The sequence below is a fragment of the Nonomuraea sp. MG754425 genome, assembly GCF_021699195.1.
Lineage (GTDB): Bacteria > Actinomycetota > Actinomycetes > Streptosporangiales > Streptosporangiaceae > Nonomuraea.
In genome coordinates, this window is the sequence record NZ_SSXE01000019.1 from 1 (window position 1) to 55,748 (window position 55,748).

General features: G+C 72.9%; 53 protein-coding genes (1 of these 53 running past the window's edge). 36 read left to right on the forward strand and 17 right to left on the reverse strand.

Features of this window, described 5'->3' with window-relative positions; translation table 11 throughout:
* Positions 1-184: 184 nt before the first annotated feature.
* On the forward strand, positions 185-1,171 hold the full coding sequence (locus tag FAF44_RS09420) for a LacI family DNA-binding transcriptional regulator (RefSeq protein WP_237102668.1): 987 nt from the start codon (positions 185-187) through the stop codon (positions 1,169-1,171).
* 10 nt (positions 1,172-1,181) lie between these two features.
* Here the strand turns inward: FAF44_RS09420 and FAF44_RS09425 are convergent, their stop codons facing one another.
* A complete protein-coding gene (locus tag FAF44_RS09425) occupies positions 1,182-2,288 on the reverse strand; it encodes a ThiF family adenylyltransferase (RefSeq protein WP_237102669.1) in 1,107 nt (368 codons plus the stop codon).
* Between the two features lie 372 nt (positions 2,289-2,660).
* Here FAF44_RS09425 and FAF44_RS09430 point away from each other — a divergent pair, with 372 nt between their 5' ends.
* Positions 2,661-5,315, forward strand: coding sequence for a DUF6493 family protein (locus tag FAF44_RS09430; RefSeq protein WP_237102670.1), 2,655 nt, complete (start codon positions 2,661-2,663; stop codon positions 5,313-5,315).
* Between the two features lie 136 nt (positions 5,316-5,451).
* Here the strand turns inward: FAF44_RS09430 and FAF44_RS09435 are convergent, their stop codons facing one another.
* Positions 5,452-5,781 (reverse strand): putative quinol monooxygenase, encoded by a 330-nt coding sequence (locus FAF44_RS09435; protein ID WP_237102671.1) that lies wholly within the window; start codon positions 5,779-5,781, stop codon positions 5,452-5,454.
* 64 nt (positions 5,782-5,845) lie between these two features.
* Between FAF44_RS09435 and FAF44_RS09440 the strand changes: the two genes are divergently transcribed.
* The 3 genes from FAF44_RS09440 (at position 5,846) to FAF44_RS09450 (ending at position 7,535) form a co-directional block, all read left to right on the forward strand.
* The gene (locus tag FAF44_RS09440) at positions 5,846-6,205 is read left to right on the forward strand and encodes a MerR family transcriptional regulator (RefSeq protein ID WP_237102672.1); all 360 of its coding nucleotides are present in this window, start codon (positions 5,846-5,848) and stop codon (positions 6,203-6,205) included.
* A gap of 74 nt (positions 6,206-6,279) precedes the next feature.
* A complete protein-coding gene (locus FAF44_RS09445; RefSeq protein WP_237102673.1) occupies positions 6,280-6,885 on the forward strand; it encodes a hypothetical protein in 606 nt (201 codons plus the stop codon).
* A 32-nt stretch (positions 6,886-6,917) separates the two neighbouring features.
* The gene (locus FAF44_RS09450; protein ID WP_237102674.1) at positions 6,918-7,535 is read left to right on the forward strand and encodes a hypothetical protein; all 618 of its coding nucleotides are present in this window, start codon (positions 6,918-6,920) and stop codon (positions 7,533-7,535) included.
* Between the two features lie 10 nt (positions 7,536-7,545).
* Here the strand turns inward: FAF44_RS09450 and FAF44_RS09455 are convergent, their stop codons facing one another.
* A complete protein-coding gene (locus FAF44_RS09455; RefSeq protein WP_237102675.1) occupies positions 7,546-8,157 on the reverse strand; it encodes a hypothetical protein in 612 nt (203 codons plus the stop codon).
* A 272-nt stretch (positions 8,158-8,429) separates the two neighbouring features.
* On the opposite strand from FAF44_RS09455, the gene FAF44_RS09460 reads away from it, so the two are divergent.
* The gene (locus FAF44_RS09460) at positions 8,430-8,759 is read left to right on the forward strand and encodes a hypothetical protein (protein WP_237102676.1); all 330 of its coding nucleotides are present in this window, start codon (positions 8,430-8,432) and stop codon (positions 8,757-8,759) included.
* A gap of 93 nt (positions 8,760-8,852) precedes the next feature.
* On the opposite strand, the gene FAF44_RS09465 is transcribed toward FAF44_RS09460, so the two are convergent.
* The 4 genes from FAF44_RS09465 to FAF44_RS09480 all read right to left on the reverse strand — a co-directional run bounded on the left by FAF44_RS09465 (position 8,853) and on the right by FAF44_RS09480 (position 13,837).
* Entirely contained in the window at positions 8,853-9,272 is a 420-nt protein-coding gene (locus FAF44_RS09465) for a VOC family protein (RefSeq protein ID WP_237102677.1), read from the reverse strand.
* Positions 9,273-9,378: 106 nt separating this feature from the next.
* Entirely contained in the window at positions 9,379-11,919 is a 2,541-nt protein-coding gene (locus tag FAF44_RS09470) for a polysaccharide lyase family 8 super-sandwich domain-containing protein (RefSeq protein WP_237102678.1), read from the reverse strand.
* A gap of 94 nt (positions 11,920-12,013) precedes the next feature.
* Positions 12,014-12,454 (reverse strand): phospholipase, encoded by a 441-nt coding sequence (locus FAF44_RS09475; RefSeq protein ID WP_237102679.1) that lies wholly within the window; start codon positions 12,452-12,454, stop codon positions 12,014-12,016.
* Between the two features lie 93 nt (positions 12,455-12,547).
* The gene (locus FAF44_RS09480; RefSeq protein WP_237102680.1) at positions 12,548-13,837 is read right to left on the reverse strand and encodes a cytochrome P450; all 1,290 of its coding nucleotides are present in this window, start codon (positions 13,835-13,837) and stop codon (positions 12,548-12,550) included.
* Positions 13,838-14,073: 236 nt separating this feature from the next.
* On the opposite strand from FAF44_RS09480, the gene FAF44_RS09485 reads away from it, so the two are divergent.
* From FAF44_RS09485 to FAF44_RS09495, 3 genes are all read left to right on the forward strand, one after another.
* On the forward strand, positions 14,074-14,604 hold the full coding sequence (locus FAF44_RS09485) for a carboxymuconolactone decarboxylase family protein (protein ID WP_237102681.1): 531 nt from the start codon (positions 14,074-14,076) through the stop codon (positions 14,602-14,604).
* Positions 14,605-14,673: 69 nt separating this feature from the next.
* Positions 14,674-15,111, forward strand: coding sequence for a DUF1772 domain-containing protein (locus tag FAF44_RS09490; protein WP_237102682.1), 438 nt, complete (start codon positions 14,674-14,676; stop codon positions 15,109-15,111).
* 50 nt (positions 15,112-15,161) lie between these two features.
* Positions 15,162-15,632 carry a PPOX class F420-dependent oxidoreductase gene (locus FAF44_RS09495; RefSeq protein WP_237102683.1) on the forward strand — a complete coding sequence of 157 codons (471 nt, stop codon included), beginning with the start codon at positions 15,162-15,164 and terminating at the stop codon, positions 15,630-15,632.
* 10 nt (positions 15,633-15,642) lie between these two features.
* Here the strand turns inward: FAF44_RS09495 and FAF44_RS09500 are convergent, their stop codons facing one another.
* Positions 15,643-17,025, reverse strand: coding sequence for an FAD-dependent oxidoreductase (locus tag FAF44_RS09500; protein ID WP_237102684.1), 1,383 nt, complete (start codon positions 17,023-17,025; stop codon positions 15,643-15,645).
* 103 nt (positions 17,026-17,128) lie between these two features.
* On the opposite strand from FAF44_RS09500, the gene ligA reads away from it, so the two are divergent.
* Entirely contained in the window at positions 17,129-19,195 is a 2,067-nt protein-coding gene (ligA, locus tag FAF44_RS09505; protein WP_237102685.1) for an NAD-dependent DNA ligase LigA, read from the forward strand.
* Between the two features lie 316 nt (positions 19,196-19,511).
* On the opposite strand, the gene FAF44_RS09510 is transcribed toward ligA, so the two are convergent.
* On the reverse strand, positions 19,512-19,757 hold the full coding sequence (locus FAF44_RS09510; RefSeq protein ID WP_237102686.1) for a hypothetical protein: 246 nt from the start codon (positions 19,755-19,757) through the stop codon (positions 19,512-19,514).
* Here FAF44_RS09510 and FAF44_RS09515 point away from each other — a divergent pair.
* Positions 19,734-20,138, forward strand: coding sequence for a restriction endonuclease (locus FAF44_RS09515; RefSeq protein WP_237102687.1), 405 nt, complete (start codon positions 19,734-19,736; stop codon positions 20,136-20,138). The two genes, FAF44_RS09510 and FAF44_RS09515, sit on opposite strands and share 24 nt — an antisense overlap.
* Positions 20,139-20,203: 65 nt before the next feature.
* On the opposite strand, the gene FAF44_RS09520 is transcribed toward FAF44_RS09515, so the two are convergent.
* A complete protein-coding gene (locus FAF44_RS09520) occupies positions 20,204-21,337 on the reverse strand; it encodes a serine hydrolase (protein WP_237102688.1) in 1,134 nt (377 codons plus the stop codon).
* A 134-nt stretch (positions 21,338-21,471) separates the two neighbouring features.
* Positions 21,472-22,206, reverse strand: coding sequence for a Clp protease N-terminal domain-containing protein (locus FAF44_RS55730; protein ID WP_237102689.1), 735 nt, complete (start codon positions 22,204-22,206; stop codon positions 21,472-21,474).
* 64 nt (positions 22,207-22,270) lie between these two features.
* On the opposite strand from FAF44_RS55730, the gene FAF44_RS09530 reads away from it, so the two are divergent.
* The 5 genes from FAF44_RS09530 to FAF44_RS09550 all read left to right on the forward strand — a co-directional run bounded on the left by FAF44_RS09530 (position 22,271) and on the right by FAF44_RS09550 (position 27,706).
* Positions 22,271-23,740, forward strand: a complete 1,470-nt coding sequence (locus FAF44_RS09530; RefSeq protein WP_237102690.1) for a serine hydrolase — start codon at positions 22,271-22,273, stop codon at positions 23,738-23,740.
* A gap of 2 nt (positions 23,741-23,742) precedes the next feature.
* Entirely contained in the window at positions 23,743-24,828 is a 1,086-nt protein-coding gene (locus tag FAF44_RS09535; RefSeq protein WP_237102691.1) for an AAA family ATPase, read from the forward strand.
* On the forward strand, positions 24,825-26,018 hold the full coding sequence (locus tag FAF44_RS09540) for a VWA-like domain-containing protein (protein ID WP_237102692.1): 1,194 nt from the start codon (positions 24,825-24,827) through the stop codon (positions 26,016-26,018). The genes FAF44_RS09535 and FAF44_RS09540 overlap by 4 nt, the downstream gene beginning before the upstream one ends.
* Entirely contained in the window at positions 26,015-26,785 is a 771-nt protein-coding gene (locus tag FAF44_RS09545; protein WP_237102693.1) for a hypothetical protein, read from the forward strand. The genes FAF44_RS09540 and FAF44_RS09545 overlap by 4 nt, the downstream gene beginning before the upstream one ends.
* Positions 26,786-26,851: 66 nt before the next feature.
* The gene (locus tag FAF44_RS09550) at positions 26,852-27,706 is read left to right on the forward strand and encodes a dioxygenase (protein ID WP_237102694.1); all 855 of its coding nucleotides are present in this window, start codon (positions 26,852-26,854) and stop codon (positions 27,704-27,706) included.
* A 31-nt stretch (positions 27,707-27,737) separates the two neighbouring features.
* Here FAF44_RS09550 and FAF44_RS09555 read toward each other — a convergent pair whose 3' ends face one another.
* Positions 27,738-28,163 carry a PPOX class F420-dependent oxidoreductase gene (locus tag FAF44_RS09555; RefSeq protein WP_237102695.1) on the reverse strand — a complete coding sequence of 142 codons (426 nt, stop codon included), beginning with the start codon at positions 28,161-28,163 and terminating at the stop codon, positions 27,738-27,740.
* A 103-nt stretch (positions 28,164-28,266) separates the two neighbouring features.
* On the opposite strand from FAF44_RS09555, the gene FAF44_RS09560 reads away from it, so the two are divergent.
* From FAF44_RS09560 to FAF44_RS09575, 4 genes are all read left to right on the forward strand, one after another.
* Positions 28,267-30,120: an ABC transporter ATP-binding protein gene (locus FAF44_RS09560; RefSeq protein WP_237102696.1), complete on the forward strand. Its 1,854-nt coding sequence runs from the start codon at positions 28,267-28,269 to the stop codon at positions 30,118-30,120.
* Positions 30,120-31,943: an ABC transporter ATP-binding protein gene (locus FAF44_RS09565; protein WP_237102697.1), complete on the forward strand. Its 1,824-nt coding sequence runs from the start codon at positions 30,120-30,122 to the stop codon at positions 31,941-31,943. The genes FAF44_RS09560 and FAF44_RS09565 overlap by 1 nt, the downstream gene beginning before the upstream one ends.
* Positions 31,944-32,059: 116 nt before the next feature.
* Positions 32,060-32,590 carry a hypothetical protein gene (locus tag FAF44_RS09570; protein WP_237102698.1) on the forward strand — a complete coding sequence of 177 codons (531 nt, stop codon included), beginning with the start codon at positions 32,060-32,062 and terminating at the stop codon, positions 32,588-32,590.
* Between the two features lie 83 nt (positions 32,591-32,673).
* On the forward strand, positions 32,674-32,925 hold the full coding sequence (locus tag FAF44_RS09575) for a hypothetical protein (protein ID WP_237102699.1): 252 nt from the start codon (positions 32,674-32,676) through the stop codon (positions 32,923-32,925).
* Here FAF44_RS09575 and FAF44_RS09580 read toward each other — a convergent pair.
* From FAF44_RS09580 to FAF44_RS09595, 4 genes are read right to left on the reverse strand one after another with little or no spacing between them, the layout of a single operon-like run.
* Positions 32,918-33,376 carry a nuclear transport factor 2 family protein gene (locus FAF44_RS09580; protein ID WP_237102700.1) on the reverse strand — a complete coding sequence of 153 codons (459 nt, stop codon included), beginning with the start codon at positions 33,374-33,376 and terminating at the stop codon, positions 32,918-32,920. The two genes, FAF44_RS09575 and FAF44_RS09580, sit on opposite strands and share 8 nt — an antisense overlap.
* 47 nt (positions 33,377-33,423) lie before the next feature.
* Positions 33,424-35,694: a xanthine dehydrogenase family protein molybdopterin-binding subunit gene (locus FAF44_RS09585; protein WP_237102701.1), complete on the reverse strand. Its 2,271-nt coding sequence runs from the start codon at positions 35,692-35,694 to the stop codon at positions 33,424-33,426.
* A complete protein-coding gene (locus FAF44_RS09590; protein WP_237102702.1) occupies positions 35,691-36,683 on the reverse strand; it encodes a xanthine dehydrogenase family protein subunit M in 993 nt (330 codons plus the stop codon). The genes FAF44_RS09585 and FAF44_RS09590 overlap by 4 nt, the downstream gene beginning before the upstream one ends.
* On the reverse strand, positions 36,680-37,165 hold the full coding sequence (locus tag FAF44_RS09595) for a 2Fe-2S iron-sulfur cluster-binding protein (protein WP_237102734.1): 486 nt from the start codon (positions 37,163-37,165) through the stop codon (positions 36,680-36,682). The genes FAF44_RS09590 and FAF44_RS09595 overlap by 4 nt, the downstream gene beginning before the upstream one ends.
* Before the next feature lie 112 nt (positions 37,166-37,277).
* On the opposite strand from FAF44_RS09595, the gene FAF44_RS09600 reads away from it, so the two are divergent.
* Both FAF44_RS09600 and FAF44_RS09605 read left to right on the forward strand, forming a co-directional pair.
* Complete coding sequence (locus tag FAF44_RS09600; RefSeq protein ID WP_237102703.1) at positions 37,278-37,934, forward strand: TetR family transcriptional regulator; 657 nt, start codon at positions 37,278-37,280, stop codon at positions 37,932-37,934.
* Positions 37,935-38,087: 153 nt separating this feature from the next.
* A complete protein-coding gene (locus FAF44_RS09605) occupies positions 38,088-39,698 on the forward strand; it encodes a cellulase family glycosylhydrolase (RefSeq protein WP_237102704.1) in 1,611 nt (536 codons plus the stop codon).
* A 53-nt stretch (positions 39,699-39,751) separates the two neighbouring features.
* Here FAF44_RS09605 and FAF44_RS09610 read toward each other — a convergent pair whose 3' ends face one another.
* Positions 39,752-40,765, reverse strand: a complete 1,014-nt coding sequence (locus tag FAF44_RS09610; RefSeq protein ID WP_237102705.1) for a LacI family DNA-binding transcriptional regulator — start codon at positions 40,763-40,765, stop codon at positions 39,752-39,754.
* Positions 40,766-40,876: 111 nt separating this feature from the next.
* Between FAF44_RS09610 and FAF44_RS09615 the strand changes: the two genes are divergently transcribed.
* The 14 genes from FAF44_RS09615 to FAF44_RS09680 form a co-directional block, all read left to right on the forward strand.
* On the forward strand, positions 40,877-42,148 hold the full coding sequence (locus tag FAF44_RS09615) for an ABC transporter substrate-binding protein (protein WP_237102706.1): 1,272 nt from the start codon (positions 40,877-40,879) through the stop codon (positions 42,146-42,148).
* Positions 42,145-43,056 (forward strand): carbohydrate ABC transporter permease, encoded by a 912-nt coding sequence (locus FAF44_RS09620; RefSeq protein WP_237102707.1) that lies wholly within the window; start codon positions 42,145-42,147, stop codon positions 43,054-43,056. Before FAF44_RS09615 ends, FAF44_RS09620 begins: the two co-directional genes overlap by 4 nt.
* Positions 43,053-43,817 (forward strand): carbohydrate ABC transporter permease, encoded by a 765-nt coding sequence (locus tag FAF44_RS09625; protein ID WP_237102708.1) that lies wholly within the window; start codon positions 43,053-43,055, stop codon positions 43,815-43,817. The genes FAF44_RS09620 and FAF44_RS09625 overlap by 4 nt, the downstream gene beginning before the upstream one ends.
* On the forward strand, positions 43,810-45,642 hold the full coding sequence (locus FAF44_RS09630; protein ID WP_237102709.1) for a beta-L-arabinofuranosidase domain-containing protein: 1,833 nt from the start codon (positions 43,810-43,812) through the stop codon (positions 45,640-45,642). The genes FAF44_RS09625 and FAF44_RS09630 overlap by 8 nt, the downstream gene beginning before the upstream one ends.
* Before the next feature lie 84 nt (positions 45,643-45,726).
* Entirely contained in the window at positions 45,727-47,760 is a 2,034-nt protein-coding gene (locus FAF44_RS09635; protein WP_237102710.1) for a sensor histidine kinase, read from the forward strand.
* A gap of 55 nt (positions 47,761-47,815) precedes the next feature.
* Entirely contained in the window at positions 47,816-48,511 is a 696-nt protein-coding gene (locus tag FAF44_RS09640) for a hypothetical protein (protein WP_237102711.1), read from the forward strand.
* Positions 48,508-49,380: a LysR family transcriptional regulator gene (locus FAF44_RS09645; protein ID WP_237102712.1), complete on the forward strand. Its 873-nt coding sequence runs from the start codon at positions 48,508-48,510 to the stop codon at positions 49,378-49,380. Before FAF44_RS09640 ends, FAF44_RS09645 begins: the two co-directional genes overlap by 4 nt.
* A 19-nt stretch (positions 49,381-49,399) precedes the next feature.
* Positions 49,400-49,669 carry a sulfurtransferase TusA family protein gene (locus FAF44_RS09650; protein WP_237102713.1) on the forward strand — a complete coding sequence of 90 codons (270 nt, stop codon included), beginning with the start codon at positions 49,400-49,402 and terminating at the stop codon, positions 49,667-49,669.
* Positions 49,670-49,757: 88 nt separating this feature from the next.
* Positions 49,758-50,774, forward strand: coding sequence for a LacI family DNA-binding transcriptional regulator (locus FAF44_RS09655; protein WP_237102714.1), 1,017 nt, complete (start codon positions 49,758-49,760; stop codon positions 50,772-50,774).
* Positions 50,775-51,104: 330 nt separating this feature from the next.
* Complete coding sequence (locus FAF44_RS09660) at positions 51,105-51,422, forward strand: DUF3140 domain-containing protein (protein WP_237102715.1); 318 nt, start codon at positions 51,105-51,107, stop codon at positions 51,420-51,422.
* 4 nt (positions 51,423-51,426) lie between these two features.
* Positions 51,427-51,777 (forward strand): nuclear transport factor 2 family protein, encoded by a 351-nt coding sequence (locus FAF44_RS09665; RefSeq protein ID WP_237102716.1) that lies wholly within the window; start codon positions 51,427-51,429, stop codon positions 51,775-51,777.
* Positions 51,778-51,814: 37 nt separating this feature from the next.
* Entirely contained in the window at positions 51,815-52,027 is a 213-nt protein-coding gene (locus tag FAF44_RS09670) for a hypothetical protein (protein ID WP_237102717.1), read from the forward strand.
* Between the two features lie 66 nt (positions 52,028-52,093).
* On the forward strand, positions 52,094-54,964 hold the full coding sequence (locus FAF44_RS09675) for a BTAD domain-containing putative transcriptional regulator (protein WP_237102718.1): 2,871 nt from the start codon (positions 52,094-52,096) through the stop codon (positions 54,962-54,964).
* A gap of 460 nt (positions 54,965-55,424) precedes the next feature.
* Positions 55,425-55,748, forward strand: partial view of an acyl-CoA desaturase gene (locus FAF44_RS09680; protein WP_237102719.1) — the 5' portion only. Its footprint extends 606 nt past the window's final position; 324 of the gene's 930 nt are visible here — the first part of the coding sequence; its start codon is at positions 55,425-55,427; the stop codon falls past the right edge of the window.

Here is a 55,748-nt window from a genome sequence, read left to right on the forward strand (position 1 = left end):
TCCCCGAGCACATCACACCCCCCATTCACGCCCCCTTCCCGTGACGCGTTCCGAAGACAACCCGCAGCCAGCCTTTGCCATCCGCCCGCGCCCCGCGCGTGATGCTGGGGACGCCGCATGCTGGGGACGCCGCCGCACGGCCCCGTCAGTACGATCAGGTCCGGGCAGCGAAGCTAGGACGGCGATGGCGAAGCGTGTGACGATCAACGACGTGGCGCGGGCCGCCGGCGTCTCACGGCAGACGGTCACCCGGGCGATCAACAACATGGGAGAGATCAACGAGCAGACCAAGCAGCGGGTGCTGGAAGCCTGCGAGCGGCTCGGCTACCGGCCCAGCCGGTTCGCCCGCAACCTGGTCGTGCGCAAGAAGTCCCGGGCCATGGGCCTGCTGGTCGCCTCGTTCCGGAACCCGTACTACACCGAGATCGCGGGCGACCTGCTCAACAGCGCGGCCGAGCGGGGCTGGCACGTGCTGATGGCCTCCACCGAGACGGAGGACGAGGCCGCCGCCCTCGACATGTTGTCGGGGCAGGTCGATCTGTTCGTCGGGCATCTGTGGCTGGCGGACGACGACCTCGCGCGGGCCGCCCGGGGGCTGCCGGTCGTGCTGCTGGAGCGGGCGGGCGAGCGTCCCGGCCTGCACAGTGTCGAGGTCGACATCCGCGAGGGCGTCCGGGTCGCGGTCTCGGCGCTGCGGGACAGGGGCGCCCGGCGCATCGGCATGATCGACTCCGCGGGGAGCGGGCCCGGCTATGTGCCGTCGTCGCGGCGCGGCTACTTCGAGGAGTTCGCGGGAGCGGGGTCGGCGGGCATGGTCGTCGCCGGCGACGAGTCGATCACCGGCGGCGGCCGGGCCTTCACCGACCTGGTCGGCGCGCACCCCGAGGTGGACGCGGTGCTGGTCTTCAACGACCTCATGGCACTCGGCGCGGTGCAGGCCTCGAACGCGCTCGGCATCGACGTCCCGGGCCGGGTGCGGATCTGCGGCTTCGACGGCCTGACCCTGGGCGAGGCCGTGCACCCGGCGCTGACCTCGGTCTCGCTCGACCGGCACGCGCTGGTCCGCGAGGCGCTCGACCTCGCCGACGTGCTGGCCGAGGCGGACTTCGGCGTGCTGCCGCCGATGCGGCGCACGGTCCGTCCGCGCATGTTGTGGCGCGAGTCCGCATGACGGCGCGCGGTCACCGGCCGCAGGTCGGGCAGTCCGGACGCTGAGGAACGGCCCGCGACCGGATCTCCAGCGGCCAGAAGTCCACCTCGCTCCACCGGTCGCCGAGCGCCGGTTCGAGCCCCGTCAGGATGCGGATCGCCTCCCAGGCCACGATGTTGCCGACGAGCCCGGACAGCGCCCCCATCGCGCCCGCCTTCTCCCTCCGGCCCACGACCGTCTCCATGCCGTCCCGTCCGTGGTCGGCGAACGTCTCGGCGCGGACGCAGGACCAGCAGGCGGTCCGGCCGGGGATGATCGACGTGCCCAGGACGCCGATGTGGTAGGCGTAACCCGTGCCCATGATGTGTGGGATGTCCGGCCAGCACGCCTCGCTCACCCAGGCGGCCATGTCGTTGGGGGTGGGCAGGTCGGCCGCGTTGACGACGATGTCGGCCCCCGCCACGACGTCCGCGAGGTCGCCCGCGCCGCTGATCCGCCGGTCCACGGCCTCGACCTCGATGAACGGGTTGGCCTCGCGCAGCCGCACGGCCGCCGCGGCGACCTTGGACGAGCCCAGGTCGGCCGTCCTGAACAGCACCTGCCGGGTGAGGTTGGAGGCTTCGACCCGGTCGAAGTCGCACACCCTGATCCGCCCGACGCCGGCCGTGGCCAGCGCGAGCGCCACCCAGCCGCCGAGCCCGCCGATCCCGCAGACGACGGCGGTCGAGTTGCCGAGCCGGCGCTGCAGGCCGGCGCCGCTCGTTTCCGGCGACAATCCCTCGTCGCAGAAGTCCTGGAGCAGCCGCAGTTGCCGATCGTAGAATTCGGCGCGCGCCTCACCCAAAAGACGGAATTCCCGCTCCGGGGCGGCGGAGTGGCTCAACAGCCGCTCGCCCGCCAGGATTTCCACGACTTCCGTCACCCGCGCCCGCGCGTTCCGGCCGCCGCCGCAGGCCAGCGCCCCGATCTCGTCGATCGTCCGGGTGCCGTCGAGAAGGCCCACGACGTCTTTCACGAATTCGTCGCAGGTGAATTTCTTCACGGTCCGGTCGGCCAGGCACAGGAACAGCAGTGTGCCGCCGTCCGCCTGCACGATGACGCTGTCGCGCAGCCGCGGACGCGCAGCGAGGTCCGCCACGACATGCCTCCTCAGGATGTGGGTGAAGCGGGACGTGCTTCACCCACCGGGCGCTACCCGAGCTGTGGTTTCAGTTTCCGTGGGAGTTCGACGCGGTCACCGCGCCGACCTGTAGCCGGGCTTCTTCGACCTTCACCATCACGGGGCGTCGGTTCATCGCTACCCTTTCTGCTCGGCCATTCGTACCGGCATATCATGCCGAAGCAGATGATCGCTTGACAAAGACCTTCATTCGCCGTTTCTCAGCGAGAAAACCTGTTCCGCCCGCCGGGTGCCGCCGCGAGACCGGACGCGATAATCCGGACCTGCGGTTTTCCACCCGCCTGCCCGGACGGGGCGGAATTGTCGGCGGGCCTCCCTAGGATCCCGGCCATGATCAAGGACGTGACGGAGCCCGGCTCGTGGCAGGAGATCCTCGGCCGCATCCGGGCCGGCGACGACCCCGGCCTGACGCGGGTCCTGCGGACCCTCGACGACCCCGCCAGGCGGGCGGTCGCCAAGCTGCTGTCCGCCCACCTGGCCGAGCAGGTCAAGGCCGATTTCGAGGCGAGCCGGCAGGTCAGGCGGCGGGCGCGGGGCTACCGGCTGGCCGGGGCGGCCTGCCTGGCCGGGGCCGAACAGGTGGCGGTCTGGCTCAACCGGCGCGAGCTGCGCCGCGTGGACGAGCCGGAGGACGACACCGCCGCGCTCATGTCCGTGCTGCGCCGCCGCCCGCCGGAGTGGCGCAGGGATCTCGCCGCCCGCCTCATCAAACGGCTGCGGCCGGAGCGCGGATTGGTGTGGTCACAGGCGCGCATGCCCGCCTGGGACCTGGCCGCCGCGCTGGTGCTCGACACGGGCATGGAGCCGCCGGGCGACGACGCGTTCGTCTCCGGGTGGGTGGTCCGGCTGGTCTGGCGCAATCAGCGCGACGACCGCGCCCGGCCGCTCCTCGCGAACGACCCGCTGCTCGACGGCCTGCTCCCGCACCTGTTCCAGGCTCAGGGCGTGAGCGCGACGCTGGCCTGGGACCAGATCGCCGCCCGCGACAAGACGATCGTCGGCGAGCTGGCCGGGCTGGCGGCGCAGGGCCGCGTGCCACGGGAGACGCTGCTCGACGGCTGCGCCCGCTGGTTCCTGGCCGGGGGCGACACCAAGGAGGCCGGCCCGTTCGTGACGTTGTGGCGCGAGCTGCGGCCGACCCCGGCGGAGATCCCGGTGGTCGACTTCGTCCGGCTGCTGCCGTCGGCGTCGTCCGCGGTCGTGGACCTGGCCACGGCGGAGCTGCGCCGGGCCGACGCGGCGGGGGCGCTGGACGCGGAGCTGTTCGCCGAGGCGGTGCAGGCGCTGGCGTTCCGGCCGGAGCGCAAGCACCTGACCGTCGCGGTGCGCTGGATCGCCGAGGCGCCGCCCGTACGAGCGGGAGGGGTGGGCGCGGCGCTCGCGGCGATCTTCGACGGAGGCGCTCCGGCGCTGCGCGGACGGGCGGTGCGGCTGGCGGTCGAACTCGCCCCGCACCTCGACGCGGACGGCGTGGGCGACGTCCGCGAAGCGGCCACCCGGCTGCCCGGCGACCTGCGTGCGCTGCTGGCCGGCGCCTTCGGCGAGGTCGCGGCAGAGGAGGAGCCGGTGGTGGTGCCGGTGCTGAGCGTGGTCCCGCTCCCCAGCCTGCCGCCGGAGATCGACTCGGCGGGCGAGCTGGCCGCGGAGCTGGAGGCGATGGGCTGGCCGCTGCGCTGGCAGGAGTCCGAACGCCTCCTGGCCGGCCTGGTCGCCCTCTCCCACCATGACCGCGACGGCCTGGCGAAGGCGTTGAGCGGGTGGCGGGACGGATTCTGGCTTCCCTACCGCCACACCTACGCCTACGGCGAGCCCGACGGGGACGTCCACACCCTGCTGGCCCACTGCGCCCTGGCGATCATCGATCCCGGCGCGAGCCGGGACCTGTCCAAGGCGGCCGACCTGGCCCGCGAGAGCCACCACCACACCCCCCTGGCTCCTCCCCAGAGGTTCGTCGCGCGGCGCTTCCGCGAGCTCATCGCGCACTTCGAACGCGGCGAGACGCTCCCCGCGCTGCTGTCCACCCCGACCGCGCCGACCGGGCACGTGGACGCGCAGACCCTGGTCGAGCGGATGGAACGGTTCGGCGCGCACGAGCCGCCGGTGGCCGACCTCGAGCAGGCGCTGCTCCGGCTGCCGCGGCACACCGACCCGGCCGTGATCGAGCGGGCGGAGAAGCTGCCCGCGCAGGCGGGGGCCCGGCTGGCGACCTGGCTGCGTGACGGGGGCCTGCCCGAGCCCGACGTGCGATGGCACGTGGAAGACACACTGGCCCCTTACCGCGGCGGCTCCACGGCGGCGTACGCCGAGGTCGTGCCGCCGGAGAGCCCGCACCTGTCCGAGAGCCTGCGCGAGCTGTTCACGGTGACGGCCAGGACGAGATATCCGCGCTACTCGCGCGACCTGGACTGGTGGCCGGTCGTCCTGCCCGCCCATCGGGAGGTGGCCGCGGCGCACCTGCTGAAGTGCCTGCACGCGCGCATCGACAGCACGGACGGCGGGGCCGAGGTGGTGGCGGCCCTGGTGCACGGCGACGGCCCGGCGGGCGCGGCGACGGCGGGCGCGATCGCCGTCGGCATGGGCCACCGGGTGCCCGCCCAGCGGGCCTGCGCCGCCGACGCCCTGCTCACGCTGGCGGCGCGCGACCAGCTCCCGGCCGCCGACCTGGGCCGCGCCCTGGCCCGGCTCGTACGCACCGACCAGGTCAAGCTCAACCGGATCACCGGCGTGCTGAACGAGGTGACGTCGGCGGGGGCGCACCGGCAGGTGTGGGCCACCCTCGCCGAGGCGGTCCCGCTGCTGCGGCCGGAGCCCGGGGAGCGGGTCAGGACGGGGCTGGGCGACCTGCTGGCCGTCGCCGTCCGGGCGGCCGGTCTCGCGGACGCGCGGGGCGAGCTGCCGGGGCTGGCGGAGCTGGCCGCCCGCAAGGGCTCCAGTCTGGTGCTCCACGCGGCCCGCAGCCTGCACCGTCAGCTCAGCGCGCCCTGAGCGGCGGAGCCGGTCAACGGCAGATAACCATAAACCTAGACAAATTGTCAGGACTGTCGTTACCCTGAGGGCGCTCCAGTGGGGGCCAACTGGAGCACAAAAGCATCCGCTGACGCCCTCGGCCTGACCTGCGGCATCAGCTACCGGCACCGGCCGGGTGGGCACTCCTCAGCACGCCGGTGTGGACCTCGGGCGCTCCTTCGAGGTGCTCGGGCAGTTCGGCCAGGAAGGCGCGCAGCAGCGGGGTCGCGTTGTGCCGGTCGAGGTCCTCCTGCGAACGCCAGACCTCGTAGAGGAAGAACCGGCCGTCCTCCTGCTCGTGGAGGTGGTACTGCAGGCTGCCCTCGTGCCCCCGGGACGGCTCGACGAGGTCCATCAGGAGCTTCCTGAACGCGGCGGCGTGTCCGGTCTTGGGGGTCAGGAATCCGTAGAGCGATACGGGCACCGGGGTCGAAGTCATCGTCATGGGGCCAACGCTAGGATGTGACATCGGTGTCAGATTCAAGCCGCTGCGCTATGAGGTGGGTCACATGAAGATCGGGGAGCTATCCCGCGAAACCGGCGTGGCCGTCCGCCTCCTCCGCTACTACGAGGCCCAGGGGCTGCTCACCTCCCACCGCAGCGAGGGCGGCCACCGCCATTACGACCCCGGGGCGCCCGCCACCGTCGCCCGCATCCGCACCCTGCTCGCCGCCGGGCTGCCCACCAAGGTCATCCGCGAGCTGATGCCCTGCTTCGCCGGCGACGGGGCCGAACTCCAGTCCTGCGTCCTCGACCATCTCAGAACCCAGTACGCCGAGCTGGACTCCCGCATAGCCGACCTCACCCGAGCCCGCACCGCGCTGGGCGACATCCTCGAGGTCTCCACCCGGGCGCTCACCCGCGCCTGAACCGGCCGTCACTCGTGAGAGTTTTTCGGTCTTCCGCCCGCCCGGCCGCGCGGCCCGCCGCAGACTTGACGCCCGTGACGAACGATCTCCTGCGCGCCCGCGACCGCCTGCTCTCCCCCGACGAGCTCCGCTTCGTGGCGGCCCTGCTCAACATGCCGCCGCTGCACGACGATCACGCCACGCCGTCCGAACAGCGCCGGGCCCTGTACGCCCGCATCGCCGACTGGACCCGGCTGGCGGCCCAGGCGGCCGGACGGCCCGGCGCGCCGGACGCCACGGCCGCCCGCCGCCGCTTCGCCTACCTGGTCGAGTACTCCGGCCCCCATCTCGACGGCTGGTTGCACCTGCCCGGCGCGGACACCGAGGGCCTCACGCTCTCGCCGGACGCGCCCCAGGCCGTCGCGGCGTCCCTGCTCGGCCACCACGTCGCCCGGCTGGCCGGCCGGTGCCCCGACCCGGCGCGGGCACCGGCGCTGCGGGTCTGCGTCTGGGACCTGGAAATCACCGGCGAGCCGCGCGCGCCCCAGCAGTCCGACCTGTCGGAGCACGCGAGGACGCTGAAGGCGCACGGCGTCCCGCCGCACGCGGTGCAGGCGCTCACCCGGCCCGGGTACGCCGAATCGTCGCCGGAAATCGCCGCGGCTGAAGAGAATTCCCGCTTCATTCCGTCGTCCACCTGACCGGCGGTGCCAGTCGTCCGACAATGGGAGGCGTGACGTACGATCCCGCCGAGGTCGGCGACCGCCTGGTCACCCCTGACCGCCTCCTTCAGGTGGCGGCCATGCTCAGCGTGCCGCTCCAGGAGACGGACGGCCTCCTCGACGCACTCCCGCAGGCAACCCTGTACGCCAAGATCGCCGCCTGGGCCCGGCTCTCGGCCCTGGCGGCCGACCGGCCCGGCGAGCCCGGCCACACCGGCGTCCGCCGCCGCTTCGCCTACCTGGTGGAATACGCCGAGCTGTACACCGACGGCTGGCAACCCGCTCCCGGCGAGCACGCCGAGGGCATCGTGCCGTCGGCCGGCCCCGCCGAGACGGTGGTGCTGGACGTGCTCGGCCACTACGTCGAGCACCTGGCCGCGCATCCGGGCCCGCTGTGGATGATGGACGAGCTGGCGCTGCGGGCCAGCGTCTGGGACCTGGAGACGGCCGTCGCCCCGGCGGACGAGCGGCTGTGGCTGCCCGACGAGTACGACTTCCCCGTGCAGGCGTTGCTGCTGAACGCGTCGGGCGTCCCGCCGCAGGCCGTCGTGGAGCGTACGCCCGCCGAGGTGTACCGGCTGGTGGCGGGGCACGTCCACGCGCGCGAGACGGACGGGACGACCGGCTGACCGCCCTCCGTCAGGTGACCTGCAGGACGATGATCGCGACCCCGAGGGTGAGGTCGAGGACGGCGCAGAACTCGGCGAGCGAGCGCAGCACCACCTTGTTCGCCCGCCAGATGATCACGTCCTGGACGGCGTGCCCGATGAGGGCCGCGGCGACGGCGTACGCGCCGAGCGCCGGGGCCAGGAACGCGCCGGCGAAGGCGGCCGTGCCGAAGACCAGCATGAGCGGGATCTGCAGGGCGGCCGGCCGAGGACGCCGTGGCAGGTCGCTCACCAGGCTGAGCACCGTGACGGACACCCCGGCCGCGACGAGCGCCGTCCACAGGTCGGCGCCGATCAGCCGCAGCGCGCCCACTCCTGCCACGGACGCGCCGAACAGGATCCAGACCACGCCCGGCCGGTCCAGCACCGCCGTGGCCAGGTAGATGAGGGCGGCCAGGAACACGATGGGGGCATGACCGCGGCCGTCCTGGTCGTCCAGGACGAGCAGGGCCGTCGTGAGCAGGCCGGCCAGGGTCGGCCAGCGGTGCACGAGGAAGGCCGCCGCCCGGGAGGCCGGGGAGCGGCCCGGTTGTGCCGGCGCGTCTGCCGGTGCGTCTGCCGGTGCGGGGGAAGCGTCTGCCATGACCTCGACCTTCGCCGGTCGTCGCGGCCGGGGCCCAGCGCGTCCGGGTGAGTTGTCCGAAATCCTGGGCGACCGGTCCGGCCACCCGCGAACAGACTCGCACGAGACCGCCCTGGTACGTCCCCTTCGAGCGCGGCGCCCGAGCCGGCGCCGGATAAATCCTCACCGAAAGCAGTGATCCGGCTACCGAGCGCGCCCGGGACCTGAAAGCATTGGCGCTCAGGAACCCTGGTTCGCCGGCGCGACCGGGTTCCTTCCCCTATCCCCCCACGATGCACGAGGCAGGGTTCGTGGACCTTGAGGAAGAGATCCTCGGTTTGAAGCTGCGCATGCAGGCGATCGAGCAGCTCACGCGTCCCGGCGACGAGGAGCACGTCACGGCGGCGAACGGCCGCGCCCCCGTCCAGACCGCGGTCTCCGGCGGCCGGGTCACCGACGACCTGGAGGCCCTCAACGTGGAGATCGGCGGCCTGCGCTGGCAGGTCCGGGAGTACCACACCGCGACCCACACCCAGGTGCAGGAGCAACTGGACGACATCCGCACGGGGATGCACAGCCTGGAGTTCAAGCTCGACCAGCTCCTGCGCAGGTACGAGCCGTAGACCTCGGCGGCCGGGCGGCAGGGCCGCGACTGGACGGGACGCTCGTCCGGTCCGGACTCCAGGCCGACCGGCTCGGGCAGAACCCCGGCCCCGTCACCCCGCCTGGCCGAGGACGTCCAGGTAGTGCGGGTTGTACATCAGGCCCAGGACGTTCCCCCAGGGGTCGATGACCGAGGCGGTGACGAACCCGGTGCCCCGGTCGCGCGGCGCGTCGTGCTCCTTCGCCCCCATCGCCACCAGCCGGGCCAGCGTCTCGGGGACGTCGTCCACGTGCCAGTAGACCAGGGCCCCCGCAGGGCCGCCGACGGTGGCGGGGTCGGGGGTCATGGCCAGCGGCGAGCCGGCGTACTGACTGTGGATGACGCCGAACTCGTGCCGGTAGTCGCCGATCCGCCACTCCATGTACGCCGGGGTGTCCATGTACGGCGGGATCCCGAACAGCTCGGTGTACCAGCGCTTGGTGGCCTCGAAGTCGGGCGAGTAGAAGGACACGGTGGTCAGTCCTCGGAGCATTGCGGTTCCTCTCACGGGGTCGTGCTCGGCAGGTGACCATCATCAGCCCCGAAAGTGCTCACCGAATGACTACTTTTCCGAACAAATCCGCCGCGAGGAACGCGGTTCAGTCGAGGACGGCGGTGAAGGTCCGGCCGTAGGCGTGACGGGTGGTCGCCTGGACGAGGGTCCCGCCCGGCACCCGGCGCACCGTCACCCCCTCGTCGGACGACGACGGCCGCAACCGCGCCCCCCGCAGGACGACGGAGACGTGGTCGCGCTTCATCGTGGGGTCGGCCAGGGCGACGACCGTGCGCCCGCCGTCCGAGCGGACGATCACCGAGGCGGGGCCGTCCACGAGCAGGTGCTCGACCCGGCGCGGCGGGCCGTCGGAGAAGACGTTGCAGGCGACGATGCCGAGGCCCTGGTGCCGGACGGCCTGGACGTGCCGGTCGTTCTCCAGGACGGTGATCGGCCCCTTCGCATAGGCGCGCAGGCCCGCCTCGGTGGCGTTCGGGACCAGGGCGTAGGCGAGCGCCGTCAGGGACCCGCCGGCGGGATGGGTGACCGAGGCGGTGAAGACGGACTTGGTGACGCTCGTGTCGGGATTGGACACCCGGACGACCCGGCGGCTGCGGGTGACCGTCTCCAGCCCCGCCGAGACGGGCTGCCTGCTGAGGAAGGCGTACCCGACGGCGGTGCCCCGGGTGCCGTTGGCGTAGCGCAGCCACCGTACGGGCACGTCGCCGGAGCCCGGCTCCCAGGGGCGGCCGTCCCACCGCTCCCCCGTGACCGCGACGGCGTCCTGCGGCGCGGCGACGCGGCTGTCCACGGTGCTGACCGCGTCGCGACCGCCCTGGCCGGACACGTCCGCGGCCAGCACCACCACCTCGTCGTCGAACATGAACCACGACTTGGTCGCGCGCGCGTTCCGGTACCCGACGAAGTCGTCCGGCAGCAGGCCCGCCTGCTTGGCGGTGTAGGCGGCGTCGTCCGTCTGGACCATCCCGGCCGCGCCGTACGCGCCGAGCGTCGCGCCGCCGGAGAAGGCGTTGCCGGCGCGCGGGAAGTACACGTAGGTGTTCTGGGACTCCGAGGAGGAGGTGAAGTTCAGCGGATGCCCGGGGTTCTCGTACCAGAAGCGGCCGTACAGGTCGGGCACCGTGCGCCGCTCCTCCACCGGCGCGGTCACCCCGGCCAGCCGGTACGGCGAGACGACCGTGTAGTGGTCGGCGCCGAAGACCTGGCTCTGGTCCTCGCCCGCGAGATACAGGTGGTAGGCCCCGTCACCCTGGAACCAGGGCATCAGGTTCTCGCCGTTCATGTACTCGTACTTGCTGATCCGCTCCGAACTGCGCGCCAGCGCGAAGGCGTAGCCGGGACGCCGGTGGACGGTGCGGTCCATGGCGTTGAAGGCCACGCACCGCTCGGGCGGGTTCAGGTCGGCGGCCGGGACGGCGGCGTCGGCGCGGATGGCGGCGTAGCGGGCGATGCTCACCGGGGACAGGAACGCGGCCGGGTCGGCGGCGGGCAGGAACCTCAGGTACTTCTTCAGCGGCAGCGCGTCCTCGACGTGGTCGGCCAGATCGGCGATGGCCTCCACGATCACGCCGATGTCGGCGTACCCGGTGGCGGTGCGCGAGACCGCCCGTCCCTTGACGATCTCCATCAGCCAGCCCTCGAAGATCAGCGGGGCGAACCCGTCGGTGATCCACCGCTGCACCACGCCCGGCAGCCCGGCGACGCCGCCGCCGACCCCTTCGAGCATCTTGAGCGTCTGCACGACGCGGGTCAGCAGGATCCGGCCGTACGAGCCGGTGTAGGCGACCGAGTGGTGCTGGATGAACGAGCCGTCCTGGTAGTAGCCGTCGGTGACGCCGTGCTCCAGCCGGTACGGGTCGATGGTGGCGAAGACGGTGGCCTGGTCGGAGATGGCCTTGGTGACGCGGGCGTCGTCGGCGGTGAGCGCGCCCTGGAGGAGCCGGTTGGCGGTGATGTCGGCCAGGTTCGCACCGGTGTGGAAGCGGGAGTCGAGGTCGACGTCGCCGTTCTCGCCGTTGCGCAGGTAGGCGTCCATGGAGGCGAGGTACGTGCCGGTCAGCTCGCCGCGGGACGCCTCGGGCAGCAGGGCGAGGGTCCGGCTGACGTGGGTGGGGATGCCGATCTCCCAGTTGTGCCAGTTGCCGTAGTAGCCCGCGGCCTGGTCGCCGAAGTACCGCTCGTGCAGCAGGCGCAGGCCGTCGGTGACGCGCTGCTGGGCGGCGGCGTCGTCGAGGAGCGCGCTGCCGGGGGCGCGGGTGGCGAGGACGATCTCGTACAGGTACTGGTAGGCCAGCCGGAGGTTGGCGTCGTCGGTGCCGAGCGGCAGGCCGGCGAACAGTTCGCCGCCGCTCGCCCGGTCCATGGCCGTCAGCCGCTGCCTGGCGGTGCCGAGGATCGCCGCGAGCTTGCCCGCCACCTCGGGACGGGCGTTGACGTCGGGGGTCCCGGCGAGCATGGCGACGGTGTTGGCGAGCAACCTCGGGTGATCGACCGCCGCGGCGCGCGCGGGCGAGGGGACGACGGTGAGCAGGCCGGCGGCGGGGAGCAGGGAGAGAACCTGGCGGCGGGACATGTACGGCACGGCGGGCTCCAGGCCGTTGGGGGATACGCTGGGCTCACCGTACATGATCTTCAGCGGGCTTCACAGGGAGCAGGTGGGCCGGTACGGCGCACGGTCCCCAAGGTCTCCGTGAGTCACGTCCCGGCCGCCGCCTCGTGCTCTAGCCGGTGTACGCGCCCAGCCGCTCGACCGCCCGGTGGTAGGAGCGGGCCAGCCGCTCGCACGCGGACCTGCGCAGGTCGGCGTAGGCGGCGCAGACCTGGCGCAGGTCGTACAGGAAGGCGCTGTCGACGTGTTCCTTGTTCTCCGGGAAGCGGTCGACCGCCCGGTAGTTGCGGTAGCCGAAGTCGTGGCGCATGCACGGCGTCCGGAAGTCGAAGCCGAGGGGCTGGTCGGGGCTGCCGGAGCACAGGTCCGTGGTCCAGTCGAAGGCGTAGGACGTCCAGGACGAGGGGTCCTGCCTGGCCGCGCGCCAGGCGGCGGCGCTGTCGGCGGTGGGCTGGGTGAGCGCCGAGAGCGCGCTGAGCTGCTGCTCCAGCGTCACGGCCGGGGCCGGGAGCGCGGTGATCAGGACGAGGGCGGCGAGCGACGATCCAACCATCAGAGCTGCTTCTTCTCCTGCTGCCGGGAAGCTGTCATGGACAGCTTCGCCCGGCCGCCCGGCGCTCAGGCGGAAGCGCGGGCAATGCCGGGTTCAAGGTTCGGCAGGAGGCCGGAAGCGCGTGGTCAGGCGCATCCTGATGTCGTGCTCGGCCCACAGCACGAACCGTTCCACGGGCACCACGGGGTGCTCCTCGACCGGCTCGAGGCGGAACCTCCTGAGCAGCACGGCCAGCACGAGTTCGGCCTCCACCATGGCCAGGCTCGCGCCCTCGCAGGCACGCGGCCCCAGCCCGAAGGGGAGGTAGGCGTACCGGTGGCGGCGCGCCGACGCCTCGGGGGTGAACCGGTCGGGGTCGAACGTCTCCGGGTCCGGCCAGTGCTCGGGGTTCAGGTGCACGGCCCAGAACGGGTAGAAGATCGTGGTGCCCGCGGGGACGATGTGGGGGCCGAGGGCGAGTTCCCCGATGGTCTCGCGGGCGCCGTACGGGCCCGGCGGGAAGAGGCGCATCGACTCCTTGAGGCACCTTTCCAGGTACGGCAGCCGCCTGAGGTCGGCGTACGACGGGGCCGGCCGGTCGCCGAGGACGGCGTCCAGCTCCGCGGCCACCCGCGCGGCGGGCTCCGGGTGGCGCGACAGCAGGTGGAGGGTCCAGGAGACGGCCACGCCGGTGGTGTGGTGCGCGGCCAGCATGATCATGAGGACGCTGTCGCGGATGCGGGCGGCGCTCAGCCCGGCCTCGTCGAGGGCGGCGACGAGGTCGCTGCCGCCGGCGGCCAGCACGCCGTCCACGACCCCGCGCAGGTGGGCCAGCGCCAGCCCGGCCCGCGTCAGGTCGTCGTCGCTCTGGGGGCCGCGGCCCAGGTGGACGGTCAGCACGGTCTCGAAGGCGCGCACCACCCCTGCGGGATCGTCGATGTCGCCGCCGAGGGCGTACTGGCAGATCATGCGCAGGGACAACGCGCTCAGGTCCTGTTGCAGCGTCACCTCGCCGGTGGCCGCCCAGCGGTCGGCCAGGTCGGTGGCGAGGGCGGTGAAGGCGGCGAAGTGGGCCTCGTGGGAGCGGCGGCCGGCCAGCACCGACAGCAGCGCGCGACGGAACGGGGTGTGCTCATGGGCGGGGAGCGTCTGCAGGTTGCCCGCCTCGCACAACGGGGCGAGGAACTCGAAGAGCCTCTCAGGACGGTTGTCGATCGCGGCCGTGGCCTCCAGGAGCACGGGGTCGGCCACCGAGACGGCCGAGGGCGCGCCGGGGAGCTGGAAGCGCACCAGCGGGCCGTACCGTTCGTGCAGCCGGAGCTGGTAGGCGTGCAGGCCGCCGGCGGCCGTGATGGCACTCAGCCCACTGTCCGGCCGGTCGGGTGGTCCGGGAATGTCGCGCACGCCGCCACGGTCTCCCGAGCGCGCCCGCCTGGCAAGCCTCGACACGATCACGGCGCCCGGCGGGCATGACGGGCGGCACGGCGCCGCGTACGCTCGGATCTCGCCGGCCTGTTCCGGGGCCCACTGTGGGTGGCCGGCGAGCTTGTCCTCCATGAGAACACCGTGCGTCACCAGGTGCGAAGGGCATCGGCCCGAGCGCCCCGACCACGGCTGCCGCTGAGAACGGAGAGTGCTTCATGGCGCACATCGAGCTGAACAACGACGACCCGGGGATCACCGGGCTGCTGCGGTACCGTCCCGAGACCGGCAGGGCGCTGAGCGAGCTGGCCGAGGTGCTGTTACGGGGCGACAACACGCTGTCGCGCGGCGAGCGCGAGCTGATCGCCTCTTACGTCTCCACGCTCAACGAGTGCCGCTTCTGCGCGGGCTCCCACAGCGCTTTCGCCGCGGCGCAGCTCCCTGAGGGCATGGAGCTGGTGTCCGCCGTCTGCGCGGCACCCGACACCGCGCCGATCTCCGAGAAGCTGCGCGCCCTGCTGCGGGTCGCGGCGGCCGTCCAGCGCGGCGGCGGCTCGGTCACGGCCGACGACGTCGCGGCGGCCAGGAAGGCCGGGGCCGACGACGTGGAGATCCACGACACGGTGCTGATCGCCGCCGCGTTCTGCATGTTCAACCGGTACGTGGACGGCCTGGGCACGAGCGTGCCCGCCGACCCCGCCGTGTACGAGCGGCGCGCCGCCCAGATCGTCGAGCACGGATACCGCTGAGACGTACGCGTATGGAGATGAGCGTGCCTGCCATGGACCGTCTCATCTCCATCGCGGCACCATAGGTCCATGCTTGCTCTGGCTCTCCTCACACTCGTGCTGCACGGCGCCCTCACGGGCCTGTTCTACGCCTTCTCCATGTCGGTCGTCCCCGCCCTGAACGCCATCGACCCCCGCCGGGCCGAGGAGGCCATGCGCAGCGTCAACAGGAAGATCCTCAACCCGTGGCTCTTCCTCGTGTTCCTGGGCTCGCCGGCGGCGGCGCTGGTCACCGGGTTCCTCGCCGACGCCCCGGCGTCCGCCTGGTTCTTCGCCGCCGCCGGGGTCAGCTTCGTCGGCTCGTTCCTGTTCACCATGGTGATCAACGTGCCGATGAACAACGCGCTCGACGCCGGGACCATGGAGTGGCGGCGGTTCGCGCCGCGCTGGGCCGCCGCGAACGCCGCGCGCACGGTGGCGTCGGCGGTGGCCCTGGTCCTGGTCGGGATCGGCCTGACGGGTCTGTGAGCGCGCGGATGAAAGGATCGGATGTCGCTCTGATCTGAAAGGTTCCCGAGATGGCTCCGAACATCGCCACCGCGCGCCGCGTCGAACTGCCCGAACTGCTCGACTTCCTGCGGCCCCGGCACCACGGCCTGCTGTCCACCACCCGCGCGGACGGCCGGCCCCAGCTCTCGCCCGTCTCCTGCGGCGTCGACGAGGGCGGCAGGATCGTGGTCTCCACCTATCCCGACCGCGCCAAGGCGGTCAACGCCCGCCGTGACGAGCGCGTGTCGATGTGCGTGCTGTCCGACGACTGGAACGGCCCGTACGTGCAGGTGGACGGCCGGGCCGAGGTGCTGGACATGCCCGCGGCGCTGGAGCCGCTCGTCGAGTACTTCCGGTGCATCGCCGGCGAGCACCCCGACTGGGACGACTACCGCGAGGCCATGCGCCGCCAGGACAAGTCGCTGATCCGCATCCACATCGACCGCTGGGGCCCCGTCGCGACCGGCGGCTTCCCCGCCCGCCTGGCCGCCGACCAGTGAGCTCCGCCGCTCACACCATGGCCAGGTAGCCGGCCAGCTCCTCGGCCGAGGAGGTGGCGATCCCGACGTACCCGTCCGGCCGGACGAGCGTGTGCCGGGCCCCGCCGTACGGCCGCGCGGGGACGTACGCGCGCACCTCGGGACCGCCGGGCACGCGGGGGGCGGGGTCGGGTGACAGCAGCGTGAAGTGCGGCCCGCGCAGCAGGTCGAACATCCGCGCCCGGCTCCCCCCGGCCAGCTCGACGGGCCCGTCCGGCACGCGGTCGCCGCCGTTCCCGGCCAGCGAGCCGCCCCGGTAGCTCAGCGTGAGCTGGTAGGTCTCCTCGTCGCGCCGGACGGTCTTCTTCCCGTACAGCTCCGAGCTGAGGCCGAGCACGTGGGCGGCGATCGGGCGGCGTTCCTCCTCGTAGGTGTCCAGCAGCGCGTCCGGCGCGCCCGCCAGCACCCGGGCGAGCTTCCAGCCCAGGTTGTAGGCGTCCTGGACGCCGGTGTTGAGCCCCTGCCCGCCCGACGGCGGGTGCACGTGGGCGGCGTCCCCGGCCAGGAAGACCCGGCCGGCGCGGAAGCGGTCGGCGAGGCGGATGTTGACCCGGTAGAGCGACGACCACAGCAGCTCGGTGACCCGCACGCCGCGCGTCATCGACCGCTCCGCGATCAGCCGCTGGAACCACTCCACCGTGTCCAGCGGCACGTCACCCGGCTTCAGCGAGGCGAGCACCTGGAAGGACCCGGTGCCGGCCATGGGGTACAGCGCCACCATGCCCTTGCCGGGGCGGGCCCACATGTGGATGCGGTCCCTGGCCAGGCCCTCGGCCCGCACGTCGGCCAGGGCCATCCGCTCCTCCTCGCGGGTCTCGCCGGTGAAGCCGATGCCGAGGGCCTTGCGCACCTTGCTCCTGCCGCCGTCCGCCGCGACCAGGTAGCGCGCCCGCACGCTCCGCCCGCCGCCCAGCCGGGCGGTCACCCCGTCCGCGTCCTGCTCGAACGCGGTCAGCTCGGCGTCCTGGTCCACCCGCCCGCCCAGCTCCGCCAGCCGCTCCCGCAGCACCGCCTCGGTGCGCCACTGCGGGTGCATCACCACCATCGGGTACGGCACGGCGTCGGTGGGCCGGGCCGGCTTGTGCATGCGCATCCGCCAGACGGGCACCGGGCCGACCCTGACCAGCACCGGCGGGTACGGCGCGGCGCTCGCCAGGATCCGGTCCACCACCCCCAGGTCGTCGAAGACCTCCTGTGTGCGGGGCTGGAGCCCCTTGCCCTTGGAGCCGTTCGCCGGCCCGGCCGCCCGCTCGACGACGCGGCAGCGCACGCCGCGTCTGGCCAGGTCCACGGCGAGGGTCAGGCCGGTGGGTCCGGCGCCGACGACGAGCACGTCTGTGGTGTTCTCGGTCATGACCCGACCGTGCCAGGCGGCGCTGCCGGATCCCTGTCAGCCGCTGCCGGCCCGGAGCACTCCCGCGGGCGGAATTGTCAGTGCCGGAGACGATGATTGACCCATGACCGAGACGCCGCCCATCACCGTCCTGCTCGACGACACGGCCTACGCCGAAGCCGTGCAGCTCGCCGTCGACTCCGCCGCGGCCTACTACGCCGACGGCACCTCGACGCTCGACGACGACGCCTACGACCAGCTCGTCCGCGGCATCACGGCCTATGAGGAGAAGCACCCCGAGTCGGTGCTGCCGTCGTCGCCGACCGGCAAGGTGGCCGGCGGCGCCGTGGTGGGCGACGTGCCGCACACGGTGCCGATGCTCAGCCTCGACAACGTCTTCGGGCCCGAGCAGCTCGCCGACTGGGCGGCCGGGCTGGAGCGCCGGCTCGGACGGCCCGTCACCGCGTGGAGCGTGGAGCCCAAGCTCGACGGTCTGGCGATCTCGGCCCGCTACCGGCACGGCCGGCTGGCGCAGCTCGTCACGCGCGGCGACGGCACCGCGGGCGAAGACGTCTCGCACGCCATCGGCACCATCGTCGGCCTGCCCGACCGGCTCGCCGACGCCGTGACGGTGGAGCTGCGGGGCGAGGTCATGATGACGGCCTCCCAGTTCGAGCAGGCGTGCGCCAAGCGGGAGGCGCACGACGGCACCACGTTCGCCAATCCGCGCAGCGCCGCCGCGGGCACGCTGCGCGCCCAGGACCGGCCCTACGTGTGCGAGCTGACGTTCTTCGGCTACGGCGTGCTGCCGCCGCCCGACGACGACTCCGAGTTCGCCGTCCGGCTGCGGGGGCTGCCGCACAGCCAGGTCATGGGCTGGGTCGCGGCGCAGGGCGTGCAGACCACGGCCGCCACGCCGGTGGCCGGCATCCTGGCCGAGACCCTCGACCAGGTGCAAGCCCGGGTCGAGGAGATCGCGGCGGCGCGGGCCGAGCTGCCGTTCGGCATCGACGGCATCGTGATCAAGTGTGATCTGGCGGGCGACCAGGCCGAGGCCGGGTTCAGCTCGCGGGCGCCGCGCTGGGCGGTGGCGTACAAGCTGCCCGCCACCGAGAAGATCACCAAGCTGCTCCGGGTGGAGTGGAACACCGGGCGCACCGGCATCATCGCCCCGCGCGCCGTGCTGGAGCCGGTCAAGCTCGACGGCAGCGTCGTCACGTACGCCACCCTGCACAACGTCGCCGACATCACCCGGCGTGGCCTGATGCTGGGCGACAGCGTGACCGTCTACAAGGCGGGCGACGTGATCCCCCGCGTCGAGGCGCCGGTGGTGCACCTGCGCACCGGCGACGAGCAGCCGATCCCGATCCCGGAGCTCTGCCCGCAGTGCGGCGACGCGATCGACCGCTCCCAGGAGCGCTGGCGCTGCGTGCGCGGGCGCAACTGCCAGGCGATCGCCTCCATCATCTACGCGGTCGAGCGCGACACCCTCGACATCGAGGGCCTGGCGGCCAGCCGCGTCAAGCAGATGTTCGACACCGGGCTGATCGCCGACTTCGCCGACCTGTTCTTCCTCACCCGCGAGCAGCTCCTCGGGCTCGAGCGGATGGGCGAGACCAGCACCGACAACCTGCTCGCGGCCATCGAGCAGGCCAAGACCCGCCCGCTCAGCAGGGTCTTCGCGGCGCTCGGGGTGCGCGGCACCGGCCGCGCGATGAGCCGCCGCATCGCCCGTCACTTCGCCACGATGGACGAGGTCCGCGCGGCCGACGCCGAGGCGATCCAGCGGGTCGAGGGCATGGGGCCGGAGAAGGCGCCGCTCGTGGTGGCCGAGCTGGCCGAGCTGGCCCCGCTGATCGACAAGCTCGTCCGCGCCGGGGTCAACATGATCGAGCCCGGCGCCACCCCGCCGTCCGCCGAGCCCGTGGCCCCGGGGCAGGAGCTGCCGCTCGCCTCGATGTCGGTGGTGGTCACCGGCACGATGACGGGCCCGCTGGCCGCGCTGTCGCGCAACGAGGTCAACGAGCTGATCGAGCGGGCGGGCGGCAAGTCGTCCTCCAGCGTCTCCGCCAAGACGGCGCTGCTGGTCGCGGGTGAGAAGGCGGGCTCGAAGCGGGCCAAGGCCGAGACTCTGGGCGTGCGCGTCGTCAGCCCGGAGGAGTTCGCCGACCAGGTCAGCGCCTTCCTCTGACGGCCGCACCGGCGCGCGGTCGCCTCGCTGCCAGGTGCGCTCACCTCGCGAGGGTGGAGCGGCGGGGCGGTGCGCCAAACGGGCCGGGCACGCTGATCTCCTTCGTGGCCTGCGGTGAGATCGGTGCCGACATGCCCGGACGCTAACAGTCCGGTTTTATGGGGAAGAAGCGGGTTCGCCGCATGTCCATCGGGCCGTCACCGAAAGTTCGGCCGCCCATTCTGTCGGTGTCACCGTTCATACTCACCGTCAGCACCGGCCTTTCGGGAGGAAAACGATGGCGAGGCGTTCCGGACACCGCAGGAAGCGGTCCAAGTCAAGCGGCAGGCAGCAGTTGTGGCTGCTCAGCCTGCTGGTGGCAGGCATTGCGGTCGCCCTTTTCGCGAAATTCGCCATCGAGAATCCGGTGCCGGCGATAGGCGTGGCCATGCTGCTGGCCGCCGCGTGCTGTGCCGCGCTTTTCATTCGATATCGGGTCATCCAGGCCCAGCGCCGGCAATTTCTCGCGGCCAACGCGGAATTGGCGAAGGTCGATCTCATGACCGGCCCGCAATTCGAGCACCTCGTCGCCGAGTTGATGATCGCCGAAGGTTTCCGCCGGGTCGTCGAACGGGGGCGCAGTGGTGACGGCGGCGTCGACGTCACCGCCGTGGCGCCCGGCGGCGTCCCGTACGCCGTGCAGTGCAAGCGCTACAGCCGGTCCGTCGGCGCGCCCGAGGTGCGCAACTTCCTGGGGGCGCTGGCCAACGCCTTCGACGGGTACACCGGCGTCCTGGTCACCTCGGGCCGCCTGACCCGGCAAGCCCGTGCGGAGGCGCTCGACGCCCGGCAGCCGCTGCTGCTCGTCGAGCGCGATCGGCTGGCCGACTGGCTGACCGGCCGGAGCACCCTGCTGCCCCGGCGGGTGCCGCCGCTGGTGGAAGGGGAGGAGCTGGCGGGGTGAGCCGCTCGCCCGGTCGTCGTGGCCGGGGCGGGGCGGGGTCACCGGGGAGCCGTCCATCGGGCGGATCAGAACTGGGCGCAGATGGCGGTGTCCAGCGCGGCCTCGACGTGCTTCAGGCCGGCGGCCGTGGTCGGCAGGTGGGTGACGGCGACGGCGGCGGCGCGGCCGTCCTCGGTGGCGGCGTTGGTGGTGGAGAAGCCGGGGATGGAGCCGCCGTGGCCCCAGGCCGTGACACCGCACGACAGCTTCACGCTGCTCAGGCCCAGGCCGTACTGGGCGTTGGGGCCGAGCATCGGGGCCTTGACGGTGGTGCGCATCTCCTTGAGCTGCGCGGGCTTGAGCAGCTTGCCGTCGATGAGCGCGGTGAAGAAGCGGTTCAGGTCGCTGGGGGTGGAGATCATCTGCCCGGCGGTCCACGCCTGCGACGGATCGAAGGAGCTGACGTCGGTCATCGGCCGCTTGGGGTCGTCCCGGTGGTAGCCGGTGGGGTGCGGGGTGCGGATCTCCTGGTCGCCGCTGCGCGGGAAGTAGGTACGGGTGAGGCCGAGCTTCTTGACCGTGCGCCTGGTGATCTCCTCGCCGGCCGGGCGGCCGGTGACCTTCTCGATGAGCAGGCCCGCGACGATGTAGTTCGTGTTGGTGTACTGCCACTTCGCGCCGGGGGCGAACTGCGCCTTCTTCGCCAGCGCCATGTCGAGGAGCCGCCGGGGCTCGAAGTGGGTGTGCTGGTAGGGCAGGATGCCCTTGGCCAGGAAGTCGGTGTACTCGGGCAGGCCGCTGGTGTGCTGCAGGAGCTGGCGCACGGTGATGCGGCGGCCGTCGATGCCGTCGCCGCGCAGCAGGCCGGGCAGGTAGGTCTCGACCGGGGCGTCCAGCTTGACCTTGCCCTCGCCGACGAGCTGCAGGACGGTGACGGCGGTGAAGGTCTTGGTGTTGCTGCCGATCCGGACGTACCCGTCGGCCGGCGGCTGCTCCTTCAGCCCGGCGGTGTAGTCGCGCATCCGGCCGTCGCGCGACCGCACGGAGGCGAGCGCGGCGGGGAAACCGTCCTTGAGCACGAGCTCCATCAGGTTCGCCTGGACGGCGGGGGAGGCCGAAGCGGTGGTCTGGGTGGCGGCGGCCTGGGTGGCGGTGCCGCAGACGACGGCGAGGGCGAGGGCGGAGGCGCCGGTCCAGCGCTGGAAGCTCGTTGCGATCATGCGTCAAAACTACGGACCGTCAGGGGGTGGCGACGATCCCGTACACGGGACAGATCATGGTAGGGCCTGCCCTACCGTCCGCCCTTCACGAACCTGCCCCTACGCCCCCGCCGCGCCGCAGGTCGTCGGGGGTGTCACGGCTCCCGGGAGCGAAGGAACGCCTCCAGCGCGGCCCGTACGGCGGCCCGGGTGGGTTCCAGCGCGACCCCGTGCTCCCAGAGGAGTTTGCCCGCCGTGCCTGACTTGTCGTGCAGCAGGCCGAGCAGCATGTGCTCGGTGCCGATGTAGTTGTGCCGGAGCTCGGCCGTCTCGGTGAGCGCGGCCGTGAGGGCTCGACGGGCGCCGGCCCCGACCGAGAGCGCGGCGGGCGAGCCGGAGCCGGTGGGCAGCCGGCCTTCCAGCGCCTCGCGGAGCAGGGCGGGATCGACGTCCTGGGCGGCGATCGCCTGGACGGCCAGCGTGTTCGGGTCGTCGAGGATGCCGAGCAGCAGGTGACCGGCCTCGATGGCGGAGCCGCCCAGGCGGCGGACGTGCGCCTCGGCCCGGTCGAGGGTCTGCCTGGCGCGGCCGGTGTAGCGCTCGAACGCCCCCGACCGCGCCAGGTCGGCGATGGTGAGGCTGGACCAGCGCCGCCCGTAACGCTGCTGGGCCGCCTGGCGGCTGATGCCCAGGTGGTCGCCGATGTCGGCCCATGAGCAGCCCTCGGCCCGCGCCAGTTCGACGAGGTAGCCGAGCAGGCGGTCGCCGATGTTCCGCTGGTCGGACAGCACGCCTTCGGCCACGGTGAGGCGGGTCAGGGCGTCGGTGTCGTCGGCGCTGCGGGCTTCGACGATCGACAGCAGTTCGGCGAGGTCGGGTAGCTCTGGCACCCCACCATTATGACTGTCAATGCTCTCCTTGACATATTCGAAGTGTCAATGCGAGCGTTGACACATGGACATCAGCGCGCTGCAAGAGGCGCTCGACGCGTACGTGCCGGAGATCATGCGGGTCTGCGGGACGCCGGGGCTGTCGATCGCGGTGGGCGTGGGCACGGAGGTGGCGATCGCCGCCGCGTACGGGCACGCGGACCTGGCCACCGGCCGCCCGATGACGGTGGACACCGTCGGCCCCACGGGTTCGGACTGCAAGCCGTACACCGGCGTCGCCGCCCTGCGGCTGGTGGAACGCGGCGTGATCGGGCTCGACGATCCGATCGACCGTCACGTACGGGTCGTCAATCCGTACGGGCGGCGGCCGATCACGCTGCGGGACCTGCTCACCCACCGCAGCGGACTGGGCCCCGGCATGGGCGACTTCGACCGGGTGCCGCCCCCGCCGCTGGGTGAGCACCTGCGGCGGGTGCTCGACGCGGGCCGGTCCGACGCCTACGGCGGCACGCTGGCGCCGTTCTGGACCGGCCCCGTGGGAGCCGGCTACCAGTACAGCAACGTCGGGATCGCCCTGGCCGGGCACCTCGTCGAACTGCTCGACCCCGACGGGGCCGGCTTCTCCGAGCGGGTGGCGCGGGAGGTGTTCGAGCCGCTGGGGATGGGCTCGACCGTGTTCCCCCGGGCCCAGCATCCCGACTTCGTGCCGGCCGGGCTGCTGGCCCGCCGCTCCACCGGGTACGCGACCCTGCCCGGCCTCCACCTGCCGCTGCCCACGCTCTACCCCGGGGACTACCCGGCGGGCTCCGCGCTGAGCACACCCTCCGACCACGCCAGGTTCGTGCTCGCGCTGCTCAACGGCGGGGCGCTGGGCTCCGGCCGGATCCTGTCCCCCGCCATGGCCACGCGGATGATCACGGCCCAGGCGAGCGGCGGCACCCTCGCGGGGCCGCGTCCCGACCTGTCCGTCGGCCTGGTGTTCAACGTCTTCGGCGGCGAGCACCCGTACGTCGGGCACGGCGGCGAGTACCCGTGGGGCTGGTGCCACTTCACGCGCGGGTGGACCGAGGACCGGGTGGCGCTGGTCGTCGCCGCCAACCAGTTCGACCTGGGCGACTTCGGGCTGTCCGACCGGCCCAGCCACGCGGCGGCCCGCCTGGTCGCCGAGATCGTCACCGCCTGGGTCCACGGCGACGACCCCCGGCCCCGGCGCACCCTCGCGGCGAGCCGGAGCTACCTGGCCGGGCTCCTGGTCGGCGACCGGCTCACGACCCGGCTGGGCATCGCGTCGTCCCCCGCGCCGGAGGACGTCACGCGGATCGCCTCGGGCGCGGTGGCCTCGCAGCCGTGGGATCCGGAGGCGTTCCAGCAGGCCGTACGGCGGGTACGGCTGACGGCCACCCCCCTGGCGGACAACGCCGCGACCGTACGCGGGGAGTTCCCGGAGCACGAACTGGCGCTGCTGACCCGGCAACTCGGCATACCCGGCCTCGTCTCCCTACTGGCGGGCCCCGGCCCGTCGGCGGGGAAGTGAGCGTGGACGGCGGCGACGTGGTGTCGGAGGCGCTGGCCGTCGCCGTGTCGGCGGGCGTGCCGACGGTGTTGTGGGGCAGCCCCGGCACCGGCAAGACCTCGGTCGTGGTGGCCCTCGCCGAGGCCCTGAACTGGCCCGTCGAGGTGGTCGTCGGCTCGATCAGGGAGCCGAGCGACTTCGCCGGCCTGCCGGTGGTCGCCGACGGCGCGGTCCGGCTGGCCCCACCGGCCTGGGCCCAGCGGCTGGCCGCGGCCGGTCACGGGCTGCTCTTCCTGGACGAGCTGACCACGGCTCCTCCGGCGGTGCAGGCCGCGATGCTCCGGGTGGTGCTGGAGCGCGTGGTGGGCGACGTGCGACTGCCGGACAAGGTGCAGGTGGTCGCCGCCGCCAACCCGCCCGAGGAGGCCGCCGACGGCTGGGACCTGACGCCGCCGCTGGCCAACCGGTTCGTGCACCTCAACTGGCCGGTGGACGGCAGGCGCATCGCGCGCGGCCTGGCGGTGGGGTTCCCCGCTCCGCCGCTGTCCGCCTTCGCCCGGCCGCCGTCCCGCGAGCAGGTGGTGCGGGCGCGGGCGACCGTGGCGGCGTTCCTGGAGGTCAGGCCGGTGCTGGCACTCCAGGTTCCGTCGGGCGGGGGCCAGGGGTGGCCGAGCCCTCGGTCGTGGGAGGCGACGGCCACGCTGGCGGCCGCGTGCGAGGCCGCCGGCTCCTCGGACGACGTGCTGGCCGCGCTCGTGACCGGGGCCGTCGGGGAGGGGGCCGCGCTGGAGTTCCTGTCCTGGCGGGAGCACCTGGACCTGCCGGACCCGGTGGCGGTGCTCGCGGACCCGGACGGGTTCGAGCTGCCCAGGCGCGGCGACCGGGCCTTCGCCGTACTCACCTCGGTGGTGGCCGTCGCGGTGGCCGCCGGTGACGTGACGAGCTGGGACGCCGCCTGGCGGGTGATCGCCAGGGCCGCCCGCACCGCGCCGGACGTGGCCACCCTCGCGGCCCGCACCCTCGCCGGACGCCGGCCGCGCGGAGCCGCGATCCCGTCCGCGCTGCTGGAGCTGACCCCGATCCTGCGCGCGGCGGGGCTGCTCCCGTGATCGGTCCCGAGCTGTGGCAGAAGTGGTCGGCGGCCCGCGTCCGGGCCGCCCACCAGGCGCCCTACCTGGCCGGCGCGCTGCTCGCCCTCGACCCCGTCGTGGTCCCCGGCTCCGCCGCCGACCTGCGGCGCTTCCCGGCCGACCCGGGCTGGCACGTCTACGTCGGGGCCGGGGAGCTGGACCGGCAGAGCGTGCCGGAGGTCGGCTTCTGGCTCGTCCACCAGGTGACGCATCTCCTCCGCGAGCACGCCCGGCGCTATCCGGGCAGCACGATGCTGACACGCGCCCAGGACCAGCGCCGGTGGAACCTGGCCGCCGACGCCGAACTCGACGACGACCTCCTCCCGGAGACGTCCCCGCTCCCCGCCGACGCGACCACCCCCGCCTGCCTCGGCCTGCCGGACGGCTGGACCGCCGAGCAGTACTGGCACGCCCTGCCCGAGAACGCCCCGGCGCCGGAGGGCGACTGCGGCAGCGGGTGCGACGGCCTGCCCCGCCTCTGGGACCGCGACCTGCCCGGCCTCTCCCCTGCCACAGCCCGCCTGACCGCGCTCGACACCGCGCGCCGGATCCGCGAGCGCCTGAACGCCCAGGACGACGTGCCGGCCGGCTGGCGTCGCTGGGCCGGCCAGGTGCTCGAACCCTCCGTGAACTGGCGCCGCCACCTGTCCGCCGAGGTGCGCCGCGGCCTGGCCCAGGCGGCGGGCCGGGTGGACCACACCTACCGCAGGCCGTCGCGCAGGGCCGCCGCGCTGCCCGGAGTCGTCCTGCCGAGCCTGCGCCGTCCCCTGCCCCGCGTGACGGTGCTGATCGACACCTCGGGCTCGGTCACGGAGGGCATGCTGGCGCGGGCGTCGGCCGAGGTGGCCGGGGTGTTGCGGGCCGTGGGAGCCGGGCGGCGGCTGCTCACGGTGATCACCTCCGACGCGCGGGCCTACCCGCCGCAGGTCCTCGACCGCGTCTCCGACCTGCGGCTCACCGGCGGCGGGGGCACCGACCTGCGTGCCGGGTTCGCCGCCGCCCTGTCCCGGCGACCGCCGCCGGACCTGATCATCGCGATGACCGACGGCCGCACCCCGTGGCCGGCCCGGCCGCCCACCCCGACCAGGGTCGTCGTCGTCCTGCTCGACCCCTCCGGCGGGCCGGCCCCGGAGTGGGCACAGACCGTACACGTGCGAGGAGCGACATGACGTCATCGTTCGACCCGGCCCCGTACGAGGCCGCCGGGATCCCCGCCGCCGAAGGACGCCGCTGGTGGACGTGGCGGCTGACACCCGGGCAGGCGACCGCGTGGCGGCGGGCCGGCGTCACCGACCCCGCCGAGGCCGTCCAGTGGGGCACCGCGCACGTCGTCCCGGACGAGATCGCCGCCTGCCGCGCCGCGCGCCTCACCGCCGCCGAGGCCCTCCTCTGGCACGAGTACGAGTTCGGCCTCGCCGACGCCCTCGCGCTCAGGCGGCAGGGCCACACCCCGGAGCGGGCCCACGACCTCAGGCACGGCCGCCCGCCGCGCGACGCCGACGACCCGACCGCGCCGGGCGACGCGTTCACCAGCCTCATGGCCTTCGCGGGCGGCGGCGACCCCCGGGACCGGACCCAGCGGTTCATCGCCCGGCTGGGCAACACCGACGCGCTCGTCATCTACAGCTACTGCGGCCAGGACTGGGTGGACGACGAGGCCGCCGCCTGGGCCCGGCGCAACGTGGACGCCCCCACCGCGCGCATGTGGCGGGAGCTGGGTCTCAGGCCCGCCGAGGCCGACCGGCACATCAGGCGCGGACTCACCCCGATGGCGGTGGCACGGGCGTGGTGGCGGGCCGGCATCCCGTTCGAGGAGACGGCCTCCTGGGCGGGCGCCGGCCTCACCCCCGAGGAGGCGGTCGCCCAGCGCGCCATGGGCGTCACGGCCGAGCAGGCCGAGACCCTGCGCGCGCTCCGGGACGACCACCCACGGTGATCGTCGCGGCGGCGGGGCTCGCGCGACTCCCCCTGATACGCTCCGGCTGAGCCGTTTGGAGGAGCCGTGACCCCGCTGCTGCGACAGGTCCTCAGCCAGATCGACGGGCCCGACCCCCGGATCAACGAGGTGGTCTCCGCGCTCGTCAGCCACCTGCACGCCTTCGTCGAGGAGGTGCGGCCCACCGAGCGGGAGTGGGCCGCGGGCCTCGGCTTCCTCATCGACACCGGGCGCGCGTGCACGCCGCAGCGCAACGAGTTCATCCTGCTGTCCGACATGCTCGGCCTCACGAGCGCGGTCGACGGGGTGAACAACCAGGGCCCCGAGGGCATGACGCCGTCGTCCGTCGAGGGCCCGTTCCACTCGCCCGCGCCCGCGCGGGAGCCGGGCGCCTGGATCAGCCACGGCCCCGAGCGCTCGCGCGGCGTCCCGACGGTCGTGCACGGGCGGGTGCTCGACTGCGACGGCGCGCCGCTGCCCGGCGCGACGGTGGACCTGTGGCAGGCGGCCGACACCGGCCTGTACGACTCGCAGGACATCACCCAGACCCCCGGCAACCTGCGCGGCCTGTTCACCACCGACGCCGACGGCCGCTACTGGCTGCGGACGATCCGGCCGAGCAGCTACCCGGTGCCCACCGACGGCACGGGCGGCAGGCTGCTGCACGCCGTCGGGCGGCACCCGATGCGCCCCGCCCACCTGCACCTCCACGTGTCCGCCGCCGGCCACCGGCCGCTGACCACGCACGTGTTCATGGCCGGCGACCCCTATCTCGGCTCCGACGCGGCGTACGCGGTCAAGGACGACCTGGTCCGCGCGCCGCGCGAGCGGTCCGACGGCGCGTGGGGCATGGACGGCCCCTACGAGGAGATCGAGTTCGACCTCAAGCTCGTGCCGCTGACCTGGCAGAACGAGGCTTGACGCACCCCGGCCGACCCGCGGGTCGCCAAGCTCAGCCCGCGACCGCGCGCTGGGCGATCACCTGGTCGATGCGCAGCCGGACGAGGCACTCGCCGGGCACGGCGTTGCGCTCGCCGAACTCCCGCGCGCGCCCGTCGCCCATGTAACGCCTGCCGATCTCGACGGCCCACACCAGCATCTCCTCCAGGTCGGCCGAGATGCTCGCCTGGCCCTTGATGAGCACGTAGGAGTAGGGCGGCTGCTGGTCGTCCACGCACAGGGCCGCGTGCGGGTCGCGGCGCAGTGCCCTGCCCTTGAGGCCGGTCTCGGCGGTGTTGAACACCACCTCGTCGTCGTCGAGCAGAAACCAGATCGGCGTGACGTGCGGCAGGCCGTCGGGCAGCGTCACCGCGAGTTTCCCCGTGCGGGTGCCCGCCATCACGAACGCCCGCCACTCGCTGTCACTCATTCGTTCCATGCGAACACGCTACGTCACCGCGCAAAAGGGTTCGAGAACTGTCGGTGGCGGGTGGTAGAAAGCAGGTTCGATGTCCCACCTTGCCGAGTCCGGGGGCTTGAGCATGTCGATCACCAGCGAGTCGGAGTTCTCCGTCTCGGGCCCGCGCCACGACCGGCGCGGCCCGGTGCGCTGGCTCTGGTCCCACCTGCGCCGCCATCCGCTCCACCTGCTGGGCTTCCTCGGCGGGTCGCTGGTCATGGTGGTGCTCAACGCCCTGGTGCCGCAGTTCACCGGCGACGCCTTCGACGCCGTGCTCGGCGTGCGGGGCGAGCCGGCCGACGCGCTCGGGCTGATCGCGCTGGTGCTGCTCGCGATCGTGCTGGCGCGCGGGCTGTTCGACCTGGTCGCGCGGTTGTCGAGCGAGGTGCTGGCCAAGCGGCTGGAGCGCGACGCCCGCGACGAGCTCTACGTGAGCCTGCTCGGCAAGAGCCAGACCTTCCACAACCGGCAGCGGGTCGGCGACCTGATGGCGCGGGCGGCCAACGACATCCGGCAGCTCTCGATCATGATCACGCCGGGGGCCGACCTCATCGTCGACTCCGGGCTGACCGGGCTGGTGCCGCTGTTCTTCATCGCCGCCATCGATCCGCGGCTGCTGCTGGCGCCGGGTGTCTTCGCGGTCGTGTTCGCGCTCGCGCTGTGGCACTACATGCGACGGCTCAACCCGGTCGCGACCCGCATGCGGGAGGAGTTCGGCGATCTCAACGCCGGGCTCAACCAGGCGGTGCGTGGCATCGAGGTGATCAAGGTGACCGCGCAGGAGGAGCAGGAGCGGCTGCGCTTCCGGGCCAACGCGCGGCGCTACCGCGACTCCTTCGTCCGCAACGGGCTCGTGCAGGCCCGCTACCTGCCGACACTGCTGTTCGCGTTCGCCATGGCGGGGGGCCTGTGGCACGCGCTGCTCCTGCAGGCCGCCGGGGCCATCACGGTCGGCGAGCTGGTCGCGTTCATGGGGCTCCTGGGCATGCTCGGGTTCCCCACCCAGATGTCGATCTTCACGTTCTCGCTGATCCAGATCGGCATCGTGTCCGCGCGCCGGATCCTCGCCGTCGTCACCGCCGAGAGCGAGATCGACCAGCGGCCCGACGGGCACACCGCGCCGATCAGCGGCGAGATCGTCTTCGACGACGTCACGTTCGGCTACGACGGCGACGGCGACGGCGAGCCGGCGTTGCGCGGGGTGACGTTCACGGTGCGGCCGGGTGAGACCGTCGCCGTCGTCGGCGAGACCGGGTCGGGCAAGAGCACCCTCACCAAGCTGGTGCCGCGCATCTACGACGTCACCTCCGGGCGCATCCTGGTCGACGGCGTCGACGTGCGCGACTGGCACCTCGACTCGCTGCGCTCGCAGATCTCCACGATCGAGCAGGACATCGTGCTCTTCTCCCGCTCCGTCGCCGAGAACATCGCCTTCAGCAAGGGCCAGCGGGCCGACCGCGAGGCGGTCGAGCGGGCGGCACGTGACGCGCAGGCCGCCGAGTTCATCGAGGAGCTCGAAGACGGCTACGACACCGTCATCGGCGAGCGGGGCGTCACCCTGTCCGGCGGGCAGCGGCAGCGGCTGGCCATCGCGCGGGCGCTGCTGACCGATCCGGCGATCCTCGTGCTCGACGACTCCACCAGCGCCATCGACTCCGCGACCGAAGACCGCATCCAGCAGGCGATCGGCCGCATCCTCGAAGGGCGCACCACGCTGCTCATCACCCACCGGCTCTCCCAGATCCGCTGGGCCGACAAGGTGCTGCTACTGCGACGGGGACAGGTCGTCGACTTCGGCACCCACGACGAGCTGATCGGGCGCAGCCGTCTCTACCGGCGGGTCTTCGCCCACTACGACGAGAGCGACCTGCGCGACGAGGGCGACCCGCGCGGCGCGGGGCCGGTCCTGGCCGGGGAGCAGGGAGGGGCGCGCTGATGGGCTTCGTCATGGACGGCCTCGACGCCGAGGACTACGACCGCACCTACGACGACCGCGAGCTGCTGCGCCGGATCACGGCGTACTTCCGGCCCAAGCTGGGCGCCATGGTCCTGGTGGCGTGCATGATCGTGCTGGGCTCGGCCGGCCAGGCCGCCATCCCGATGCTCGGCAGCCTGGCCGTCGACGCGATCGCCGACGGCACCATCGGCGACGTCGGCTGGCTGCTGACCGTCGGCGTCCTGGCCACCGGGGTGTTGTCGTGGGCGTTCAACCACGTCCGGCAGAAGAACAGCGCGCGGGTCACCGGCGACGTCGTGCTGCGGCTGCGCGAGGACGCCTTCGACGCGGTGCTGGCCCGCGACCTGTCCTTCTACGACGAGACGCCGTCCGGCAAGATCGTCAGCCGGGTCACGTCCGACACCGACGACTTCGCCACCGTCTCCACGCTCACCATGGACCTCATCAGCCAGGTGCTGATGGTGGGGTTCGTCACCGCGCTGCTGTTCGTGCGCAGCGTGGAACTCGCCCTGCTGACGCTGCTGGTGGTGCCGATCGTGGTGGGGTTCGCGCTGCTGTTCAGGCGGCTGGCCAGGCTCAGCACCCGCCGGGCGCAACGCTCGCTCAGCCGGGTCAACGCCAACCTGCAGGAGACCATGGGCGGCATCGCCGTGGCCAAGAACTTCCGGCAGGAGCGGCAGGTCTACGACGAGTTCCGGCCGATCAACCGGCAGAGCTACCAGGTGACGCTGCGGCAGGGGTTCGTCTTCTCCGCCATCTTCCCCGTGCTCTTCCTGGTGGCCGGGCTCGGCACGGTCGCGCTCGTCCAGCTCGGCGGCTCGGCCGTCCTCGACGGCGGGCTGTCGGCCGGCGACTGGTACCTGTTCCTGCAAGGGGTCTCGCTCTTCTGGTTCCCGCTCACGTCCATCGCCGCGTTCTGGTCACAGTTCCAGCAGGGCCTGTCGGCCTCCGAACGCGTCTTCGCGCTGATCGACGCGCCGCCCCGGGTGGTGCAGACCGACGCCCGGCAGGTGGGGCGGCTGGCGGGCCGCATCGAGTTCCAGCACGTCACCTTCGGCTACGATCCGGCGCACCCCGTGCTGCGTGACTTCGACCTGGTCATCAAGGCGGGCGAGAGCGTGGCGCTGGTGGGCCACACCGGCGCCGGCAAGTCCACGCTGAGCAAGCTGATCACCCGCTTCTACGAGTTCCAGGACGGCCGGCTGCTGATCGACGGCCACGACATCCGCACCCTGGAGCTGGGCGGCTACCGCAGCCAGATCGGCGCGGTGCCGCAGGCGCCGTTCCTGTTCAGCGGCACGGTGGCCGACAACATCCGCTACCCGCGCCCGCAGGCGAACGACGACGAGGTGCTGGCCGCCGCGTCGGCCGTCGGCGGCGGCGACTGGATCGAGACCCTGCCGAACGGCCTGAAGACCGACGTCGGCGAGCACGGCCGTGCCCTGTCGATGGGCCAGCGCCAGCTCGTCGCGCTGGCCCGGCTGCTCATCCAGGACCCCGCCATCGTGGTGCTCGACGAGGCCACGGCCAGCGTCGACCCGCTCACCGAGGCCCAGATCCAGGAGGGCCTCGACGTGGTGCTCGCCGGTCGCACGTCGATCGTCATCGCGCACCGCCTGTCCACGATCGAGCACGTCGATCGCATCATCGTGCTCGATCACGGCCGGATCGTGGAGGAGGGCGACCACGCCACCCTGCTGGCCGCCGGCGGTCGCTACTGCGAGGTCTACAACACCTACTTCCGCCACCAGTCACCCAACTACCGCGCGGGCTCCGGCTTCGTCCCGGTGAGCTCGACATGACCGCGCGGGGGCGCGCTCACCCAACGTGACCTCTTTGGCCGATCCTGTGAGCAGGGGCTGACGGGCGGGCTATGTTGAAGGCCCCACCAGCCGACGACGAGAGCGTACAAGTCTCCATGGACGAGCACGTCATCACCACCGAGTGGATCGACGCCCCCGACGAGATCGCCTACCCCGACTACGTCGAAGGCACCTACAACTCCTTCTCGTGCACCTGCGGGCTGCCGCTGGCCGGCCGGGAGGCGGCCACGCGGCATGCCGCCGAGTTCGGCAGGTGTCAGGTGTGCCTCGGTTCGGGCCGGATCTCCATCAACCCGCACGACAGCGACGGCTGCGAGGTCTGCGACGGATCGGGGAAATCGGCGCCGGGCACGGTCATGGTCCAGACGCGTGTGACGGAGAGCTTCGTCAGGGAGGTCGCCTCGGCGCTGCCCGCCGAGTTCGGGCTCTCCGACGTCGTGTCGGCGCTCGACGAGCGCATGCCCAGGACCGCCGACGGGATGCAGGCCACGCTGTCGGTGGCGGCGGCGCTGATCCGGTACCTGGAGTTGCAGGGCACGGTGGTGTTGTGCACCGCCCCCGACTTCCTGCCCGCCGACGGGGTGGAGCAGCGCTACGACGACCCGCGGTGGCTGCGCGTGCCTTGATCGGGCCGGCCGGTCGAGGGGATCGGCGACCCGCCGAACATCATCATCGCCGGCCGGGCGGGCTGAGCTTCAACGACTTCCTCGTGCACCTCGCGCCGCTGATCGTCGTGCTGCCGGCGGTGTTCACCGCGTTGTGCCGGTGGTTGTTCGGGCGGATGTTCCGGTACGACCCGGGCCCGGCGGCCGAGGTGATGGCGTTGAACGAGCGCGAGGCCATCGCCGCCCGCGACGGCACCCCGATCAGCTTCTGGCAGTTCACGAAGTACGGCCTGGTCGTCACGCCGGTGCTGGTGGCGCTGGCCACGCCGTACCTGTGGTTGCGTTACCTCAGTTGAGCGGCAGCACGTCCACGCCGCGTTCGCCGTCGCCGCGCGGCCCGAAGACGCGCCGCTGCGACTCGTCGATGCGGACGTCGTTGATGCTCGCCTCCCTGCGCCGCATCAGCCCTGACGCGTCGAACTCCCACTGCTCGTTGCCGTAGCTGCGCCACCACTGACCGGAGGCGTCGCGGCACTCGTACTGGAAGCGCACCGCGATGCGGTCGCCGAGCACCGCCCACAGCTCCTTGCGCAGGGCGTAGTCGAGTTCCCTGGCCCACTTGCGGCGCAGGAACGCCCTGATCTCGTCGCGGCCGGACAGGAACTCGGCGCGGTTGCGCCACACCGAGTCCTCGGTGTAGGCGAGGGCGACGCGGTCGGGGTCGCACGTGTTCCAGGCGTCCTCGGCGGCCTGCACCTTGACGCGGGCGCTCTCCTCGGTGAACGGCGGAACGGGCGGACGGGTCATGCCGGGGCCTCCTGGACGGCGTGCGCGACGATCACCTCAGCAGCCTCTCACCCCATGAGCTTGTCGAGCGTGATCGGCAGGTCGAGCACGCGCCGGCCGGTGGCGTGCCGCACGGCGTTGGCCACGGCCGCGGCGGCGCCGGTGATGCTCACCTCGCCGATCCCGCGCAGGCCCAGCGGCATGGTCGAGTCCGGTTCGTTCAGCCACTGCACGTCGATGCGGGGGATGTCGGCGTGCACGGGCACGTGGTACTCCGACAGGCTGGCGTTCACGATCCGGCCGTCGCGGTGGTCGATCAGGGTCTGCTCCGACAAGGCCATGCCGATGCCCATCACGATGCCGCCGCGCAACTGGCTCGCCGCCGTCCTGGCGTTGATCACCGTGCCGACGTCGAACACGCCCAGCCAGCGCGAGACGCGTACCTCCATGGTGTCGGGGTCCACCCGCACCTCGCAGAACTGCGCCCCGGTCGCCGCCCGCACCCACTGCCTGCGCTCGCGCAGGGTCCTGACCATGAAGCCCAGCATGCCCGCGCGGCTCTCCGCCTCCACGTGGCCGCGGCCGGCCGCGGCCAGGATCTCCGCGTACGTCTGTCCGCGTCCCGCGTGGTACAGCCCGCCGTCGCGCGCCTCCAGGTCCTCCGGCCGCACGCCCCGCAGCGGCGAGCCGGGCACCCGCCGGGCCAGGCCGAGCAGGGTGCGCCTGAGCTTGTCGCAGGCGTCCAGCACGCCCGCCGCAGCGCTCGCGGTCTGTGCCGAGCCGCCCGCGCCCGGCCCGGACGGCAGGTCGGAGTCGCCGTACTCGAAGCGTACGGACTCGAGCGGGACGCCCAGTTCGTCGGCGGCGATCTGCGCCTGGACGGTCGCCGTGCCCATGCCCATCTCCTGCAGACCGCAGCGCACCACGACCGTGCCGTCCGCGCCGAGTCGCACGGTGACGTTCGCCGGCATCCGCATCGACGGGTGGTAGGCCGTGGCCACCCCCATGCCGACCAGCCACCGGCCGTCCCGCATGACGCCGGGCCGCGGGTCGCGCGTGCTCCAGCCGAACCGCTCGGCCCCCAGCGCGTACGCCTCCCGCAGCCGCCGGTGCGCCAGCCGCTGCCCGCCCACCGGGTCGCGGTCGGGCTCGTTGCGCAGGCGCAGCTCGATCGGGTCGAGGCCCAGCTCGCAGGCCAGCTCGTCCATGGCCGACTCCACGGCGAAGGTGCCGATGGACTCGCCGGGGGCGCGCATGAAGGTGTTGGCCAGCAGGTCGAGCTGGACGACGTTCTGGCGCAGGTGGATGTTGGGCGAGGCGTACAGGTGGCGGGTGCCGGCGGTGATCGGCTCGCCCATGCCGCCGGCCCGGCCCGTCCTGGACACGCTGGTGTGGATGAGCGCGGTCAGCCGGCCGTCGGCGTCCGAGCCCAGCGCGACCCGCTGCGTGCTGGGGGTGCGCCCGCCGACCGTGTGGTAGACGCCTTCGCGGGTGAGCGCCAGCCGTACCGGACGGCCGGTCGCCCGCGCGGCCAGCACGGCGAGCAGCGTGCCGGCCCAGACCGAGCCCTTGCCGCCGAACCCGCCCCCCACGTACGGGGACAGGACCCTGACGCCCTTCTCCGGCACCCCGAACCGCTGCGCCAGGTGCCGCCGCGTCCACGCGATGTTCTGCGCGGCCTCGTGCACGGTCAGCCGGTCGCCGTCCCAGACGGCGGTGGTGGCGTGCGGCTCGATCGCGTTGTGGTGGTGCGGCGGCGTGCTGAAGGTCAGGTCCACCGAGTGCGCGGCGGTGGCGAGCGCGGCCGGCGCGTCGCCCTTGTCGGCGGCGGCCTCGCTGATCAGGTTGCCCTTCTGCGGCACCGCGTTGCCCTCTTCCGCGGCGAAGTCCACCGCGGCGGGCAGTTCCTCGTACGCGGGCCGCACCAGCGACGCCGCGTACCGGGCCGTCTCCGGTGTCTCGGCGACCACGACCGCGACGGGCTGGCCGTTCCAGTGCACCTCGTCGGTGGCCAGGTAGTTGACCGGCGTGCCGGAGACCAGCGTGCTGAGGTCGAGGAAGCTCACCTTGGGGGCGGGCTTCATGGGCGGCGCGTTCTCGTGGGTGAGGACGTCGATCACGCCGCGCACCGCCAGCGCCGCCGCCGTGTCGACGGCGGTCAGGCGGCCCCGGGGGATCGTGGCGTGCACGAGCGCGGCGTAGGCCAGCCCGGGGTAGGGGTACTCGGCGGCGAAGCGGGCCTCGCCGGTGGTCTTGGCGGGGCCGTCCACCCGGTCCACGGCGCGGCCGACGTACTTGCCGGTGGCGGACGCGGTCTTGTCCGCGTACGTGGTGCTCATCGCGGGTCCCCTCCCGTGCTCAGCTCGCGCAGGGTGGCCACGATCGTGGCCGTGGCCAGGGCGGCCTTGAACGCGTTGTCCCGCCGGGTGCTCGCGCCCGCCAGTTCGGCCTCGGCGGCCCGCCGGTAGGCGCTCTCGTCGGCGGGGCCGCCGACGAGCAGCCGCTCGGCCTCGGTGGCCCGCCACGGTCGGGGGGCGACGCCGCCCAGCGCCAGGCAGACGTCCGTGACGACGCCGTCGCGCACCTCCAGCGCCGCCGCCACCGAGACCAGGGCGAACGCGTACGACGCCCGGTCGCGGACCTTGCGGTAGCGGGAGTTCGCGGCGACCGGCGCGGGCGGCAGCTCGACGGCCGTGACCAGTTCGCCGGGGGCCAGCACGGTCTCGACCTCCGGGGTGTCGCCGGGCAGCCGGTGGAAGTCCGTCAGCGGCACGCGCCGGGTGCCGTCCTGGCCGCGCAGCTCGACCACCGCGTCCAGGGCGGCCAGGGCCACGCACAGGTCGGACGGGTGGGCGGCCACGCAGCTCGCGCTGACGCCGAGGATCGCCGCGCCGCGGTTGAACCCGTCGAGGGCGTCGCAGCCGCGGCCCGGCTCGCGCTTGTTGCAGGCCGAGGCGTGGTCGTAGAAGTACGGGCAGCGGGTGCGCTGCAGCAGGTTGCCGCCCACGGTGGCCATGTTGCGGAGCTGGGCCGAGGCCCCGGACAGCACCGCCTGCGAGAGCATCGGGTAGCGCTCGCGCACCCGGCGGTCGGCGGCCAGTGCGCTGTTGCGCACGAGCGCGCCGATCCGCAGGCCGCCGCCGGGCAGGTCGTCCACCGTGTCGAAGGGCAGCCCGGTCACGTCCACGACCGTGTCGGGCTGCTCGATGCCCTCGCGCATCAGGTCCACCAGGTTGGTGCCGCCGCCGAGGAACCTCGCGCCCGGCTGCGCGGCGGCCTGGATCGCGGCCTCGACGTCGGCGGGCTTGACGTACGCGAACGGTTTCATCGGGTGCCCTCCTCGCCGGCCACGTCCATGATCGCGTCGAGGATGCCGTTGTAGGCGCCGCACCGGCACAGGTTGCCGCTCATCCGCTCCCTGACCTCGCTCTCGCTCAGCTCGTACGCGCCCGCTCCCGGCGGGGTGACGGCGCTGGGCATGCCGGCCTCGTACTCGGCCAGCATGCCGATCGCCGAGCAGAGCTGGCCGGGGGTGCAGTAGCCGCACTGGAACCCGTCGTGGCGCACGAACGCCTCCTGCAGCGGGTGCGCCACGCCTTCGATCGTGGTGATCTCGCTGCCGTCGTACTGGACGGCCAGGGCCAGGCAGGCGTTGATCCGCAGGCCGTCGGCCAGCACCGTGCAGGCGCCGCAGGCGCCCTGGTCGCAGCCCTTCTTGGGGCCGGTCAGCCCGAGCCGCTCGCGCAGCGCGTCGAGCAGGCTCACCCATGGCTCGACGTCGAGGGACTCGACGGAGCCGTTCACGTTCATCCGTATCTGGGTCACTCGCATCCTCCCGCTTTGCCCCGGACGCTAACAGAACGCCGTTCACTTAACAAGTGAATGGTGTTCTGTTAAGTCGCGCCAGTATGCTGGGTGCGACATGACGCGGTCGGCATTCCTCCGGGCCAGGCGGCCAGAGCACAAGCAGCAGCGGCGCGAGGCGATCCTCGCCGCCGCCCGCGAGCTCGCCCGCGCCTCCGGGGTAGGCAACGTGAGCCTGGGCGCGGTCGCCGAGTCGGTCGGGCTGGCGAAGTCGAACATCGTGCGCTACTTCGGCAGCCGCGAGGAGATCTACCTCGAACTGCTCACCGAGGAATGGCGCCAGTGGGCCGCGGACGCCGCCGCCCGGCTGCGCGCGGGCGGCGGCCCGGCCGAGGCGATGACCGCCCTGGCCGAGACCATCGTGGCCCGGCCGCTCTTCTGCGACCTGCTCAGCCACGCCGCCACCAGCCTTGAGCACAACGTGTCCGTCCCCGTCGCCCGCGCGTTCAAGCACACCGTCCACGACCTCATCGCCGAGATGGGCGCGGAGGTCGCGGGCGCCACCGAGCTGACGCAACGGGAGGGCGGCGAGCTGGTGGCCGCCGCCAGCGGGCTGGCCGGCATGCTCTACCCGGCGGCCAACCCGCCTCCCGCGCTCGCCCAGGTCTACGCCGAGGACCCCGAACTGGCCGCCGCGTGCCCCGTGCTGCTGCCCACGCTCGTCCGGGCGCTCTCGGCGCTGGCGGCCGGGCTGCCCACGCTCAGGGAGCGTTGAGAGCACCCGGACGAGCGTGCGCGGCGGTGAAAGTTTCACCCCTCTCCAGGCATTCCTTCCCCGTGCCCGTCTGACCGCTGTACATCGGGGCCGTTTGCGCAGAGCATGTGCGCGTACCTAACCGGTTAACAACCACCAAGAAGGGCACCCCCCATGATCAAACGACTCGGGCTCGCGGCCGCGGCGCTCCTGTCGCTGCTCGTCTCGATGCTGATCGTCCCGGCTCCCGCGCACGCCGCGGTCGGGCTCCGGGTCAGCGGCGCCAGGATCCTGGAGGCCAACGGGAACGCGTTCGTCATGCGCGGAGTCAGCCACGCGCACACCTGGTACACCAGCCAGACCGGCTCCTTCGCCAACATCAAGGCCCTGCGCGCCAACACCGTCCGCGTGGTGCTCAGCGGCGGACGGTGGCCCGCGAACGGCGCCTCCGACGTGGCCAACGTCGTCTCCCTCTGCCGGCAGAACCGGTTAATATGCGTGCTCGAAAACCACGACACCACCGGGTACGGCGAGCAGAGCGGCGCGTACACGCTCGACCAGGCGGTCGACTACTGGAGCAGCGTCCGCAGCGCGCTCACCGGCACCGAGGACTTCATCGTCGTCAACATCGGCAACGAGCCGTACGGCAACAACAACGTCTCCGCCTGGACCGCCGCGACCACCAGCGCGATCACCCGCATGCGCGGCCTCGGCTTCCAGCACCTGCTCATGGTGGACGCGCCCAACTGGGGCCAGGACTGGCAGTTCACGATGCGCGACAGCGCCCAGACCGTGTTCAACGCCGACACCCAGCGCAACACGGTCTTCTCCATCCACATGTACGGGGTCTTCGACACGGCCGCCGAGATCACCGCGTACCTGAACGCCTTCCAGACCGCCGGGCTGCCGCTGGTCATCGGCGAGTTCGGGCACAACCACTCCGACGGCAACCCCGACGAGGACACGATCATGTCGCAGGCCCAGTCGCGCGGCGTCGGCTACATCGGCTGGTCGTGGAGCGGCAACGGCGGCGGCGTCGAGTACCTCGACATGGTCACCAACTTCAACCCGGCCGCGCTGACCTCGTGGGGCGAGCGCATCTTCAACGGCGCGAACGGCATCGTCGCCACCTCGCGCGAGGCCACCTTCTTCGGCGGCGGCGGCACCGACACCACCGCCCCGACCACGCCCGGCACCCCCTCCGCCGCCGGCGTCACCTCCTCGGGGGCCACGCTGACCTGGTCGGCCTCCACCGACTCGGGCGGCTCCGGCCTGGCGGGCTACGACGTCTACCGCGAGCAGGGCGCCACCGACCCGCTCCTCGGCTCGTCCACCACCAACTCGATCGCCCTGACGGGCCTGAGCCCGTCCACCCAGTACCAGGTGTACGTCCGGGCCCGCGACGGGGCCGGCAACCAGTCCACCGCCTCGGCCACCAACACCTTCACCACCACCTCGGGCGGCGGCACCGGCGGCGGTTGCACGGCGGCCGGGACCGTCCAGAGCCAGTGGAGCGGCGGGTACGTCGTCCAGCCGGTCACGGTCACCAACACCGGCACGTCGGGCGTCACCGGCTGGACGGTCACCTTCACCCTGCCCGCCGGGCACTCCCTGGCCGGCTCGTGGAACGCCACGGTGACCAGCAGCGGGCAGACGGTCACCGCGCGCAACGCCGGCTACAACGGCACCCTCGCCGCCGGGGGCTCGACCAGCTTCGGCGTCCAGGTCACCCGGCCGGGCGGGGACACCGCCACGGTCTCGTCCTACACCTGCGCGGCCTCCTGACGGAGATTCGGCCGCGGTGAGCCCGCCGCCTCCGGGCGGGCTCACCGCAGCCGTCACGAGATCCCGGGCGGCGAGGTGGAGTCGCGGATCACCAGCTCACAGGGCAGGGTGTGCACGCCGGGCGTGGCCCTGCCGTCGATGGCCGCGAAGAGGTGCTGCGCCGCCGTGCGGCCCAGCACCTCCAGGTTCATGTCCACGGTGGTCAGCGCGGGCCGCGTCTCGGTGGACAGCACCTCCCAGTTGTCGTACCCGACCACCGCGATGTCGTCGGGCACCCGCCGCCCGCGCTCGCGCGCCGCCTCGACGAACCCGGCCGCGATCTGGTCGCTGCCGCAGAACACCGCGTCGATCCCCGGCTCGCTCATCAGCAGCATCTCGGCCGCGTGCCGCCCCCACCGCTGCGACCACACGCCCGGCAACGTCTGCCCCGCCTGCGCGACCCCGGCCTCCGCCAGCGCCTGGCGCAGGCCCTCCTCGCGGTCGCGGGCGGCCTTGTAGTGCGCGGGGCCGGTGATGTGCGCGATCCGCCGCCGTCCGAGCGCGAGCAGGTGCTGGACGGCCATCTTCGCCGCGCCCACGTCGTCGGGCACGAACGACACGTCGTCGGGGTCCTCGGAGGGGCCGTAGGCGTAGACGACGGGCACCGGCAGGTCCTTGCTCACCGACGGCCGCGGGTTGGTGCTCTCCCCCACCACGATCAGCCCGTCCACCCGGCGCGACAGCAGCGCGCGCAGGTGGTGCTGCTCCCTGATCGCGTCGCCGCGCGCGTCGCACAGCAGCACCGCCATCTCGCCGGCCCCGAACGCGTCCTCGGCCCCGAGCAGGACGGGGATGCCGAACCGGCCGACGCTGTCGGAGGTGAGCAGCCCGACCGTCCGGGTCTGCCCCGACAGCAGCCCCCTGGCCAGGGCGTTCGGCTGGAAGGAGAGCTCCGCCGCGGCGGCGAGCACCCGCTCGCGTGTCGCCGCCCGTACGTCCTGGCGCCCGTTGAGCGCCTTGGAGGCCGTGGCGATCGACACCCCCGCCAGCGAGGCCACGTCGTTGATGGTCGCCCGCTTACCCGCCATACTTCGAAACCCTTTTCGGAGAATTGTGAACCGCTTAGCACCATAGCACCCATTGACATGGGCTCATGTTTCTTCTACGTTTCCGAAAACCTTTAAGTCCAGGAGCACAACATGAGACGAAGGCTGGCCGGGATCTCCCTCCTCGGCGTGTTAGCGCTCACAGCAGCGGCCTGCGGCAACGGCGGCGGTGGTGGCGGCGGGGCCCAACCGGCGGACGGTCCCGTGACGATCACCATGTGGACCCGGGCCGCCACCCAGGCGCAGAGCGAACGCCTGGTCGCCGAGTACAACAGGACCCACAAGAACCAGGTCAAGCTCACCGTCATCCCCACCGACAACTACCAGCCGCGCATCGCCGCCGCGGCCGGGGCCAAGCAGCTCCCCGACGTGTTCGCCGCCGACGTCATCTTCGTCCCGAACTACACCTCCCAAGGTCTGTTCATGGACATCACCGACAGGATCGCGGCGCTGCCGTACAAGGACAAGCTCGCGCCCTCCCACATGGAGCTCGGCACCCTGGACGAGCGCCGCTACACGCTCCCGCACACCCTCGACCTGTCGGTCTGGTTCTGGAACAAGGACCTGTACGAGAAGGCCGGCCTCGACCCCGAGCAGGGCCCGAAGACGCTCAGGGAGTTCGCCGAGCAGGCCACCACCGTCCAGGAGAAGCTGGGCAAGGACGGCAAGGTGCACGGCACCTTCTTCGGCGGCAACTGCGGCGGCTGCTACGTGTTCACCTTCTGGCCCTCCGTGTGGGCGGCCGGCGGGCAGGTCATGAACCCCGAGGGCACCACCTCGCTCAACGACCAGCCCGCCATGACCGAGGTGTTCAAGATCTGGCGCGAGCTGTACGAGAAGAAGGCCACCGGCCCGACGGCCAAGGAGGAGCAGGGCCCGACCTGGACCGGCTTCTTCCCCAAGGGGGAGATCGGCGTGATGCCGATGCCGTCCACCACGCTCGGCCTGATGCCGAAGGACATGAAGATCGGCGTCACCCCGATCGCGGGCCCCGACGGCGGCGAGTCCACGTTCGTGGGCGGCGACTCGGTCGGGATCTCGGCCACCTCCAAGAACGCCGACGCGGCCTGGGACTTCCTCTCCTGGACGGTCTCCGACGCGGCCCAGGTCGAGGTGATGGCCAAGAACAAGGACGTGCTCGCCCGCATCGACCTGGCCGCCAACAAGTACTCGGCGGAGGACCCGCGCGTGGTGCTGATCAACTCGCTGGTGGCCAAGGGCCGCACACCGTACGCGCTGCGCTTCGGCCAGACCTACAACGACCCCCAGGGCCCGTGGCTGCGGCTGGCCAGAGAGGCCGTGTTCGGCGACGCCGCCCAGGCCACCCAGCTCAACGCCGAGGTCACGAAGTCGCTGCAGCAATGACGCTGACGACCGCACGGACGAGGCGGGCGGCCCGCGCGACGCCGCCCGCCCGGTGGCGCGGCAGGAAGCTCCAGGGCTGGCTGTACGCGGCCCCGACGGCCGTCATCGTGGGTGTGCTGTTCGTCGCCCCGCTGGTGCTGGTCGTCTGGATGTCGCTGAACCGCTGGCCCCTGCTCGGCCAGGCCACGTTCAACGCCCCGGCCAACTACCTCAAGATCGCCGACAACCCGCTCTTCGTCGACGCCGTGCTCTTCACGCTGAAGTACACGGCCATCACGACCGTGCTGCTGTCGGCCGTGGCGCTGGGCCTGGCGCTGCTGGTGCAGGAGCGCCGGCCGGGCATCGCCTTCTTCAGGACCGCGTTCTTCCTGCCCGGCGCGGTCGGGTTCGCGGCGGCCGGACTGCTGTTCTACGGGATGCTGAACAACGACTTCGGCCCCATCGACCCGATGTTGCGGGCGCTCGGCGTCACCAGCGAGCCGGTCAAGTGGATCGGCACCCCGAACATGGCGCTGTTCTCCACGATCGCGCTGGTGCTGTGGCGCTTCGCCGGGTTCAACATGCTCATCCTGCTGACCGGCCTGCAGGCCATCCCCACCGAGGTGTACGAGGCCGCCAGAAGCGACGGCGCGAACCGCCTGCAGATCTTCACCAAGATCACGCTCCCGCTGCTGCGCCCGACGCTGGCGCTGATGCTGATCCTCAGCGTCACGGGCTCGCTGCTGGCCTTCGACCAGTTCTTCGTCTTCACCAACGGCGGCCCGGACAACAGCACCGTCTCGATGGTGATGGTCGTCTACCGGGACGCCTTCTTCCGCTTCGACCTCGGCGGCGCGGCGGCCCTGTCGGTCGTGCTGCTCGTGGCCCTGGTCGGGCTCAACACGCTGATGATGCGGAGGCTGCGGTGAGCCGATACCTCACTCTGTCCGCCCTGGCGGTGCTGTTCCTGTTCCCGCTGGTGTGGAGCGGCTGGGCGTCGCTGGAGGAGCCGTCGAACTACCTGGAGATGGCCCGCTTCGGCGAGGGCGTCGGCACCTACGCCACCAACAGCGTGCTGGTGTCGGCGATGACCGTGGCCGGCACGCTGGCCGTCTCGGCGCTCGGCGGCTACGGCTTCGCCCGCTTCGACTTCCCCGGCAAGAACCTGCTGTTCCTGGTCACGCTGGCGATCCTCATGGTGCCGTACGCGACGATCCTGATCCCCCTCTACGTCCTGCTCGGCTACCTCGGGCTGCAGAACTCGCTGGTCGGGCTCTCGCTCGTGTTCGTGATGTTCCAGCTCCCGTTCGCGCTGTTCATGATGCGCAACGCGTTCGAGGCGCTGCCGCGCGAACTGGAGGAGGCCGCGCTGGTGGACGGCTGCGGCACCTTCCGCGCCTTCTCCAAGATCCTGCTGCGCGCCGTACGGCCCGCGCTGGTCACGGTGGGCCTGTTCGCGTTCCTGGCCTCCTGGAACGACTTCTTCGCACCCCTCATCCTGCTCAACGACGGATCCTCCTTCACCCTGCCGGTCGCGGTGGTGAGCATGACGCAGCACACGTTCGGGGCCATCGACTACGGCATGCTCCAGGCCGGCGTCATGGTCATGGCCATCCCCTGTCTCATCCTCTTCATCGTTCTGCAGCGCCACTACGTGCGCGGATTCATGTCAGGAGCTCTGCGTGGCTAACCCCGTCCAGCCCTCGTCGGGCGTGCTGTCCCCCCTCGGCCTCGACTCCGTCCGCCTGCTGCCCGGCTTCTGGGGCGACCGGGTGGCGCTCAACCGCGAGATCACGATCGCGCACTGCCAGGAGTGGGAGGAACGGGAGGGCTGGATCGGCAACTTCCGGGGCGAGCGGCCCCGCAGAGGGCGGGAGTTCAGCGACTCGGAGATCTACAAGCTGCTGGAGGCGATGGCCTGGGCCGACCACCCGGGGCTGCCCGCGCTGGCGGAGATCGTCTCGCAGGCCCAGGAGGGCGACGGCTACCTCAACACCCGCTGGTCCGGCAGCCGCTACACCGACTTCGAGTGGGGTCACGAGCTCTACTGCTATGGCCACCTGATCCAGGCCGGGGTGGCCCGCCTGCGCACCCACGGGGAGGACCCGCTCACCCAGGTCGTCACGCGGGCCGCCGACCACGTGTGCCGCAGGTTCATGGAGGGCACGCGGACGTGCGGCCATCCGGTGATCGAGATGGCGCTGGTCGAGCTGTACCGGGCCACCGGCACCGAGCGTTACCTGGAGATGGCCCGCCGGTTCGTCGCGCGCCGCGGCCTGCCCGCGCTCGCCGACATCCCCTTCGGCCGCGGCTACTACCAGGACGATCTGCCCGTCAGGCAGGCGCAGGTGTTCCGCGGGCACGTCGTGCGCGCGCTCTACCTGGCCTCCGGCGTGGTGGACGTGGCGGTCGAGACCGGCGACCAGGAACTGCTGAAGGCGGTCGAGTCGCAGTGGGAGCGGACGGTCGCCCGGCGCACCCACCTGACCGGCGGCATGGGCTCGAGGCATGCCGACGAGTCGTACGGCGAGGACTACGAACTGCCGCCGGACCGCGCCTACAACGAGACCTGCGCGGGCATCGCCTCCGTGATGCTCGCGCACCGGCTGCTGCTGGCCACCGGCGACGCCCGCTACGCCGACCTGGCCGAACGCACCATGTACAACGTGCTCGCCACGGGAGTGGCACTGGACGGCGCGTCGTTCTTCTACGTCAACCCGCTCCAGGTGCGGGCGCCCGCGACGCCGCTCGACGGGGTCAACCACGCCGCCGAGGGCGGGCTGCGCTCACCGTGGTTCGACGTGTCCTGCTGCCCGAACAACATCGCCCGCACGCTGGCCTCGCTGCCCGCGTACGTGGCCGCCGGGAAGGACGGCGGGGTGCTGATCCACCACCTCACCCCGGCGGAGATCCGCTCCGGGCGGCTGGCGCTGCGGGTGGAGACCGGCTACCCGTGGCAGGGCTCGGTCAGCGTCCGGATGCTCGAAGACGGCGAGGGCCGCGTCGGGCTGCGCGTCCCGGCCTGGGCCTCGGACGCGACGCTCGCGCACGTCCCGGTCTCCGCGCAGGACGCGCCGCTGCCCGAGGGCCCGGTCATCCGGCCGGTCGGCCCCGGCTACGCCTACGTCGAGGGGCCGTGGCGGGCCGGTGACGAGATCCGGCTGGAGCTGCCCATGCGGCCCAGGTGGACCCTCCCCGACCGGCGGATCGACGCCCTGCGGGGCAGCGCGGCCGTCGAGCGGGGGCCGCTGGTCTACTGCGCGGAGTCGGTGGCCGACGAGCCGCCGCTCGGCGACCTGACGGCGCACGTCGATCCGCCCGTGGAGCACGCGACGGACGGCGTGGTGGAGCTGGAGGTGGGCGCGCGGCTCGGCTCCCGGGCCAACGGCACGTGGCCGTACGGGGCGCAGCCCGCCGCCCCGGGGGACGGTGACGTGCGGCTGCGGCTGGTGCCGTACCACCGGTGGGGCAACCGGGGCCCGGCGACCATGCGGGTCTGGCTGCCGACGATCTAGGGGACGACCACCGCGACCGTCCGGTAGCGCCTATTCTGTCCTGGCCCCGCCCGTTTCGCGGGGCCAGGACAGGAGCGGGGCACGATGGCCGAACTCGCGCGGAACAAGCCCGCACGCCTGACGGGACCGGTCGTCGTCGCGTCCGTCATGGCGGCGGCCTCGCCGGTCCTGGGCCTGGCCGCGATCCTGATCTGGGCCGGGCTGCCCGCCGAGTGGACGCCGCAGCGCACGGTGACCCCGCAGACGGCCGTCGCGTTCACCTTCCCGGCCGTCGGCGCGTTCCTCATCCACCACCGGCCCCGCCTGAACATGGCCTGGCTCATGTGCGCCGGCGGCCTGTCGGCGGCGGTCAGCGACCTGTCCGACGCGCTGCTGTTGCGCGCCGCCGCCGACGGGGAACTGGCCCTGGCCGGCTGGTTCCGGCTGCCGGCCCAGCTCGGGTGGGCGGTGTGCGGGCTGACGCTGACGGTGCTGCTGCCGCTGTACTCGCCGGACGGCCGGCTGCCGTCCAGGCGCTGGCGGCCGGTCCTGTGGCTGGGGTGCGCGGCCATCGGCGCGACGGCCGCGCGGTACCTGCTCAGGGTGCCGGCAGGGCCGGGGGTGACGCCGTTCCCCGAGGTCATCCCCAATCCGCTGCAGGTCACCGCGCTGGACCCGTACATGGACGTGGTCTCGGTGGCCGGCTGGACCGGCATCTACACCGCGATGGCGCTGTCGGCGCTGGCGCTGGCCACGCGGATGCGCGGGGCCGACCCGGTCACGCGACGGCAGATCGGCTGGCCGCTGCTCGCGTTCACCGGCTACGTGCTCTTCCTGATCCTCGGCGCGATCTGGCCGGTGTTCATGTGGCCGGCCGTCGCGTGGGCGGCGGCCATCCCGTTCGCGGTGGCGTTCGCCGTGACGCGCTACCGGCTCTACGGCATCGACACCGTGCTCAGCCGGGCCTTCGTGGCGGCCGGCGTGGTGGCCGTGGTCAGCCTCGTCTACTTCGCCGCCGGGGCGCTGTCGAGCCTGGTCGTCGCCGGTTACGACCAGGTGGCCGGGATCGCCGCCGCGCTGTTCGCCGGCGCGTTCTTCCAGCCGCTGCGGCACGCGCTCCAGCGGGCCGTGGACCGGCTCCTGTACGGCGCGGTCGGCGACCCCGGCGTGCTGGCCGGGCGGCTGACCCAGGCCGTGCGGCGCGGCGACCCGGCCGAGGCGCTGACCTCGGTGGTGAGCGTGCTGCGCGACGGGCTGGCGGTCGAGGGCGTGGCCGTGGAGGTGGCCGACGGCGAGCCCCGCCACGTCGAGAACGGCCGCGTCGGGGCCGCGCCGCGCGAGGTGCCGCTGATCTGGCACGGGACGCGGGTCGGCCGCCTGCTCGTCGGCCCGCCGGGGCCGCGCCGCTTCCCCGCCGCGCACGACGAGCGGGTGCTGGCCACGCTCACCCCGTACGCGGCGGACGTGGCCCACGCGGTGCGGATGGCCGCCGACCTGCAGCGCTCGCGCGAGCGCATCCTGACGGCCAGGGAGGAGGAGCGCCGCCGCCTGCGCCGCGACCTGCACGACGGCCTCGGCCAGAGCCTGTCGGCCATGGCGATGACGATCAACATGGCCCGGCTGAGCCTCCGCAGCTCCCCGGAGTCGGCCGACGAACTGCTGCGGGAGCTGCACACCGGCATGGGCGCCGTCACCGGCGACATCCGCGAGCTCGTCTACGGCCTGCGCCCGCCCGCGCTCGACGATCTCGGCCTGGCCGGCGCGGTGCGCGAGCTGGCCGGGCAGTCGTCGCCGCGGACCGAGGTGGAGGTCGAGGGCGACCTCGGCGACCTGCCCGCGGCCGTCGAGGTGGCCGTCTACCGCATCGTCCAGGAGGCGCTGACCAACGTCCGCCGGCACGCCGAGGCGTCGCGGGCCACGATCGTCCTGGGCCGGGAGGAGTCGGCGCTGCGGGTGCTGGTCGCCGACGACGGCAGGGGGCTGTCCGGGTCGCACCGCGCGGGCGTGGGACTGGGCTCGATGCGCGAGCGGGCGGCGGAGCTGGGCGGCATCTGCGTGGTGAGCGGCGAGCCCGGCGCGGGCACCCGCGTGGAGGTCATGCTGCCGCTGCTCGGCGCCGGTATGAGCATCGGCTCATGACGCCGGCGGTATCCGGTATTGGGGCTCATGACCGGGTTGCCGCATAGTAGCGGGCATGACGCGAATCCTGGATGTGGCGATCGTCGGCGACTACGACGAGAGGTCCCTCCCGCAGGCGGCCACCGGCGAGGCGTTGCGGCACGCCGCCGACCGGCTCGGCGTCGGGGTGCAGGTCCGGTGGGTGGCGACCGAGCCGCTCGAGTCCGACCTGTCGGAGGTCAAGGCGGCCGACGTGTTGTGGTGCGCGCCGGGGAGCCCGTACCGGAGCCTGCTGGGCGCGCTGGCCGCGCTGCGGTTCGGCCGCGAGAACGGCATCCCCACGCTGGGCACCTGCGGCGGCTGCCAGCACATCGTGATCGAGTACGCCCGGAACGTGCTCGGCTTCGAGGACGCCCACCACGCCGAGTACGACCCGTACGCCTCCACCCTGTTTGTCAGCGAGCTGGCCTGCTCGCTCGCGGGCCGGACCATGCCCGTCGCCCTCACCCCCGGCTCCCGCGCCGCCACCCTGTACGGCGCCCTGTCCGCCGAGGAGGAGTACTACTGCAATTTCGGCATCGACCCCGCCCACCAGCGCACCCTGCACGACGGCGGCCTGCGGGTGACCGGCGTGGACGGCGACGGCGAGGCCCGGGTGCTGGAGCTGCCCGACCACCCGTTCTACCTGGCCACCCTGTACGTCCCGCAGACCCGTTCCACCCCGGCCGCGCCGCACCCGCTGGTGACGGGCCTGCTCAGCGCGGCTCTATGACGTTCACCCAGCTCAGGGTGCTGCGGGCGGTCGCGCGTACGGGCAGTATGACGCGCGCCGCCGAGGAGCTGGCCACCACGCAGTCCGCCGTGAGCCACGCGCTGCGCGCCCTGGAGCGGGAGCTCGGCGTGGTCCTGCTCGTCCGGGGCGGCCACGGGGTGAGCCTGACCGCCGTCGGCCGGGCCGTGTGCCACCGGGCCACGCTCATCCTCAACCAGCTCGAAGCCCTGGAGCAGGAGGCGTCCGCGGCCCGCGGGCAGGACGGCGGCGCGCTGCGCGTGGGCGTCATCCCCAGCGCCAACGCCCGGCTGTTGCCGCCGATCCTGCGCGCCTTCGGCCGGGCGCACCCGCAGGTGCGGCTCACGGTGATCGAGGGGTCGGACGGCGAGGTGCTCGAATGGCTCAGGACGGGCGCGGCCGACGTCGCCACCCTGACCGACGCCGCGGCCGGGGTGAGCCCCGAGCTGGTGACCGAGCCGCTGGCGCGGGACCGCCTGCTGGCCGTGCTGCCCACCGGCCACGATCTGAGCGCCGGGCCGGCGGTGCCGGTCGCCGAGCTGGCGCGGCATCCGTTCATCATGTCCACGGGCGGGTGCGAGCCGCTGATCAGGTCGCTCGGGGTGCGCTGGCGCTGCCACTACCGGGTGCGCGACACGGGCAGCATCCTCGCCATGGTGGCCGAGGGGCTGGGGGTGAGCATCATGCCGGAGCTGTCGCTACCCGCCCGCCTGACCGGGGTCGCCGCCCTCCCCCTGGAGCCGGAGACGCCGCGGACGATCCTGCTGGGCCTGCCCGCCGACCCGCTGCCGGCCGCGGTCGCCTTCGCCGCGCTGGCCCGCGCGCACACCCCCGGTCCTGGCGGCACGTGAGGGGTGGTTTCCTATACGCATGCCTGATCTCGTAGTCGACGGCGGCGACAAGCTGTGCGTGCAGTTGCTCATCGAGCTGCGGGCCCACGTGCGGGCCGTCGGACCGGGCGCCGTGATCCACCTGATCGCCTCCGACCCCGCCGCGCCCGTCGATCTGCCGGCGTGGTGCCATCTCACCGGGCACACCTACCTGGGGCCGGTGGAGGGGGCCGAGCGGGCCACGTACGCGCTGCGGGTGGCCGGGGCCGCCGCCGAGACGCAGGAGTCGAAGCCCTGGCATGCGGCTTAAGCGGTTAATATCCCATCCCTTCCGCATGGGAGAAGAACCGCCGGGTGGCCTACAGTAAGAAGGGTTACCCGGTTCAGAGAGGGAGTCCGTGAAGCGACCGACGATCGCCGACATCGCCAGCCGGGCGGGAGTGTCCAAGGTGGCGGTCTCCTACGCGCTCAACGGGCAGCCGGGGGTGTCGGAGGCCACGCGGGCCAGGATCGTCGCCATCGCCGACGAGATCGGCTGGCGTCCCAACAGCGCGGCGCGCGCGCTCAACGGCGCCCGCGCCAACTGCGTGGGCCTGGCGCTGTGCCGGCCCGCCCGCATCCTCGGCGTCGAGCCGTTCTTCATGGAGCTGATCAGCGGCATCGAGGGCGTGCTCGCCGACCGCTCCTACGCGCTGCTGCTCCAGGTCGTCACCAGCCACCAGCAGGAGAGCGAGGTCTACCGCCACTGGTGGGGCGAGAGCCGCATCGACGGCGTGTTCCTCGTCGACCTGCACTACGCCGACGCCCGCGTGGCCGAGTTGGAGCGGCTCGGCATGCCGGCCGTGGTCATCGGCCATCCCTCAGAGTCGGGCTCGCTGTCGGCCGTCTGGTCAGAGGAGGGCGAGGCCGTGCGCGAGACGGTCGGCTACCTGGTGGCGCTGGGCCACCGCCGCGTGGCGCGGGTGGCCGGGCTGCCGGAGCTGGTCCACACGACCGTCCGCGACCAGGCGTTCGCGCAGGCGTGCGAGGGCGTGGCCGAGCACGTCATCGTGCACACCGACTACACGGGCGAGGAGGGCGCCAGGGCCACCAGGCGGCTGCTCAGCTCCCCCGACCGGCCCACGGCCATCGTCTACGACAACGACATCATGGCGGTGGCGGGCCTGTCGGTCGCCCAGGAGATGCGGGTGGAGGTGCCGCGCGACCTGTCCATCGTGGCGTGGGACGACTCTCCGCTGGCCCAGGTGGTGCGTCCGCCGCTGACCGCGCTCACCCGTGACATCCCCGCCTACGGCGCCCATGCCGCGCAGCGGCTGCTCGCGCTGATCGCGGGCGAGAGCGTGCCCCCGTTCGAGGACCAGGCCGCCATCCTCACGCCGCGCGGCAGCACCGGGCCCGCCCACCCCGCCGCGTAGACCCGCGCGCGAAAGCTCCCGGGCCCGTCCGGCACGTGTCACGGGCGGGGACCGCGGCTGGCAGACCGCCCGTCCGGGCCCGTGACACGTGCCGTCCCCTCCTCGCGGCACCCCAGGGGAGCCGCCCCCGCGTCCCCCGCGCCGAGGCGACTCCACCGTGACCGAGTCGCGGGGACACGCGCTGAGTACCGCAATACCTAAACGAGACAGGAAATTCGGTGAATCGTAACCAAATTCGCGGGCCCCACCGGAAAACTCCTTTGTCGGATGCCGTCCCCGGGCGGACGACACGGGTGCGTAACGCGTGACCTGGCGGGTAGGCGGGCCAGTATGAGTGAGGGCATCGACAACGACGTGCTCTGGAACGCGTTCCACCGGGCGGTCAACATGAACTCGGAGGAGCTGCGGGCGTACCTGCTCACCGAGGCGTCCGATGAGGAGGGCTTCCCGCCCGACCCCGACCTGGGCATCGACGAGCTGGGGCGGGCCGTGCTGCACGTCCTGGGCAAGCGCAAGGGCGACCTCACCAGGGCCGACATCGACGTGATGCGCCGGGTCGTGGCGCTCGTCGAGACGATGGGCGAGCGCACGGACGACGACTCGCGGCGCGAGCTCATGTCCGTGGGACACGACCCGCTGAGAGGATGACCCCATGGTCCAGCCACATCAGTGGATCGAGGGATACGTCCGCGCCTGGAACTCCAACGATCCCGACGACATCGCCGCGCTCTTCAGCGAGCAGGCGGTCTACTACACCGAGCCGTTCAGCTCGCCGTGGCAGGGGCGGGACGAGATCGTCCGCGAGTGGCTGGGCAGGCAGGACAAGCCTGGTGAGGCCACGTTCGAGTGGCATCCGGTGAGCGTGACGGACGACGTGAGCGTCATCCAAGGAGTCACGACATATCTTGACAAGACGTACAGTAACCTCTGGGTGATCCGGTTCGAGCCCGACGGGCGGTGCCGGGAGTTCACTGAATGGTGGATGCGACACGATGCCAAATGATGCAATGGGCCGCACCCTCTTCACCCGAGGAGATCTGTTGAGAGACAACCTCGACCTCGCCGCGAGCGCCCAGGAACTGGCCGACGCCGCCCCGACGGGATCGATCGACCACGCCGCCGCCTCGTCCGTGGCCATCACGCTGGCCACCACCCGCGACATCGACGACGCCAGGAAGACGTTGCAAGGGGTCTCACCCGAGGAGGTCAAGCGGGCGGCGCTGGCCCTGTTCGACCGGCTCTCCGCGCAGTAGGCGGGCGGGCCGCGAACTCGGCCGGGGCGCGTACTGTTGACTCGGCGTGTGGTTCGTGGAGGGTGAGTGCGGGTCGGGATTCTGGGGCCGCTGCGGGTGGCGGGCAGCGAGATCGGTGGGGCTCGCGTGCGTACGCTGCTGGTGCGGCTGGCGCTGGACCCCGGGCGGGTGGTGACCGCCGGCCGGCTGATCGACGACCTGTGGCCCGACGATCCGCCCGCGCATCCGGCGGCGGCGCTGCAGTCCCTGGTGTCCAGGGCGCGCAGGCAGGCGCCGGGGCTGATCTCCTCACATCCGGCCGGTTACGCGCTCGACGTGCCGCCGGGCGAGGTGGACGCGTGGGCGTTCGAACGGCTGGCGCGCGCGGGCGACGCGCGCGGGGCGCTGGCGTTGTGGCGCGGGGCGGCCCTGGCGGACGCGGCCGGGCTGCCGTTCGCGGCGGGCCCGGCGGCGCGCCTGGCGGAACTGCGGCTCACGACCCTCGCCACCCGGATCGCCACCGACCTCGACCACCCGCCCGGCTCCGGCCATGGCACCGGCGCGGACGTGGTGGCGGAGTTGGAGGGGCTGGTCGCCGCGCACCCGCTGCGCGAGCCGTTCCACGCGCTGCTCATGCGGGCGCTGGTCGCCCAGGGGCGGCGGGCCGAGGCGCTCACGCTCTTCGAGCGGATCAGCACCGCCCTGGCCACCGAGCTGGGCGCGGACCCGGGCCCGGAACTGCGGCAGGCCCACCTCGACGCGCTGCGTGACGAGAAGCCGCCGCCGCCCAGAAGCAACCTGCCCGCCCGCCTCACGAGCTTCGTGGGCCGGGCCGAGGACGTCGCACGAGTCGGCGGCACCCTGGAGGAGGCCAGGCTCGTCACGCTCGTCGGCCCCGGCGGGGCGGGCAAGACGCGGCTGGCCGTCGAGGTGGCCGCCGGGCTGGCCGTGCCCGACGGGGTGTGGCTGGTCGAGCTGGCCTCCGTCGCGGACGTACGGGCGGCGGTGGAGGGCGTGTTCAGGACGAGCGACCTCGTGGCCGCGTTGCGCGGCAGCGCGCCCCTGATCGTGCTGGACAACTGCGAGCACGTGATCGAGGAGGCCGCGCGGGTGACGCGGTGGCTGCTGTCGCAGGTCGCCGGCCTGCGGGTGCTGGCCACCAGCCGGGAGCCGCTCGACATCCCCGGCGAACGGCTGCACCAGGTGCTGCCGCTGCCCGAGGGCCCGGCCGCCGAGCTGTTCACGGACCGGGCCGCCGCGGCCAGGCCGGACCTGACGGTGCCGCGGGCGCGGGTGGCACAGATCTGCCGGGAGCTGGACGGCATCCCGCTGGCCATCGAGCTGGCCGCCGCGCGGCTGCGGACGATGCCGGTGTCCGTGCTGGTCGAGCAGCTCGGCGACCGGCTGGCCTTCCGTGGCGGGCGTACGTCCGAGCCGCGCCACCGCACCCTGCGCGCGGTCATCGACTGGAGCTGGAACCTGCTGTCCGGACGCGAGCGGGAGTTGCTGCGCGGCCTCACGGTGTTCTCGGGCGGGGCCACGTACGAGGCCGTCTCCCGGGTCTGCGGCGGCGACCCCGACCTGCTCTCCTCACTGGTGGACAAGTCGCTCATCGCGCTGTCCGGCGACCGCTACACGATGCTGGCGACCATCAGGCAGTACGCCGCCGCCGACCTGCCCGAGCTGCGCCAGGCCCACGCCCGCCACTACACGGAGCTGGCCGAGACCGCCGAGCCGCACCTGCGGACCGGGGCGCAGCTCGGCTGGCTGGCGACACTGGACGCCGAGCGCGGCAACCTCGACGCGGCCCTGCGTCACTCCGACGACCCGCTCAGGCTGATCCTGCCGCTCTTCCGGCTGTGGATCATGCGCGGGCGGTGGCGCGAGATGGGCGAGCAGGCGGCGGCGGTGCTGGCCAGGGTGGGCGACGTGCCGCCGGCCGGACGGGAGCTGGCGCACGGGTTGTGCGTCGCGCTCACGGGCGGCGGGGTGAACGAGACGCTGCGCGAGTCCGAGCATCCGGTGGCGCTGAACGCGTACCTGCTGGGCGGCGCCCCGTCCGAGCCCGGCGACCTGGTGGAGCTGGCCGAACGGACGCTGGCGCGGCTGCGGCACCATCCCGACCTGTGGACCAGGTCGGCGGCGCTGCTGGTCGCGGGCCTGACGCGGTTCGAGTACGGCGCGGTGGCGGGCGCGGAGAACCTGCTGGAGCCGGCGCTGGCCGGCTTCCGCGAGACCGGCGACCGGTGGGGGCAGTGGACGGCGCTCTACTGGCTGTCCCTGGTCGCGGAGAACCGCGGGGACTTCGCCGCGGCGGCGGCGATCGGGGAGGAGCCGGAGCGGCTGGCGGGCGAGCTGTCGGGGCTGGAGGCGTCGCTCGGGCCGATGACGTTCCTGCTGCGGCTCGGGCAGCTCAAGGGCCGGGCCGGCGACCACGCCGGGGCGGCGCTGGCGCTGGACCGGGCCTGGGCGGCGGCCGTGCGTGCGGCGGACCAGGACATGATCGCCCGGGTGCTGCACGCCCGCGCCGAGTTGGCCCGGCGCGGCGGCGACCCGGCCGGGGCCGCGCGGCTGCTGGATCGGGCGACGGCTCTCGACGTCGAGATGACCCCGCAGTTCGGGGCGCTGCTGAACGTGGAGCTGGCCAGGGTGAGCGCCGCGCCGGCCGCGCCCTTACGGCGGGCGCTGGAGCTGATGGCCGGCTGCTCCGACCGGACCGTGCGGGCGACCGTACTGGAGGGCGTGGCCGAGCACCTGACGCCGCCGGCCGCGGCCGAGCTGCTGGGGGCCGCACGGGCGCTGCGCGGCATCGGCGAGTCCGCCGATCCGCACGTCATCGGCCTGGCGGCCCGGTGCGCGAAGGCCCTGGGAGCCGACGCCTTCCAGGAGGCGCTGGCCCGCGGCGCGGCCCTCCCCGGCCCGGAGGCCCACGCCCTCGGCGCCCTCCCGGGCCGGTGAGCCGCTTCCGAACCGGCGAGCCACACGCGGGGTTCCACCCGACCGGGTGAGCCAGGCGCGGCGTTCCGCCCGACCGGGTGAGCCACGCGCGGCGTTCCGCCCGACCGGGTGAGCCACGCGCGGGGTTCCGCCCGGCCCGGGTGAGCCACGCGCGAGGTTCCTCCCGGCAGTGCGAGGCGTGCTGGGCGGTGACAAGCCGGTGCGGCGCGCCCAGGTCGCGAACAGGGCCTCGCGGACCTCCCGGGTGCATGATGTGCGGAGGTGAATCACGACACCGCGCCACATGCTTCCGGTTTGGCGGCGAATGCGTAAAGGTTAGGGCAACTTGCACCGCGAGGTAAGGAGAGCAGTGGCCAGTCCTGGCATCACCGACACCAGGGGCAGTGACTTCGCCCGACTAGCCGATCGCATAGCGGACGCTGGTCTCCTCGACCGGCGTCCCGCTTATTACGCCGTCCGGATGAGCATCATGACCGCTGTCTACATCGGCGGCTGGGCGCTGTTCGCCTGGGTGGGCGACTCCTGGTGGCAGCTTCTCGTCGCCGTCGCGCTCGCGGTGGTCTTCGCGCAGTTCGGCTTCCTGGCCCACGACCTCGGGCACCGGCAGGTCTTCAGGACGCGGCGGCCGAGCGACATCGCGGGCCTGATCATCGGCAACTTCGCCGTCGGGCTCGGCTGGGGCTGGTGGACCACCAAGCACAACCGGCACCACGCCAACCCGAACCACGAGGACCACGATCCCGACGTCTCACCGGCCGTGATCGTCTGGTCCGAGGACCAGGTC

What these genes read in the sequence shown, in the direction of transcription:
- FAF44_RS09420 (WP_237102668.1), top strand. Translation starts at nt 185, where the DNA reads ATGGCGAAGCGTGTGACGATCAACGACGTGGCGCGGGCCGCCGGCGTC.
- FAF44_RS09430 (WP_237102670.1), top strand. Translation starts at nt 2,661, where the DNA reads ATGATCAAGGACGTGACGGAGCCCGGCTCGTGGCAGGAGATCCTCGGC.
- FAF44_RS09435 (WP_237102671.1), bottom strand. Translation starts at nt 5,781, where the DNA reads ATGACGATGACTTCGACCCCGGTGCCCGTATCGCTCTACGGATTCCTG.
- FAF44_RS09440 (WP_237102672.1), top strand. Translation starts at nt 5,846, where the DNA reads ATGAAGATCGGGGAGCTATCCCGCGAAACCGGCGTGGCCGTCCGCCTC.
- FAF44_RS09455 (WP_237102675.1), bottom strand. Translation starts at nt 8,157, where the DNA reads ATGGCAGACGCTTCCCCCGCACCGGCAGACGCACCGGCAGACGCGCCG.
- FAF44_RS09460 (WP_237102676.1), top strand. Translation starts at nt 8,430, where the DNA reads ATGCACGAGGCAGGGTTCGTGGACCTTGAGGAAGAGATCCTCGGTTTG.
- FAF44_RS09465 (WP_237102677.1), bottom strand. Translation starts at nt 9,272, where the DNA reads ATGCTCCGAGGACTGACCACCGTGTCCTTCTACTCGCCCGACTTCGAG.
- FAF44_RS09470 (WP_237102678.1), bottom strand. Translation starts at nt 11,919, where the DNA reads ATGTACGGTGAGCCCAGCGTATCCCCCAACGGCCTGGAGCCCGCCGTG.
- FAF44_RS09475 (WP_237102679.1), bottom strand. Translation starts at nt 12,454, where the DNA reads ATGGTTGGATCGTCGCTCGCCGCCCTCGTCCTGATCACCGCGCTCCCG.
- FAF44_RS09485 (WP_237102681.1), top strand. Translation starts at nt 14,074, where the DNA reads ATGGCGCACATCGAGCTGAACAACGACGACCCGGGGATCACCGGGCTG.
- FAF44_RS09490 (WP_237102682.1), top strand. Translation starts at nt 14,674, where the DNA reads ATGCTTGCTCTGGCTCTCCTCACACTCGTGCTGCACGGCGCCCTCACG.
- FAF44_RS09495 (WP_237102683.1), top strand. Translation starts at nt 15,162, where the DNA reads ATGGCTCCGAACATCGCCACCGCGCGCCGCGTCGAACTGCCCGAACTG.
- FAF44_RS09500 (WP_237102684.1), bottom strand. Translation starts at nt 17,025, where the DNA reads ATGACCGAGAACACCACAGACGTGCTCGTCGTCGGCGCCGGACCCACC.
- ligA (WP_237102685.1), top strand. Translation starts at nt 17,129, where the DNA reads ATGACCGAGACGCCGCCCATCACCGTCCTGCTCGACGACACGGCCTAC.
- FAF44_RS09515 (WP_237102687.1), top strand. Translation starts at nt 19,734, where the DNA reads ATGACCGGCCCGCAATTCGAGCACCTCGTCGCCGAGTTGATGATCGCC.
- FAF44_RS09520 (WP_237102688.1), bottom strand. Translation starts at nt 21,337, where the DNA reads ATGATCGCAACGAGCTTCCAGCGCTGGACCGGCGCCTCCGCCCTCGCC.
- FAF44_RS09530 (WP_237102690.1), top strand. Translation starts at nt 22,271, where the DNA reads ATGGACATCAGCGCGCTGCAAGAGGCGCTCGACGCGTACGTGCCGGAG.
- FAF44_RS09545 (WP_237102693.1), top strand. Translation starts at nt 26,015, where the DNA reads ATGACGTCATCGTTCGACCCGGCCCCGTACGAGGCCGCCGGGATCCCC.
- FAF44_RS09555 (WP_237102695.1), bottom strand. Translation starts at nt 28,163, where the DNA reads ATGGAACGAATGAGTGACAGCGAGTGGCGGGCGTTCGTGATGGCGGGC.
- FAF44_RS09560 (WP_237102696.1), top strand. Translation starts at nt 28,267, where the DNA reads ATGTCGATCACCAGCGAGTCGGAGTTCTCCGTCTCGGGCCCGCGCCAC.
- FAF44_RS09565 (WP_237102697.1), top strand. Translation starts at nt 30,120, where the DNA reads ATGGGCTTCGTCATGGACGGCCTCGACGCCGAGGACTACGACCGCACC.
- FAF44_RS09570 (WP_237102698.1), top strand. Translation starts at nt 32,060, where the DNA reads ATGGACGAGCACGTCATCACCACCGAGTGGATCGACGCCCCCGACGAG.
- FAF44_RS09580 (WP_237102700.1), bottom strand. Translation starts at nt 33,376, where the DNA reads ATGACCCGTCCGCCCGTTCCGCCGTTCACCGAGGAGAGCGCCCGCGTC.
- FAF44_RS09585 (WP_237102701.1), bottom strand. Translation starts at nt 35,694, where the DNA reads ATGAGCACCACGTACGCGGACAAGACCGCGTCCGCCACCGGCAAGTAC.
- FAF44_RS09590 (WP_237102702.1), bottom strand. Translation starts at nt 36,683, where the DNA reads ATGAAACCGTTCGCGTACGTCAAGCCCGCCGACGTCGAGGCCGCGATC.
- FAF44_RS09595 (WP_237102734.1), bottom strand. Translation starts at nt 37,165, where the DNA reads ATGAACGTGAACGGCTCCGTCGAGTCCCTCGACGTCGAGCCATGGGTG.
- FAF44_RS09600 (WP_237102703.1), top strand. Translation starts at nt 37,278, where the DNA reads ATGACGCGGTCGGCATTCCTCCGGGCCAGGCGGCCAGAGCACAAGCAG.
- FAF44_RS09605 (WP_237102704.1), top strand. Translation starts at nt 38,088, where the DNA reads ATGATCAAACGACTCGGGCTCGCGGCCGCGGCGCTCCTGTCGCTGCTC.
- FAF44_RS09610 (WP_237102705.1), bottom strand. Translation starts at nt 40,765, where the DNA reads ATGGCGGGTAAGCGGGCGACCATCAACGACGTGGCCTCGCTGGCGGGG.
- FAF44_RS09615 (WP_237102706.1), top strand. Translation starts at nt 40,877, where the DNA reads ATGAGACGAAGGCTGGCCGGGATCTCCCTCCTCGGCGTGTTAGCGCTC.
- FAF44_RS09620 (WP_237102707.1), top strand. Translation starts at nt 42,145, where the DNA reads ATGACGCTGACGACCGCACGGACGAGGCGGGCGGCCCGCGCGACGCCG.
- FAF44_RS09635 (WP_237102710.1), top strand. Translation starts at nt 45,727, where the DNA reads ATGGCCGAACTCGCGCGGAACAAGCCCGCACGCCTGACGGGACCGGTC.
- FAF44_RS09640 (WP_237102711.1), top strand. Translation starts at nt 47,816, where the DNA reads ATGACGCGAATCCTGGATGTGGCGATCGTCGGCGACTACGACGAGAGG.
- FAF44_RS09645 (WP_237102712.1), top strand. Translation starts at nt 48,508, where the DNA reads ATGACGTTCACCCAGCTCAGGGTGCTGCGGGCGGTCGCGCGTACGGGC.
- FAF44_RS09650 (WP_237102713.1), top strand. Translation starts at nt 49,400, where the DNA reads ATGCCTGATCTCGTAGTCGACGGCGGCGACAAGCTGTGCGTGCAGTTG.
- FAF44_RS09660 (WP_237102715.1), top strand. Translation starts at nt 51,105, where the DNA reads ATGAGTGAGGGCATCGACAACGACGTGCTCTGGAACGCGTTCCACCGG.
- FAF44_RS09665 (WP_237102716.1), top strand. Translation starts at nt 51,427, where the DNA reads ATGGTCCAGCCACATCAGTGGATCGAGGGATACGTCCGCGCCTGGAAC.